The sequence below is a fragment of the Massilia aurea genome (genome assembly GCF_014200505.1).
Taxonomy (GTDB): domain Bacteria; phylum Pseudomonadota; class Gammaproteobacteria; order Burkholderiales; family Burkholderiaceae_D; genus Telluria; species Telluria aurea_B.
Genome location: NZ_JACHBX010000002.1, coordinates 56232 through 113902, shown reverse-complemented (window position 1 = coordinate 113902; position 57671 = coordinate 56232). Strand labels below are relative to the sequence as shown.

Here is a 57671-nt window from a genome sequence, read left to right as displayed (position 1 = left end):
GACGAACTGCGAGCTGTCGTAATAGCCGACGCCGCCGCCCTGGAGCGACATGGCCGCTTTTTGCAGATTGCGCAGGTCGGTGCCCGGCAGGCGGATGTCGATGGCCTTGCCTTCCATGTGCAGGCTACGCTTGGCGACGCCACCGCTGCCATGGCCACGCAGGAACGCATTCGATTCCGGCGCGCGGTAGCCCGAAATGATGTGCAATTCTTTGCTGTTGCCAAGCTTGCCATTGAGCTGGCCGAGCAGCAGCAGCAGTTCGGGATCGATGTCCGCAATCTTGTTGGTGCGGTGGTCGCGCAGCACCTTGTTGATGTCGCCCAGCGCATCGGGGATGAATTCACCCTGCGCCCAGAACGTGCTCGTCAGCTTTTCACCCGTGTGCGTATTGTAGAAACGCAGACAGCAATCGCCGGTGGCAATCGATGAATTTTTGGCAAGGGTAGGAAGGCTGAGGGAGGATGCTGCGAGGAGGAGACCGCTTTTGAGGATGGTACGTCGTTGAATCATTGAAGGGAGTCCTTGCGCTGGTTCAGTGAGCAATCGATGATACGCCATTTGCCGCATTCGTGCAGACAATGTGCAGAAAATCGCGACATTTCAGCTACGATGTCAAGTATTTAACTGTTTTTGAGAGATTTGCTTATGCCGAGTACGGACGCAAAATTCATGCGTAAAAACCGGGTTTTGCACGCCACGCTCGTATTCGTACTGGTCCAGTCGGCGAGCGCTGCGCAGACCCAGGAAGTCACGCCGGTCGACAAGCCGCCACTGGCCAAAGGCTGGCAACTGGAAACCGTCGCCACCGGCGTGCCACAAGGCTGGGGCATGGCCTGGTTGCCTGATGGCCGCATGCTCGTCACGGGCAAGGGCGGCACGCTGCATATGCTCAATGGCAAGACGTTCCAGCAGGTGAAGATGGACCCGCTGCCGAACCTGTTCGTGGGCGGGCAGGGCGGCCTGCTCGATATCGCGGTCCACCCCGGTGACAAGACCAATCCCCGCATCTACATGACGATGGCCAGCGGCACCGACGCCAGCAACCGCACGGCGCTGGTGATGGGCACGTTCGATGGCAAGCGCGTCACCGGCATCAGGAAGGTGTTCTCCGTCAGGCAAGCCAAGAACGGCGGCGAGCACTTCGGCTCGCGCATTCTGTTCCTGCCCGATACCACGCTGCTGATGAGCATTGGCGATGGCGGCAACACGCCGCAGCGCGTGGGCAAGATGCTCGCGCGCGACCAGGCGCAGAACCTGGCCACGCACCAGGGCAAGATCCTGCACCTGACCGACGCCGGCAAGCCGGTCGGCATCGGCGCAGCCGAAGCGCAACCGATCCGCCTGACCGAAATCCATAGCCACGGCCACCGCAACGTGCAGGGCCTGGCGCTCGACCCGAAAACCGGCCACGTCTGGGCCAGCGAGCACGGTTCGCGCGGCGGCGACGAGATCAACCTGATCGAAGCGGGCAACAACTACGGCTGGCCGCTGCAGAGCTACGCGCTCGATTACACGACGCGCGAGCCGATCGGCAAGAAGGTCGTGCCGGGCACGGTGCAGCCGATCGTCGTCTGGACCCCGTCGCCCGCGCCGTCGGGCCTGGCCTTCTACACCGGCAAGGCGTTCCCGCAGTGGCAGGGCAGCCTGTTCAGCGGTAGTCTGGCCGGCAAGGACGTACGCCGCGTGGGGCTTGATGCCGCCGGCAAGGTCACGGCGCAAGAGCGGATTCCGGTCGGCCAGCGCGTGCGCGATGTGCGCCAGGGCCCCGATGGCCAGTTGTACGTGCTGACCGATGAAGCCAAGGGCACGCTGCTGCGCATCGTGCCGAAGTAAAATCATGCACCATATGTGGCGCACGATGCGCTGCGCATGGTTTGTCGTTCCGCGAGACATGCATATGCTGTTTTGTTTGTTGACTAACTGAAACGTGCCTAGAATGGTTCTTTCCCGACCCATTCAGGAGGCGCAGCATGGCAGTTCTCGTTCGTCGCACCACTTACCTCGCGGCAGCGCTTGCGCTGATGTTCGGCGTGTCCACAGTACAGGCTGCACCGAAAGCTGCGCCTGCCGCCCTCGCCAGCACGCCCGACATTCCGATCCCGGACATCAAGTACACCAAGTTCACGCTGAAGAACGGCTTGACCGTGCTGGTGCACGAAGACCGCAAAACGCCAGTGGTGGCCGTGAATACCTGGTACCACGTCGGCTCGAAAAACGAGCAGCGGGGCAAGACCGGCTTTGCCCACCTGTTCGAACACCTGATGTTCAGCGGCAGCGACAACTTCAAGAAGACCTATCTGAATGCGATGGAGCAGGTCGGCGCGACTGACCTGAACGGCACTACCAGCCAGGACCGCACGAATTACTTCCAGAACGTGCCGACCTCGATGCTCGACTATGCGCTGTTCGCCGAGAGCGACCGCATGGGTTATTTGCTGGGCACGGTCGACAAGACCAAACTCGATATCCAGCGCGGCGTCGTGCAGAACGAAAAGCGCCAGGGCGAGAACCAGCCCTACGGCATCGCCTACGAGCTGCTGGTCGAAAACACCTATCCGGTCGGCCACCCGTATTCCTGGACCGTGATCGGCAAGATGGCCGACCTCGATGCGGCCTCGATGACGGACGTGCAGGACTGGTTCAAGCAGAACTACGGCCCGAACAACACGGTGCTGGTGCTGTCGGGTGACATCTCGCCGGAAGAAGCGCGCAAGAAAGTCGAGCAATACTACGGCGCGATTCCCCCAGGCCCGCCATTGGCCAAGCACGATGCCTGGATCGCCAAGCGCACCGGCACGCACCGCACGCTGGCGCAGGACCGCGTGCCGCAAACGCGCATCTACCGTACCTGGAACGTACCGGGCGCGAACACGCCCGAAGAAGCGCTGCTCGACCTGGGCGCGCGCGTGCTGGGTGGCGGCAAGACGTCGCGCCTGTACAAGCGCCTCGTCTACAAGGATCAGCTGGCCACCAGCGCGACCGCGAGCGACGATGCGTCGGAAATCGGCGGCCAGTTCGACATGACGCTGACGGCCCGTCCCGGCGCCGACGTGAAAAAGATGGAGCAGGCTGCCGACGACGAATTGCGCGCGCTGATGAAGAGCGGCCCGACGGACGCCGAGCTGCGCTTGGCCAAGACCACCATCCTGGCGCAGTACACGCGCATGATCGAGCGCGTTGGTGGCTTCGGCGGCAAGAGCGACCTGCTGGCCTCGTGCCAGACCTTTACCGGCAATCCGGACTGCTACAAGGTCTATCTGCAGCGCATCAAGGACGCCACGCCCGCCACGGTGAAAAAGGCGATGAACGACTGGCTCAGCGACGGCGACTACGTGCTGCAGATCGATCCGTTCCCGACCGGCCTGGCCGCCACCGATACGGGGCTCGATCGCAGCAAGGAGCCGGTCGCCGGCAAGGCGATGTCCCTCAAATTGCCGCCGATGCAGCGCATCACGCTGTCCAACGGTCTGAAGGTGGTGCTGGCCGAGCGCCATGAGGCGCCGGTCGTCAATCTGCAGATGATGGTCGACAGCGGTTACGCCGCCGACAGCACCGCCTTGCCGGGCGTGGCCAGCCTCACGCTGCGCATGCTCGAAGAAGGCACGGCCACGCGCAAGTCGCTCGAGATCGGCGAAGAACTCGAACGCCTGGGCGCGACCTTTGGCGCCAGCATCAATCTCGATGGCGCCTTTGTCGGCATGAATGCGCTCAAGGCGACGCTGCCGCAGGCGCTCGGCCTGTACGCGGACCTGGTGCGCAATCCGGCGTTCCCCCAGAACGAATTCGCGCGCCTGCAGAAAGACCGTCTGGCCGCGATCGCACGCGAGAAAGTCGATCCGCAGGGCATCGCGCTGCGCGTCGTGCCGGCGCTGATGTATGGCGAAGGCCACGTGTATGCGCGCACCGCCAATGGTACCGAGGATGCCGTGGGCCGCATGACCCGGGGCGACCTTGCCAATTACCACGCGACGTGGTTCAAGCCGAACAACGCGACGCTGCTGGTCGTGGGCGACACGACGCTGGCCGAGATCACGCCGATGCTCGAGAAAACGTTCGGCGGCTGGAAGGGCGGCGAGGTGCCGAAGAAAGTGATTGCCACCGTGCCTGCACCGACCAAGCCGCTCGTGTACCTGATCGACCGGCCGGGCGCGCTGCAAAGCGTGATCGTCGGCGCGCAACTGGCATCGCCGCGCAACAGCCCCGAGTCGCTGCCGCTGGAAATCGTCAACGACGTGTTCGGTGGCACCTTCAGCTCGCGCATCAACATGAACCTGCGCGAAGACAAGCACTGGTCGTATGGCGTACGCAGCCTGGTGCAGCCGGCCGTCGGCCAGCGCACGTTCATGAGCATTTCGCCGGTGCAGACCGACAAGACCGGCGACGCGCTCAAGGAACTGGTGCGCGAATACAAGGGCGTGGCGGGTGAGCGCCAGATCACCGGCGCCGAGCTGAAATTCGCGCAGGACAACCGTACGCTGCGCCTGCCGGGCAGCTTCGAGACGGCCGGCCAGCTGGGCGGCGCCTACACGACCATCGTGCAATACGGCCTGCCGGACGACTACTACAACACCTACACCGAGAAGGCGCTGGCGCTCACGCCCGAGCAGGCCAACACCCTCGCCTCGCGCAGCTTCCTGACCGATCGCCTGGTGTGGGTCGTCGTGGGGGACATGAGCAAGGTCGAGAAGGACGTGCGCGCGCTGAACCTGGGCGAGGTGCGCCGCATTGATGCGGATGGCAAGCCGTTGTAGTCGTCTGGCGCCAGGACGTAGGGTGGACGGGTTCTCCGTCCACGCGTTCAACAATCGTTGGTGCGCCACGAAATCCGGTTGGTTTGAACGCGTGGACGGCATAGCCGTCCACCCTACGTTAGCGCCAGATAATCAGTGCTGGTGTCAGCTGTTGCGCCGGATATCGGCCGTGATTTCGTACGCGTGCAGGCGGGCGGCGTGGTCGTAGATCTGCGACGTGATCATCATCTCGTCCGGCTTGGCCTTGTCGATGAACGCGTGCAGCTGGGCGGCCACGGTGTCGCGCGAGCCGATCGCCGAGCAGGCCAGTACGCTGTCGAGCATCATGCGCTCGGGCGTGTCCAGCGCCTCCAGGTAGCCGCTGACAGGCGGCTTGAGTTTGCCTGGATTGCCCGTGCGCAGCGCGACAAACGCCTGCTGCATCGACGTGGCCAGCAGATGCGCTTCTTCGTCGGTATCGGCCGCGAACACATTGAAACCGAGCATGACGTACGGCTCGGCCAGCTGCGCCGAAGGACGGAAGTTACTGCGGTACATGTCGATCGCCTGCATCATCATCTGCGGCGCGAAGTGCGACGCGAATGCATACGGCAGGCCCAGGTGCGCCGCCAGTTGAGCGCCGAACAGGCTCGAACCGAGAATCCACAGCGGCACGTCCAGGCCTGCGCCCGGTACGGCCAGCACCTGCCGGCGGCTTGAGCCGGCGAAGTAATCCATCAGTTCCACGACGTCCTGCGGGAACTCGTCGGCGTCCGATGCCAGGTTGCGGCGCAGCGCGCGCGCCGTGGTATGGTCGGAGCCAGGCGCGCGGCCCAGGCCCAGGTCGATCCGGCCCGGATGGAGTGACGCAAGCGTGCCGAATTGTTCGGCGATCACGAGTGGTGAATGATTCGGCAGCATGATGCCGCCGGCGCCCACGCGGATCGTGGACGTGCCGGCCGCCACATGGGCGATCAGTACCGCCGTGGCGGCGCTCGCAATGCCTAGCATGCCGTGGTGTTCGGCCAGCCAGTAACGGTTGTAGCCCCAGCGTTCGCCATGCTGGGCGAGGTCGAGGGAGCTTTTGAAGGAAGTTGCCGCATCGCTGCCTTGAACGATCGGCGAGAGGTCGAGTATCGATAAAGGGATCATGGAACAATGATACGCCGATGCGAAAAAACGCGTGCAAGGGTGCCCAAAACTGCACTGGCCGCTTGTCAATACAAGATGTCGTCATGAGCGTGCAACAAGGCTTCAACGGGCATCATCTGGCGGCAATCGACGCTGCCATCGGCGCCGCCATCGCGGCCCGCTCGCTGCCCGGCGCCGTGTATCGGCTCGAACGCGGCGCCGCACATGCCGAGCGCGCGTATGGGCGACTCGACTTCGGGCCGGCTGCGGCGCCGGTCACCGTGGGCACCGTGTTTGACGTCGCCTCGCTGACCAAGGTGCTGGTGACGGCGCCGGCGATCCTGCTGCTGCACGAGGCCGGCCAGATCGACCTCGAAGCGCCGCTGCTGCGCTACCTTCCCGAGTGCGCGGGCGGCGGCAAGGATGCGATCACGGTGCGCCAGTTGCTGACCCACACGTCGGGTCTGCTGGCCGGGTTGCCGGCCATTCCCGCGTGGGAGGGCAGGGAGGCGGCGTTGCTGCTGGCCTCGCTCGAGCGTGTGACGCATGTGCCGGGCAGTGTCTTTCGTTACTCCGACATCAATTACATCCTGCTTGGCCTGATCATCGAACGCGTGGCTGGCATGCCGCTCGATGCGTTTGCCGAGCAGCGCATCTTTGCGCCACTGGGCATGCAGGACACCGGCTATCGGCCGCTGGCGCGCGGCGACGGGCGGACGATCGCGCCCACCCAGCGCGGTGCGGTGGATGCAAACGCGGTGCTGTCGAAAGCACAGCGTGGCCTGGCGCCCGGCGCTGTGCTGCAAGGCCACGTGCATGATCCGACCGTGCGCCGGATTGGCGGCGTGGCCGGCTCGGCCGGCGTGTTCTCGACCGCGCGGGATGTCGCGCGCTTTGCCCGCATGCTGCTTGCGGGCGGTGAACTCGATGGCGTGCGCGTGCTGCATCCCGACAGCGTGCGCCTGCTGTGCACCGCGCAGTCGCCACCAGGCATCGCCGCGCTGCGCGGCATGGGTATGGACATCGATTCACCATTTGCACGTCGGCCACGGGGCCGGCATTACCGGCTCGGCAGCTACGGACATACGGGCTTTACCGGCTGCATCCTGTGGATCGACCCACAGTCGCAAAGTTTTTATGTTTTCCTGTCCAACCGGGTGTATCCGGACGACCGCAACAGCATCCTGCCGCTCTATGCCGAGCTCGGAACGCTGTCGGCAGAAGCTGTATTATCAGCTCAACAATAAACGAAAAAATGCGTGCAATTGCGCGCAAAATAGATGACGTTGGGCGACGATTAATGTTTCCGCGCGGTACTGTGCGCGCCCATATCTGCTGTCGACCTACACTGAATGCCTGACTTGACGCACTGATGTGTCGAGTACGCACTACAAAACATATTCAGGAGAACACCATGAACAAGCTACTCAAAGGAATGATCGGCGCATCGCTGACAGTTGCCATGCTGGGCGCTACTGCAGTCCATGCACAAACGGGCGCCACGGCAGGCACGGCCGGCCGCACCGGCACCGCAACGGGCACCACCGGTACTGGCATGGCAGGCACGTCGGGCCAGGTCGGTAGCCAGACCGGCAGCAGCATGCAGGATGCGACGGGCCGCTCGTCGATGAGCGCCACCGGCACCAGCAGCATGACCCCGCAAAACGATCGCCGCAGCAGCACCAATCCGATGACCGGCACCACCGGCTCGGCAGGCGTCGTTGACAGCCGCGCGGGTACGGTCGGCACCACGGGCCGTACCGGGACCAGCGGCACCACGGGTGTGACCGGCAGCACCAGCGGCGCAATGGGTAACAGCGGCATGACCGGTGTGACCGGCAGTGCTACCGGTACCACTGGTACCACCGGCGTGACGGGCAGCACCAGCGGCGCGACTGGCACCACCGGCATGACCGGTACGATGGGCAATGGCACGACCGGCGTGACCGGCAGCACCAGCGGTGCAGCAGGCACCGGCACCACGGGTGCCACCGGCACCGGTACCGGCACCACTGGTACGGGCACCACCGGTACAGGCACCACCGGCACCACCGGCCGCGGTTATTGATAGCACCAGCAATGCGTCAGCAATAAGGGTGGCTTAGCCGCCACCAGCACAACACCGGCCTCGCGCCGGTGTTGTCGTTTTGTCTGTGGTATCCACGCCGCATCCGTTGTCAATATTATGGGGCTGGTGATTTTCCACGGAGGTTGTGGCGTACCATTCATAATTATTGCCATACGGAACTAATTATGATGCACCCCGACGCGCCGCAGGAGATGCTGGCCCCCAGCGCCATGAAGCTCTCCGAGCTGATTGGCGCGTTGAGCTATGCGCTCGACATCACTGAAGGCCAGCCGGCTGGCCACTGTGTGCGCTGCTGCTGGATCGGGATGCATATCGGCCGTGTCGCCGGCCTGAACGACGACCAGTTGTGGGAACTGTATTACACGCTGCTGCTGAAAGACCTCGGTTGCAGCAGCAATGCGGCCCGTATCTGCGAGCTGTACCTGACGGACGATCTCGACTTCAAGCGCAGCTTCAAGACGGTGGGTGACAGCCTGCCGCAGGTGCTCGGTTTCGTGCTCAAGCACACCGGCCTGAAAGCCGGCCTGGCCGAGCGGTTCCGCAGCGTGATGACCATCCTGCGTGACGGCCCCGAGATCGCGCAGGGCCTCATCGCCACCCGCTGCCAGCGCGGCGCCGACATCGCGCGCCTGCTGCGCTTTCCGGAAGGCGTGGCCGAAGGCATCTATTCGCTCGATGAACACGTGAATGGCAAGGGCAAGCCGGCCCAGCTTGCGGGCGACGCAATCCCCGTGTACGCGCGCATCGCGCTGCTGGCGCAAGTGATCGACGTGTTCCACACCGATGGCGGACGCGAGGCTGCGCTGCACGAAGCGACCGCGCGCGCCGGCAGCTGGTTCGATCCGCGGCTGGTCGCGGCGTTCGAGCAGGTCGCGCTGGAGGATGCCTTCTGGCGCAAGCTGGCCGCGCCCGACCTGGACCGCGCCGTGTTCGCACTGGAGCCGGCTGGCCACGAAGTCGCGCTCGACGAAGACTACCTCGACGATATCGCCACCGCCTTCGGCCAGGTGGTTGACGCCAAGAGCCCGTACACGAGCGGCCACAGCGCACGCGTGGCGCTGTACACCGACATGATCGGCGAGGCGCTCGGGCTGTCGGCGCAGCGGCGCCGCTGGCTCAAGCGTGGCGCGCTGCTGCACGATGTCGGCAAGCTGGGCGTGAGCAATAGCGTACTCGACAAGGCGGGCTCGCTCGACCGCGACGAATGGACCGCCGTGCGCCAGCACGCCGAGTACACCGAAACGATCCTGGGCCGCATCGCGGCGTTTGCCGAACTGGCGTCGATTGCCGGTGCCCACCACGAGCGGCTCGACGGCAATGGCTACCCACGCGGCCTGCATGCTGACGACATCCGGCTCGAAACACGCATCATCACCACCGCCGACATTTTCGACGCCATCACCGCCGAGCGCCCATACCGCGGCGCGATCCCGATCCCGCAGGCGCTCGAGATGATGGAAAAGACCGTGGGCACCGCGCTCGACCCGGCCTGCTTCGATGCGCTCAAGCGCGGGCTGGCGCTGGTACCGTTTCCGGCGCCTTGAAGCGAAGCGCTCCCTGCCACAGTCACATGTCAGCATGATGAATTCCTCTTCCGGATAGCAAGATTTGACAAACATGGCATCCCGGATGCCACCACAATGCGCTCACTGAGAGCCTGTCCGGATTGCTTGGGACTGGCTCCAACACCCGATGGCCAACCTGGTTTGGAGCGCACATGAATGAGTTGAAGGCACGGCAGTATCAGCGGACCGCGATCGCAGCGGCGGTGACAATCCTGGCGATGAGCGGGGCGGGCGCGCAGGAAGCGCCGGTGCTGGCGCCGCAGACCGTGGTGGTGACGGGCGTGCGCGCCGCGCTCGAACAGTCGCTGCGCCAGAAGCGCGACAGCGACGCCGTCGTCGAGGTGGTCACGGCCGAAGACATCGGCAAGATGCCCGATAAAAACGTGGCCGATGCCATCCAGCGCCTGCCCGGCGTGAACACGCAATCGTCCGCCGGCGGCGAAGGCGGCTTTGGCGAGAACGACCGCGTCAGCCTGCGCGGCACCAGCCCGAGCCTGCAGCAGACGCTGTTCAACGGCCACGCGATCAGCACCGGCGACTGGTTCGTGCTGAACCAAATCGGCGGCAATGTCGGCCGCTCCAGCAGCTTCTCGCTGCTGCCGTCCGAGCTGGTCGGTTCGATCGTCGTCCAGAAAAGCCCGACCGCCGACCTGGTCGAAGGCGGCGTCTCCGGCGCCATCAACGTCATCACGCGTCGCCCGCTCGACTTCCGTCAGCAGCTCACCGTCGAAGGCTCGGTCCAGGCCAACTACAATGATTTGTCCGGCGAGACCAAGCCGCATCTGTCGGGTCTCGTGAACTGGAAGAACGCCGCCAATACGGCCGGCATCCTGATCCAGGGGTTCTCCGAAAAATCATCCGTGCGGCGCGATGGCCAGGAAATCCTCGGCTACACCCCGATCAGCGCGACCAGCGCGGCGGCGCTCGCCAATCCTGCGCTGACCGGTGTGGTCGTGCCGACCTTCATCGGCGCCGCATTGTTCGAGCAGGAGAAGAAGCGCGAAGGTGGGGCTTTCGACATTGAGGTGCGCCCGAACCGCGACCTGACGCTGGACGTCAACGGCTTCTATTCGAAGCTCGAAGCGCCGCACCAGAACACCAACTGGCTGGCCGCGCCGGCCAACTCGATCAACAGCCTGAACCTGATTCCAATGAACCCGGTCGTGCGCAACAACACGATGGTGGGGGCCGGGTTCACGCGCAACGCGGGCGAGGTCGATAATATCTATCGCCCGGATGCGGGCGGCGAATCGTGGTACCTGGACTTCAACGGCAAGTGGCGCGTCAACGAGCGCTTCTCGCTCTCGGGCAAGCTCGGCAAGACGCACGGCGTGGGCTGGGACCGCGACGACGTCTACTATCAGAACAATGTCGATGGCGGCATGGTGTATGGCTTGAACGGCCTCTCGCCTGCATCGGTCAGCTACCCCGGCGGCAACACGGTCTCGCCTGGTTCGACCGCGTGGGCCGGCGGCGGCGAATCGCAGTCGGTGGACAAGGAACAGTACGCGCAGGTCGACGGCGAGCTGCGCCTGGACAATCCGACCTTCCAGGCCGTGCGCTTCGGCGCGCGCTGGACCGACCACCAGCGCAATGCCGAGCATCCGCTGGAAACCCGCCCCGGCCCGCTGGGCTTTTCCAATCCGGGCCCGGCCTGGAACGGCCAGCTGTACCCGAGCGACTTCGCCAATGACCTGGGCGGCAATCTCGCATCGAACTACTTCAAGTACGACGGCGCGGCGCTGGGCGCGTGGGGTGCGATCCCCGGCAACCGCCTGCTCGACTACGTGCTGCGCCATAACTGGATGAACGAATTCGAAGTGGCCGAGAAGACGGCGGCGCTGTACGGCATGGTCGACTTCGGTGGCGATGGCTGGAGCGGCAATGTCGGCCTGCGCGCCGTTGAGACGCGCCAAAACACGATTGTCAACCTGCCGGGCGGCCCGGCGCCGATCACCGGTTCGGCCTTCGGCGCCTACACGCCGACGACGTTCAAGCGCACCTACCGCGACTACCTGCCAAGCGCCAACCTGAAGTACAACGTGACGCCCGACCTGGTGCTGCGCACGGCGCTGGCCAAGACCATCGCGCGTCCCGACTACAGCGCGCTGGGCGGCTCGGTGTCACTCAACGACGACGCGCTGAGTGGCAACGGCGGCAACGTCAATCTGGAACCGGTGCGCTCGACCAACTTCGACATCGGCGCCGAGTGGTATTACGCGCCAAAGGCGCTGCTGTCGGCGGGCCTGTTCTACATGGACTTGCGCTCGATCGTGGCGCAGGGCACGTCGACCGGCACCTATTACAACAACAAGCGCAGCACGCTGACCGAGTACCAGATCACGTCGCCGTACAACACGAGCGGGCGCAATCGCGGGGTGGAGCTGAGCTGGCAGCAGCCGGTGGCGCGTGACTTCGGCTTCCTGGTCAACTACACGTTCGCCGATGGTGAGCTCGACGATGGCGGTGAACTCATCAACTCGTCGCGCAACACCTACAACGTGACCGGCTACTTCGAGAACGAACGCTTCTCGGCGCGCCTGGCCTACAACTGGCGCTCGAAGTACAAGGCAGGCGTGGACCGTGGCGCGAGCCAGCACGTGGACGACATGCCGTCGCTGGCCGGCTCCGTCAACGTCAAGCTGAGCGAACGCTTCACGCTCACGTTCGACGCGCTCAATCTCACCAACGAGACCATCAAGATGTACGCCGAAAACGAGGACCGGCCACGCGCCTTCTACTCGAACGGCCGTACCTTCTACCTCGGCCTGCGCGGCAAGCTGTAATCAGCCCAGGGGCGGCGATGGCCGCCCCGCCTTCACCTGGACACCCATGACGGACCGATCCGATGGCGGCCCGGCGATCCACATCGCCTGGGAGTGCCTGAGCAATTTCATACGCGACGACGCGTTTGCCGCGCGCCTGGTGCTGCGCAACGATGGCGATGCGCCCATCGCGCCTGGCTGGACGCTGTGCTTCAACACCTGCCGCAAGATCCTGGCCGAGACGGTCAGTGCCGGCTACGCCATCGCGCACGTCAATGGCGACCTGTTCGCACTGTCGATGCCGGGTGGCGACGCCTGGATGCCGGGGCAGACACACACGCTGGACTACGAAGCGCTGCACTGGGCGATCAGCATCACCGATGCGCCGCTGGGCTTTTATTTGCTGCCGGGGCAGGGCGGGGCGGCCGTTGACCTGGGCGACCCGGTCATCGCGCCGTTCGCGCGGCCAGAGCAGCGCCAGCGCAACCGGGGCGACGCGGTGCCCACCGCCGATGCGGCCTGGCGTTTTGCGCAGAATGCGGCGTTGTCGACCCTGCCCGAGGACGAGGTCGGGCGCATCACGCCGCGTCCACGGGCAGCACATTTCACTGGCGGCCAGTACCGGCTGGGACGCGACGCGGCGGTCGTGCATGGGGCAGGGCTGGACAACGAAGTGCGGTTTTTGCGCGCGCTGCTGGCCGACCTGCCGCCGGGTGAGGGCGTGGTGACGCTCGCCATCGGACCGGTGACTGAAGCCGGCGATGAAGCGTATTCGCTCGACATCGATGCGCAGCACGTGGCGCTCACGGGCGCCAGCGCGCACGGCGTCTTCAACGGCCTGCAAAGCCTGGCGCAGCTGGTCTCGCCCAATGGCGTGCTGCCGCTGGGCGCGGTGCAGGATGCGCCGCGCTACGCCTACCGCGGCATGATGCTCGACGTTGCCCGTCACTTTTCCAGCGTCGACACCGTGCTGCGCCTGCTCGACTGCATGGCCGCGTATAAACTCAACCGCTTCCATTTTCACCTGACCGACGACGAAGGCTGGCGCCTGGAGATTGATGCCTTGCCTGAGCTGACCACCATCGGCGCGCAGCGTGGCGTTGCTTATCCGGGCAGATCGTGTCTGCCACCGTCGTTCGGCTCCGGCGCCGCCGTCGATGCATCCAGCGGCAGCGGCTTCTATACAGCCGACGAGTTCGTCACGATCCTGCGCCATGCGAAAGCGCGCCACATCGACGTCATCCCCGAATTCAATCTGCCCGGACACGCGCGCGCGGCGGTCGAAGCGATGCGCGTGCGGCATGCGCGCCTGGTGGCGGCAGGTGACCTTGCCGGCGCCGACGAGTATTTGCTCAGCGATCCGGCCGACACGTCGGCCTATGAATCGGTGCAGCTGTGGCATGACAACGTGATGTGCATTGCGCTGCCGTCGGTCGATCGCTTCATCGATACCGTCGTCACTGCCGTGGCAGCGCTGTACCGGGAAGCAGAGGTGCCGCTGACCGTGCTGCACACCGGCGGCGACGAAGTCCCTGGCGGCGCCTGGGTCGGTTCGCCCGTCTGTCAGGCCAGCATGCGCGCGCATGGCTGGACGGATGTGCGCGAGTTGCGCGACGACTTCCAGGGGCGTTGCCGCGCGATCCTGGCGCGTCACGGCATCGCCTTTGCGGGCTGGGAAGAAACGGCGCTGACACCGCGTGCCGATGGCGTGCTGGCGCCTGACCGGCGCCAGGCCGGGCGCGACTTCCATGTCTATGTCTGGAACAACGGCGGCTTGCCGCACGAACGCGATTGCGCGACCGAACTGGCCGCGGCCGGTTTCGACGTCGTGCTGGCCAATGCCACGAGTTTGTATTTCGATTTCGCCCACGCCAAGCATCCGCTGGAGCCGGGCTACTACTGGGCTGGTTTCGTCGGCACGCGCGATGCGTTCGATCTGGCGCCGAGCGCCGGCATCACGGGCCTGCAAGGCCAGCTCTGGGGCGAGAACGTGTGCTCACGCGCGCGGCTCGAGTATCTCGCGATGCCACGTCTGCTCGGCCTGGCCGAACGCGCGTGGTCGCCGCAGGACACGAATCCCGACTGGAATGAATTCGCCAACCGTCTTGGTCGGCGCGAATTGCCGCGGCTCGATCGCCACGGCTGGCACTACCGCCTGCCGCCGCCGGGCGCCCGCGTGGAGAACGGCATGCTGCAGGCGAATACCGCCTTTCCCGGACTGGGCCTGCATTACACTGTCGATGGCGCCGACCCTGATACCACCAGCCCGCGCTACGTCGACCCGGTGTCTGTGCACGGCGTGGCCATCGTGAAACTGGCCAGCATCGACACGCACGGTCGCGTGAGCCGCATCGTCACCCTACATCTGGAATCGCCATGAACGAGACGCTGGTCGCTGCCCCGGTCCACCATGTGCCACGGCGCCACCCGCTGTCGTGGGTGCCCACGCTGTACCTGGCGCAGGGCTTGCCGTTCTATGCGGTGGCGCTGGTCGCCGGACAGATGCTCAAGAGCATGGGCGTACCGAACGACCAGATCGCCCGCTGGACGGGCCTGCTTGGCCTGGCCTGGGCCTTCAAGGCGCTGTGGAGTCCGTTCCTGGAACTGGCCCCGAGCCGGCGCATGGCCGTTGTCACCTGCCAGATTTTTGGAGGCGCGTGCCTGGCCCTGGTCGCGCTGGCCCTGCAACTGCCGATGTGGTTTGCCCTGTGCCTGGCGCTGCTGGCGATCGTGTCGCTGGCCTCGAGCACGCACGACATCGTCGCCGACGGCATCTATATCAGCAGCCTGACGGCGCGCGAGCAGGCGGCGTATGCGGGCTGGCAGGGCGCTTTCTTCAACGCCGCCAAATTCCTCTCGCTCGGCGGTCTCTTGATCCTGGCGGGCGAACTCGAAGAGCGCTTCGGCATCGCTTCTGCCTGGACCGTCGTGTTCCTGCTGCTTGGCTGCCTGATGGTGACGCTGGGCCTGTACCACTGGCACGCGCTGCCGGCCACGCCCAAGCTCGCGGGGCGGATCCGTCATGCGCGCGACGTCAAGGCCACGCTGGTCGACGTGTTCAAGACGTTCTTTGCCAAGCGCGGGATCTGGCTGGCGATCCTGTTCATCATCCTGTTTCGCGCCGGGGAGGGGCAGATCCAGTCGATCGGCCCGCTGTTCCTGCGCGACGCGCGCGAGGCCGGCGGCCTGGGGTTAACCACCGCGCAGGTGGGCTGGGTATATGGCACGGTCGGCACCGCGGCCTTTTTGATCGGCAGCATTGCGGGTGGCTACTTCACGGCGTGGCTGGGCCTCAAGCGCGCATTGCCACTGCTGATCCTGGCGATGAACCTGCCCAATGCGGTGTTCTGGTACTTGAGCGACGCGCAGCCCGTCTCGATGCCGCTGATCGTCAGTGCGCTGGGGCTCGAGATGTTCGGCTATGGCTTCGGCTTCGTTGGCGTGATCCTGTTCATCATGCAGGTGGTCGCCAGCGGCCCGTATCAGGCGGCGCACTACGCGCTGGGGACCGGCTTCATGCAACTGGGTTTTGTGCTGTTTCGCACGATCAGCGGCGACATCCAGCAGGCGCTCGGTTATCGGGATTTCTTTCTGTGGGTGCTGGTAGCGGCGCTGCCGGTGCTGGTGCTGAGCCGCTTCATGCGCATCGAGGCGCCTGATAACGCGGTGGAGAACAACTAGCGCCGCTTGACCGGCAGGGCCAGCCAGCCCTGCCAGCCGCCAGCTTCGGTGCGCGCGACCTTCTGGACATGGGGCCGCGTCGCATCGAGCCGCCACACGCTCTGGTGTTCGAGCCAGTCTTCGTACATCGCCCGAAAGCGCGGCCACTCGCCGTGAAATTCAAGGATCGCCACCATCCCGGCCGGCAGCACGCGCAGCCCCAGGCCCGGGTCGGCCAGCACGCCGGCGTCGAAGCCGAAGTCGTAGCAGTATTCGCGCTCGCCCGTAAACCCCGGATCTTCGTCAAACACGCCGTACCACGGCGCCCCGCGTGGCATGCCGGCGCTTTCCTGTGTGCAGATGAAGGCATTGCAGGCCAGCGACAGCGCCGCGCCGGACTGGCCAAAGAAGCGCTGGTAGCGCAGCTGCACGGCCGGTAACTGGCGCAGCGTGACGCGCGCGGCAACGCTGCCAGGCGCGGGCGCGCAATAAGGGGCGTTCAGCGCGGTGAGTTCGCCCGGCTCGGCGACAAAGAAACTGACATCGCTTTCTCGCCCGACCTGGGCATCCATATAGATGCGCCAGCCGCCGTCGCGCCAGGATTTGGCCGGCATGCCGAACTGCTGGCGGAAGGCCTTGGCGAACGCTGCATTGGACGGAAAGCCGCAATCCTGCGCGATGCGCCCGACCGGCACGTCTGGTTCGTGGCGCAGGAGGTGCGCGGCGCGGCGCAGGCGCCGCTTGCGCTGGTACTCCACCGCCGAAAAGCCGGTCAGTTCACGGAAGATGCGGTCGAAGTGGTAGCTCGAATAGCTGGCCGATGCGGCCAGGCTGCCCAGGGCCAGCGGGTCGCCGACCGAATCGAGCATCAGGTCCATGACTTCATACAGGCGCGACAGACGCGACACCGATACCCGGGGCGCCACGCAGGCGGCAGCAGGTGACATGCGGTGCGTAAGGACGGCTTGGGCGGCGTGGGTCGGTGGCATATCGCGGATCGTCATGACAGCGTTGATGAATTATGCGACCAAACCCGCTGCCGTGGCGAACTATGTGTAGCCTGGAAAATACAGTCCGCGCCCGTTGCGTCTCATCACTCCCAGGGCTGGTAAGCGATGCCCTGGCCGATCAGGTCCGCCACTGCCGCGACGTTTTCACCGCTTTCGCTGAACGAGGCCAATACGCCTGCCACGTTGTCGCGGCCCGAGTCGAGTACGTCGAGCCAGAAGGCGAAGCCACCGTCGTCCGGCGCACGGTCCAGCACATTGCGGTAGAGCAGGGTGACCACGGCGGCATTGCTCGGCGCCGCGCCGTACATGTCACGGAACTCCCGCGAGTCGGCAAACCCGCCGGCGACGGCGTCGAGCGATGCGCCGCGATCAAGCGCTGCGATCCAGTAACCCAGACCAAGCTCGTCGGGCGCGCGGTCAAACGCGGCGCGGTAGATGCGGTAGGCCTGGCCGGCTGCGCCGTCCAGGTCCAGGGCCAGCGTGCGGTTGGTAAATTGCAGACGTTCGACGGACTCGAGCTGGTCGCGGTTGTCGTTCATGCCTGCTACCCGTTCATGGATGGTCCAGGTGCCGGTCGCGGCCGAGCCGGCAATCGTGTAGTTGTCGCGTCCGGCCGTATAACGGACGGTGTCGATCCCGGCGCCGCCATGCAGCAGGTCGTCGCCGGCCCCACCAATGAGCACGTCGTTGCCGTCGTCACCATACAACCGGTTGTTGCCCTGGTTGCCGTCCAGGACGTCGTTACCGCCGCCGCCGCGCAATGCATCGTTGCCTTCACCGCCGTGCAAGAAATCGTTGCCGTCGCCACCCTCGAGCACGTCGTTGCCGGCACCGCCGTCGATGGTGTCATTGCCAGTCATACCGCGCAGGAGATCGTCGAGCCGGCCACCGGAGAGGCGATCGTCGAGCAGGCTGCCAACGACCGTCTGGCCGCGCGACGAGCCGTCCGGATGGCTGCCCTCATGGAAGTTGTCGGACGTGAACGCACTGACCGTCGTGTTCTCGAGCACGACCTGGGTGGCAAACGTCTTCGGACCGGCCGCGCCGTCTGCATCGATCTGGAGCAGCACGTGGCTGCCATACTGAACCATGCGCGCGGCGCCGCCCATGCCGAAGGGATTGTCGGCGCGGTAGTAAAAGAAGGAAAAAACGTCCAACATATCGCCGCCGGCGCCGGTCTGGAAATCACGGATCGTGATTACTGCGGCCGGATCGTTGAATTCGTTGAACCTGTAATGGTCGCTGCCGCCGCCGCCCGTGACGTCGATCCGGCGCGACGTGTCCAGGTACTGGAACCTCATCGTATCGTCGCCCTCGCCGCCATCGATCTGCAGGCTGGGCGCGTCGGCCGGTTCGCTGCCGTGGCTCAGCGTGATCTCATCGTTGCCGGCGCCGCCGATGATCTTTCTGACCGCGCTGCCTTCGACGTCGATCCTGTCGTCGCCGGCGCCGCCATCGAGCAGCGATCCGGCGCCGCTCACCCAGAGTCCATCGTCACGCAGCCGGTCGTCGCCTTCGCCGCCGCGCAGGATGTTCGCGCCCTGCGCGTCCCTGAGGTCGTCGTTGCCATCGCCACCCTCGAGGGTATCGTCCCCGTCGCCGCCGGACAGCTGGTCCTTGCCTGCGCCGCCCTGCAGCAGGTCATTGCCAACGTTGCCGTCCAGCGTGTCGTCGCCCGCGCCACCGCGCAGGGTATCGTTGCCGGCGCGCCCGTCGAGCTGGTCGTCGCCATCGCCGCCATCGATCGTATCGTCCTGTGTGTCGCCCACCAGCACATCATTTCCAGCAGTGCCGGTCTGCACGCTGCCCTGGGTGCTGCCATTGGGGTGGTAGCCGTTGACGAACTGCGTGCTGCCGAGCGATGCCAGCGAGACGTTGGCCAGGACGGCCGCCAGCTCGGGCGCATGAGTGCTGCCCGCGATACCGTCAAGATCGATGTACAACGCCACGTCCGCGCCTTGCTGGCGTGCGTTCAGATAACCGGCAGCGCCGAAGGGATTGTCCGTCAGGCCATACGGAAGACCACGGCTCAGGTCGATGCGGTCGTCGCTGCCGAAGTCGGTGATGATCAGGTTCGTACCGGTTGCCAGGATCTCGAACAGGTCGGCGCCGGCCCCGCCGCTGGCACGGATCGCCACGGCGTTGCGTGTCTCGTCGAACACCAGGGTGTCGTTGCCATCTCCGCCATCGACGGTGATGATGCGGCCCGGCGCACCGTTGCCGCGCAGGTTCAGATAGTCGCCGCCGGCGCCTGCCAGCATGGTGTCGGCGCCGCTGCCACCGAACAGATAATCATTGCCGATGCCCCCCTCGAGCAGGTTGGTGCCTTCCGAGTAGCTCTCGAGCCGGTCTTTGCCTGCGCCGCCGCGCAGGACATTGTCACCGGCACCGTCGTGCAGCGTGTCATCGCCGTCGCCACCGTCGAGCAGGTCGTTGCCGGCGCCGCCGAACAGAGCGTCGTTGCCGCCCAATCCCAGCAGCTTGTCGTCGAGCCCCGTGCCATTGAGCGTGTCGTTGCCCGCAGTACCGGTCAGGAGCATGCCGGCGGTGCCGCCGCGCGGATCGAAGCCATTAACGAAATTGGCTGCGCCGACCTGCCCGGGCGTGACGCCCCGCAGGGTGACCAAAGTGAGATAGAGCGCAGGATCGCCCGTGCTCTGTTTTTGCAGCAGGGTGTCGGCGCCGGATGCGACCAGTCGCAGGATGCCTGTGTCGAAGGGATTGCCGACCGGTTCGAAGTTGAACATCCGGAGGATGTCGATCTGGTCGCCGCCTGCGCCCGTCGTGAAGTCGGTGATCACGATCTCTTGCGCGAAATTAAGCGGACCGAAGTGGTTCAGGACGAAGCGATCGCTGCCGGCACCACCGGCCAGACTGCCGGTGCCTGCGATGAAGCTCGAGACATCGATCGCGATGGTGTCATTGCCGGCACCGCCATCGGCAACGGTTGCCACGCCGTTCGTAAACCAGCTGATCTGGATATAGTCGTTGCCGGCGCCGCCAGCGTAGGTGCTGCCGCTGGAACCGGTCAAGGTATCGTTACCGTTGCCGCCGAAGAAGTGGTTGGCGCCGAGGCTGTCTTCGATCCGGTCATCCCCGTCGCCGCCTTCGATGCGGTCGTTTCCGCCGCCGCCTCGCAGGTCGTCATTGCCACCGTAACCGTAGATCGTGTCGTTCCCCTCGCCGCCATCGATGTTGTCGCGCTGTTCGCTGCCATGGATGGTGTCATTCTGTTCGGTACCGGTCAGATTGACGGGGACGGGGCCGGGGCCGGCGCTTTGGAGCAGGGCATTGATCATGCAAAAAATCCAGTGAATATCGTAATGGCCGTGACTATTGCGGAACTACACATCCCTGTCCAGATAATTGACGGCATGATGCGTTTTGCATACAGATCGCGCACGCCATGCAGTTGCTGCGCCGCAGCAAATTTACAAATCACTTACAATTGCGTGGTCATTTAACTATCACAACGCCCCGCGCGTTCTGTCTCTGGAGAAATTATGCAGACAGCATTATCGGCGGGCTTCATCCTCGCCATCGTTCTGTGGGGCGTCATTTCGCCCGACACCATGGGCCCGATCTTCGAGACCGCGCTTGCCACCGTCACCCGCAACTTCGGCTGGTTCTACCTCTGGGTCGTCCTTGGCATGGTGGTCTTTGTTGCCTTCCTGGCCTTCAGCCGTTACGGCAACCTGAAACTCGGCGGCGATGACGACGAGCCGGAATTCGCGCTGGGCAGCTGGTTCTCGATGCTGTTTGCCGCCGGTATGGGCATCGGCCTCGTGTTCTTTGGTGTGGCCGAACCAATCTCGCACTACATCGAAGCGCCACCCGGTACCGTGTCGAACACGCCGGAAGCGGCGGGCGCTGCCATGCGCTACACCTTCTTCCATTGGGGTATCCACCCGTGGGCCGTGTACAGCGCCGTGGCGCTGGCGATTGCCTTCTTCCAGTACCGGCGCGGCGGTGTCGCCCTGGTCAGCACCGTAACGGACGCGCTGCCGTGGCCGATCGTCAAGCACATGGGCGGGTTCTTCAACGGACTGGCCGTGGTCGCGACCGCCTTTGGCGTGGCAGCGTCGCTTGGCGTGGGCGCGCTGCAGATCAACAATGGCCTGAACACCGTGTTCGGCGTACAAGTGAGCGAGGCGTCGCAGATTGGCATCATCGTGCTGGCTACTGTCATGTTCCTTGGGTCGGCCGTCAGCGGCGTCACGCGCGGCGTGAAAATCCTTTCGAACACCAACATGATCATGGCTGCGCTGCTGGCGCTGGCCGTCTTCATCCTTGGCCCGACCGTGGCGATCATCGACACGCTGACCAGCACGCTGGGCAACTACGTCACCGAATTCGTCCGCATGAGCCTGCGCGCGACGCCGTTCCGCGACAGCACCTGGGTTGGCAGCTGGACCATCTTCTACTGGGCCTGGTGGATTTCGTGGTCGCCGTTCGTGGGCCTGTTCATCGCCCGCGTCTCGCGTGGCCGCACGATCCGTGAATTCATCCTGGGCACGATGCTGGCGCCGACGCTGGCGGCGTTCATCTGGTTCTCGATCTTTGGCGGCACCGCGCTGCACATGCAGATCTGGCAGCAGATCCCGATTGCCGACGCCGTGCGCGCCGACACGGCCACTGCGCTGTTCGCGATGTTCGACGCGATGCCGTTCGGCATGCTGATGTCGGGCGTGGCCACGATCCTGGTGCTGGTGTTCTTTGTGACCTCGGGCGATTCGGCCGTTCTGGTGCTGGGCATGATGAGCAGCGGCGGCAATCCAAATCCGTCGACCCGCAGCAAGCTGCTGTGGGGCGGCCTGATCGCCGGTATTGCGATCAGCCTGCTGCTGGCAGGGGGACTAAAGGCGCTGCAGACAGCGACCATCGTGTTTGCCGTGCCGTTTTCGCTGGTGATCATCCTGATGCTGATCTCGCTCTGGCGCGGGGTGCGCGAAGACTGGACTGCGCACGAGAAGCAGGAACGCGAACTGCGTCGCCGCGTGCGCCAGATCGTCGAAAAGTAAGCGTCCATCTCGTACGACACGAACGGCCAGCCGCAGTTGCGGGCTGGCCGTTTTTTTAGGCGCTGATGTTCTGATTCGCCGTCAAATTTCCTCTCGTTATCGACTCGGCGCGCTAATGGGCCATGCCACGTAGGCGCATGCGCCGCTGCCGCCCGGTCTGTGACCTGGCGAACAGAGCATCAATCGTGCGCCTCCCAAAGTAGGTGTTTTATTCACCGAACGCCTCACGAAGGGAACCCAATGAAAGCACTTGTCTACAACGGACCATGCGATGTCCAGATCAAGAACGTGCCGGACGCCACGATCGAGAAGCCGACCGATGTGCTGGTGCGTATCACCACCACGAACATCTGCGGTTCCGACCTGCACATGTACGAGGGCCGCACCAGCATGGAAACGGGCCGCATCCTCGGTCACGAGAACATGGGTGAAGTCATCGCCGTCGGCAAGGCCGTCGACCGCGTCAAGGTCGGCGACATGGTCTGCCTGCCATTCAATATCGGTTGCGGCTTTTGCGAAAGCTGCGAGCGCGGCCTGACCGGTTTTTGCCTGACCTGCAACCCGGGCAGCGCGGGCGCGGCCTACGGCTTTGCCGGCATGGGTCCGTACAGCGGTGGCCAGGCTGAACTGCTGCGCGTGCCATACGGCGACTTCAATTGCCTGGTGCTGCCAAAGGATGCGCAGGAAAAGGAAAACGATTACGTGATGCTGTCGGATATTTTCCCGACCGGCTATCACGCGACCGAACTAGCGCAGATGAAGCCGGGCGACTCGGTGGCCATCTATGGCGCCGGTCCGGTGGGCCTGATGGCGGCAATGTCGGCCTTCCTGAAGGGTGCGAGCCGCGTGTTCGTCGTCGACCCAAACAAGGACCGCCTGGCGCTGGCCGAGAAGATGGGCGCGATCGGCATCAATGACATCGAAGGCGATGGCGCTGCGCAGATCAAGGAACTGACGGACGGCCAGGGCGCCGACTGCGGTTGCGAATGCGTGGGCTACCAGTGCTGCGACAAGCACGGCAAGGAAGTGCCGAACCTGACCATGAACAATCTGGTCGAAGCGGTCAAGCCAACCGGCGGCATCGGTGTGGTGGGCGTGTTCCTGCCGGAAGATCCGGGTGCGAAGGACGAGCTGGCCAAGGAAGGCAAGCTGGCGTTCGACTACGGCAAATTGTGGTTCAAGGGCCAGCGCATCGGCAACGGCCAGGCCAATGTCAAGGCCTACAACCGCAGCCTCGCCAAGCTGATCCACGCCGGCCGCGCCAAGCCGTCGCAGATCATCTCGCACGAGCTGTCGCTGGACGAAGCGCCGCACGCGTACAAGAAGTTCGACGAGCGCGCTGATGGCTGGACCAAGGTGATCCTCAAGCCGGGCCAGTAAGTTGCAACGTGAACCGGGGCAACCCGGTTCACGTCATTGCTGAAAGGAGCAGGGCCATGACGACAACGTTCAAGGCCGGCGACAAGGTGGAGTGGGAGTCATCCCAGGGCACGGTCACCGGCAAGGTCAAGAAGAAATTGACGGCGCCAACCGACATCAAGAGTCACCATGTCGCAGCGTCCAAAGAGCATCCGGAATACCTGGTGGTCAGCGACAAGACCGGGGCCGAGGCGGCGCACAAGGCGTCTGCGCTGAAGAAAGCGTAAAGCCAGCGCCTCTTCATGGTTCAGCGCTGCGCCGGTGCTGCCTGCTGTTTCGTTTCAGTCTGGACGAGGCAGCTGCGCGTGCACTGCTGGTACGTCTTGTCACAGGCGCCAGCGCGGTCGAGCCGGCGATGCGTGTCGCCTGCAGCCTGCAGGGCGCGGGCACCTTGCCCGGGCACTGTGCCCTCGGCCGTTCGCGCCAGCGGATTACGGGCAGCGGTCTCCGGCGGTGGCACGAAGCGTTCCTTACCACCCGAGCTGGCCTCGACGCGGCATTCGCGCTGCGTCGATTCGCACATCGATGTACAAAAATTCGTCTCAGCAGCCAGCGCTGAGCCAGTTGTCAGCATGCCGAGGCACGTTATCAGCGAGGCTGCCGGCGTAGCAAGGCGAGTCAATGCAAGTCGGAATGTCATGGCTTGAAGTCGAATGTGGAAAATTGCCAGTCTACGGCATCGACATCATTCAAAACTCACGGATTCTCATCCGCGGCGCCAATGTCTTAAGATTCGGTTCATCTTGCCGCGCAAGCATGGCAAGGTAAGTCATTCCATCTATTGATTCCATACCCATGCGCATTCTGCTCGTCGAAGACGACCTCTCCCTTGGCGACACCATCCAGGCCTGGTTACGGCTTGATGGCCACGCCGTCGACTGGGTCCAGCGCGGCGACTCGGCGCAGACGGCCCTGATGACCCATCGCTACGACTGCGTGCTGCTCGACCGTGGCTTGCCGGGTTTGTCCGGCGACGCCTTGCTGGGCCAGTTGCGCGCCGCCGGCAATGGCGTGGCCGTCATCCTGATCACAGCCTTCAACGCCCTGGCCGATCGTGTCGAAGGCCTGGACCTGGGCGCCGACGACTACCTGGTCAAGCCGTTCGAACTCGAGGAAATGTCGGCTCGCATCCGCGCAGCCGTGCGCCGCGGCGCGAACCAGGTGAGCAATGACCTCGTGCACGGTGAGATCGCGCTGAACCTGGACACCAAGGCGGCCAGCCTGCGCGGCGTGCCCGTCGCGCTGACGGCGCGCGAGTACAACGTGCTGTACGCGCTGCTGCTGCGCAAGAACAGCATCGTCACCCGGGCCCAGATCGAAGAGACGCTGTATGGCTGGGGTGACGAAGTCGAGAGCAATGCGATCGAGGTCTATGTGCACAACCTGCGCAAGAAATTCGGCAGCGACAGCATCGTCACAGTGCGCGGGCTGGGCTACCGGATGAAGACTGATGGTGAATGATTCGCCGGTGCAGCCGTGGTCATTGCGTCGGCGCCTCTTGATCGCCATCGTGGCCGCCAGCACCGTGCTGTGGCTGGCCAGCCTGGGCATTGTCACCGTCATCGCCTGGCAGGAGACCAACGACGTGTTCGACGATGCGCTCGAAGAATCGGGCCACATGATCATGGCTGCCACCACCGACTGGAACGAGCGCGGCCTGTTGCTGTGGCCCGGGCTCGAGAGCCGGCCTGGTCGCAAGGTCGACATGCAGTACCAGATCGTGGCAGGCGGACGCGTCGTCCAGCGTACCGGCGGCGCGCCCGCGCAGCCGTTCGTAACGGACTTTGACGACCAGGACGGCTTTGCTGATGTGCGCAACAACGGCGATCCGTGGCGCGTGTTCGTCGTGCGCGACGCGGCGCGCAGCGTCGAGGTCCAGGTCGGCCAGCAGCAGAGCAAGCGCTTCGACATCCTGGAAGAGCTGGCTGAATCGCTGTGGCTGCCCGTGCTGGGCTTCCTGCTGTTGCTGGCGCTCGTGTGCTGGGTGCTGACCGGGCGCGTATTGAAACCCTTGCGCCAGACGGCGGCCACCATCGCGGCCAAGACACCGCACGACCTGACGCAGGTGCCCACCGCCGGTCAGGCGCGCGAAGTGCTGCCGATCGTGCAGGCGCTCAACGGCGTGCTGGGTCGCCTGGATGCGGCGCTGCAGGCCGAGCGCCGCTTTACTGCGGACGCTGCGCACGAGCTGCGCACGCCGCTGGCAGGCCTGCACATGCATGTGCAGCTGCTGCAACGCCAGCATCCCGAACTGGCCACGCCGTTCCAGAAGCTGCGCCACGATATCGCGCGCACGACCGGGCTGGTCGACAGCCTCTTGACGCTGGCGCGTCTGGACCCGCTGGCGCGCGAGCAACTGGTGCGCCAGCGGGTGCCTCTGCCGGCGCTGTTTGAGCGCCTCGTGGGCTCGCATGCGCAGGAAGCGGCGGCGCGTGGCATCACCATCGCCGTGCACTGCGAGCTCGAACATGTGGAGGCCGACCCGCAGATGCTCGACATCGTGCTGCGCAACCTGCTCGACAATGCGCTGCGCTATTGCCCGGATGGCAGCCGCATCGCCATCGATGCGCGCCGGCATGGCGGATTCGACCGCATTGCCGTACGCGACAATGGCCCGGGCGTGGATGCAGCCAGCCGCGCGCGCCTGAGCGAGCGCTTCTTTCGCGTGCTGGGGCAGGGCCAGCCGGGCAGCGGACTCGGGCTCTCGATCGTCAGGCGCATCGCCGATCTGCACGGCATCGCGCTGACTTTCGGCGCCGGCCTGGACGGGCGCGGCCTGGGTGTCACGCTCGACTTCGACGCGTCCTTAAGATCGGTTTAATGTCCCGCCGGTGTAATGCGTCTGTGCCTGCCAACGCTGTGCAGGCAACGACCCACCAACTACCGAGGACTGACCATGAAACGTATTTCGCACATCGCCTGCATCGCCCTGTTGATCACCGGTTCGGCCGCTGCTGTTGCCCAGACCGCTGCAACCCAGACCACAACGCCGGCTGCAACCGCCACCGTAGCGCCAACTGCCGCCCCGGCCACCAAGGCCGCGCCATCGGGCTATGCCGGTCCATCGGGCGCGCCGTTGATGACCGCCAAGGATTTGCTGGCCAATGGCAAGGATGACCAGTACGTGCGCCTCAAGGGCAAGCTCACCAGCCACAAGGGCGACGAGAACTACGAGTTCACCGACGCCAGCGGCAAGATCATGGTCGAGATCGACGCTGATCGATTTCCGGCCGGCGTGACGGTCGATCACAACACGCTGGTGGAACTCACCGGCGAGTTCGACAAGGAAATGTTCGGCGACTCTACCGTGGACGTCGAGCAGATCAAGGTCGTCGCGCAGTAAGAATTGACGTGTTCGGGCGATAATGGTGGCTTCGCCGCCATGATTGTCCGATTCGCCCATGCATTACGATTACGCCGACCTGACGCACAACTTCGACTCCGGCGCCCTGAAGCGTGGCCACGATTACGCCGATGACGGCCATGTCCTGGTCGCGCAGTGGCAGGCCGACCGGCTGATTGGCGAAGTCGCCGGCAGCGGCGGGGCGGTCTACCATCAGACCATCCGCGTGTTCACGCGCCGCGAGCAGATCAACTTCGACGGTCGCTGCACCTGTCCGGTGGGCTACAACTGCAAGCACGTGGTGGCGGTCCTGATCAAGGATATCGAGTGCCGCGAGCGCGAAGCCCGGCAAGCCCCCGGCGCGGCCAACGCCGTCGCGCAGCACTGGCTCATGCAGCTCTCGCAGCTGAGCCAGATCACGCAGCCGGCGCTGGCGGGCACGGGCGCGGTGACCATCCTGGCCTGGGTCCTGGTGCCGGATCTGCACGGCCACTCCCGGCTGCACCTGCGCAAGGGCCGCCAGGGCAAGCGCGGCGGCATTGGCGCCAGCTCGGGTGACGTCAACCACCACGGCCTGCTGCGCGATCCACCCGCCTGGATCGCGACCGGCGACGTTGAGCTGCTGCGCCAGTTTGCCGGCCTGGCCGCTGCGTCGGGTGGCCTGGGCGTCGCGCGGCCGCAAGGCGCGCTGGGCGCACGCCTGCTGGCCCAGCTGGTCGCGCAAGAACGTCTACTGCGCGCCCACACGCCAGAGGATCTGGCGCGCGGCCGGGTCGCGCCGCTGCTGGCCGGCCCGAAGCGCGCGGCCGTGATCGACTGGCATCCACTCGATGGCGATCCCGATGCGCTTCAGCTGAGCTGGCAATTTGCCGGTGGCGGCGCGCGCGAGCAGCAGATTCCCGACGAGGTACTGCCAACCGAACCGGCCTGCTACATCGACGGTGACCTGATCGGGGAGCTGACGCTGCCGGCCTTGCTGGCGCCCTTGCCGCTGGAGATGCTGCTCGGCGCGGTGGAGCAGGCGCCGCTGCTATGGCCGGAGCACCGCGCCAGCGTGGCGACGCGCATGGCCGAGCTTGGCCTGGATGGCGTGTTCCCGTTGCCACAGGTGCTGGAAACCAATGAGCGCAGCGACGTGGCGCCCGTGCCCCTGCTCGTGCTCGACAGCATGCTGGCCAGGCAGCGCGGCGACTACCGCTGGTACGACCATGCCACCTTGATGTTCGACTACGACGGCTGGATCGCGGAGCCCGACGACGGGCCGGTGCTGCGCCGCGTCGAAAACACCAGGGTCCAGCTCATCGTGCGCGATGCCGCGCTCGAGGCGGCAGCGCGGGCGTTGCTGACCGGGCTCGGGTTTGCCGAACCGCCACCCGACTCGCCACTGCTGGATCTGCCCGGCGCCTTACAGCTTGCCGACGAGGCGGCCTGGGTCGGCTTCGTGCGCGATGCGCTGCCGCGCCTGGAGGCGGACGGCTGGCAGGTCGAGATCGAAGGCGATTATCGCTACCACCTGGCCGAAGTCGATGATTGGTACGCCGAACTCGATGAAGAAGGCGAGGGCGGGCAGGCCTGGTTCGCGCTCGAGCTGGGCATCGTCGTGAACGGCCAGCGGCACGCGCTGCTGCCCTTGCTGCTCAAGATGATCCGCGCCGCGCCGCAGGAGTTCGACCCGGTGGTCCTGGCCACACGCGCCGACGAGGGCGACCTGGTGATCGAACTCGACGACGAAACACGCGTGGCCGTGACCTGGGGCCGCATCAGGCCGATCCTGGTCACGCTGGGCGAGCTGTATTTCAACGAGCGCATGGGCAGCCGGGTACGCCTGCCGGTGATGGATGCGGCGCGCCTGGCCGAACTCGAGCGCGCAGCACACCTGCGCTGGATGGGCGGCGAGCGCTTGCGCGCACTGGGCCGCAAGCTCAACGATTTCGACGGCATCCGGCCAGTTGAACTGCCCGTTGGCCTGCAGGCCGACCTGCGGCCCTACCAGCGCAGCGGCCTGGCCTGGCTGCAGTTCCTGCGCGAGTACGAATTCGGTGGCATCCTGGCCGACGACATGGGCCTGGGCAAGACGATCCAGGCGCTGGCCCACATCCTGGTCGAGAAAGAAGCGGGGCGGCTCGACCGTCCGGCGCTGGTCGTGGCGCCCACGAGCCTGATGCCCAACTGGCAGGCCGAGGCGGCCCGCTTCACACCTGGCCTGCGCGTACTGCTATTGCATGGCAAGGAGCGCACGGCGCTGTTCGATGGCATCGGCGACGCCGACGTGGTCCTGACCACCTACGCGCTGCTCGGGCGCGACGAAGTGGCGCTGCGCGGCCACCGCTATCACCTGTTGATCCTCGATGAAGCGCAGTACATCAAGAACAGCCGCAGCAAGGCGGCGCAGACGGCGCGCCTGCTCGACGCGCGCCATCGCCTGTGCCTGACCGGCACGCCGGTGCAGAACCACCTGGGCGAACTGTGGTCGCAGTTCCATTTCCTGATGCCGGGCCTGCTGGGCGACGAGCGGGGCTTCAATACCGTGTTTCGCAAACCGATCGAGCAGGGCGGCGACATGGGCCGCAAGGACCTGCTGGTGCGGCGCCTGAAACCGTTCATGCTGCGCCGGACCAAGGACAAGGTGGCGACCGAGCTGCCGCCCAAGACCGAGATCATCCTGCCGGTCGAGCTCGGTGGCGTGCAGCGCGACCTGTACGAAACGGTGCGCGTGGCGATGGACCGCAAGGTGCGCGACGAGATCGACCGCAAGGGCCTGGCGCGCAGCCATATCGTCATTCTCGAGGCGCTGCTCAAGCTGCGCCAGGTGTGCTGCGATCCGCGCCTGCTCAAGACAGGCGCGGCGGGTGGCTCGGCCAAGCTCGAGGCGCTGATGGAATTGCTCGATACCCTCATCAGCGAAGGGCGCAAGGTGCTGGTGTTTTCACAGTTCACGAGCATGCTGGCGCTGATCGCGGATGAACTCAACGCGCGCAGTATCGCCTACGTCGAACTCACCGGCAGCACGGTCGACCGCGCCGCACCGGTTGCTGCGTTCCAGGCGGGGCAGGTGGGTGTGTTCCTGATCAGCCTGAAGGCGGGCGGTGTGGGCCTCAATCTCACGGCGGCCGATACGGTCATCCACTACGATCCGTGGTGGAATCCGGCCAGCGAAAACCAGGCCACCGACCGCGCCTGGCGCATTGGCCAGACGCAGCCGGTCTTCGTCTACAAGCTGATCGCGCGCGGCACGCTGGAAGAAAAAATCCAGGACATGCAGCGCCGCAAGGGCGATCTGGCCAATGCCCTGCTCGCGGGCGATACCGAACTGGCACCCGCCATCGGGGCCGAGGACCTGCGCGAGATATTCTCGCCGGTCGAGCACGCACGGCCATAACGCAACAGGCCCGCCGAAGTGGCGGGCCTGTCAGGGTAGGTGCAACCTTGCGGTCTTTAAACCTTAGGCTTTTTCGAGATGCGCTGCGAGTTGGCCGCGCAGTTCGTGACCGCTCGAGTGGGTGTAATCCTTGTTGAGCTCATGCGTGATCAGCGCCTTGACCTGCGGATCGATTGCGGTACGCAGCAGGCCCAGGAACTCGGGCGATGCGGACACGATCAGGTGCTGATACTGGCCTTTCTGCTGCCCTTGCAACAGGTATGCGGCGACGTCCTTGGCAAACTTTTGCGCTTCGTGCTCGGCCGGCGTGACAGCTGGCTGGTAGTCGCTGCCCGGCGCACCGGCCTGTGCCGCGTGCTCGAAGCCGCCGCCCTGACCGCCGCCGATATTGTGGCCGCTATTGCCGGCCGAGCGCGGGCTCAGGCGGTCGGTCACGATGTCGCTGACGCGCCCTTGCGCAGCAGGATTGACCATGTCTTCCACTTCTTGCAGCGACTTGGCAGACTTGGCATCGGCGAAAATACGTGCACGACCGGCATTGGCCGCGATAATCCAGGTTGTAGGCATAGAGTCCCCTGTTTGAATGGTGAGTGAGCGCATCTGGCGCTGCGGAGCCTGGGCCCCGGCTGGCGCGATGCGCGTGGAGGCCATCGCCGGCAGTAATGGACACGAACGACGCACAGCATCGACCCGCATTCCCTGCCTGGCGACAAGTGATGATTTAGTATAGCCCCGTCAAAAAATCCACGTCGCACCGCGTTCCTGCCGTGCGCGCCTGACGAGGTGGCGAGATACCAAATGGATCAATTTGCCGGTGGACGTGCAGTAGCGTACTGAACGGGAACGCTGCGGGGTGCAAGATGGACCCATCGACACTGCAAACACGGAAGGAACACTATCATGGGTAAATTTTTCATTGGCTGGCTCCTGGGTATCCCGGTCGTTGTACTGGTCATCCTGTACCTGATCTTCTAATCGACGATCGCGGTAGCAGCAAAAAAAACGCCACCTTGCGAGGTGGCGTTTTTGCATCCGTACATCACGGCGCTTTCGCGCCGTGATCTTCGACAGTCAATTACCAGCCGATATCCTTCAGCAGTGGCAGCGTCAGATCCTGCGGTGGCGACACCGACAGGGTCAGGTCCGAATTGATGCTTGGCTCCATCAACAGGTTTGGCGATGCTGTCACGTCCCAGTGCGAGACCGACGAACCCGGCGCCAGCGTGGCTGGGGTGTACAGCAGCGGACGACCGAGGGCATCGGCGCCGGCCTTGCGGGTGTTGTCAACGGCAAACGTTGCAGTGACCGCACCGGCTTGTGCACGCGAGCCGTATGGCTTGGCGGCGGCCACGGCCGCTTTCAGCAATTCGCCTTCCGCTTGCGTGATACCCACCGATGGGATGGTGACGGTAGCGTCGGTGCCGCCTGGAACGAGCGCGCCGGGCGCATTGTTGGCCAGCACGACGCCGATCGCACCGGCGTTCTGTGCATTCTTCACCTTGACGGCGAAAGCGCAGGCGCCGCGATTGATGATCGGTACCTTGCCGCGCACCGCTGCAGTATTGGCCGCATCAAATGGCGAGCATCCAGGACCGATTTCACCAGCCTGAGGCGCGAGCGTGGTCAGCACGCCAAGCTTGCCGGAGGTTGGCGCAGCGGGGCCGAAGGATGACGCATTGAATTCCATCGTCGGGATGGTGCTGCCCGGGCCGGCCGATTTCAGCAGTGGCGTGCCGCGCAGGATGCTGGCGCCGGCAACCGAGTTGGCGCCGGTCCAGGCCAGGCCCAGCGGGTTGATCGCCGAGACGCGACGCTCGGCCGACGTCATGTTCAGCCATCTCTTCCTGGCGGTGTTGTCATACATGAACTCTTCCCAGACGCTTGGCAGGCCGCCCTCGGACACATACGCCGAGCCCTCCGCATTGATACGGAAGCCAGTCGAGGTCTGCACGCTGACGACCGAGAAGCCCAGGCCGTGGCCCAGTTCGTGCAGCAGGGTTGCTGCAAAGTTCACCTGGCCGCCGGCATTGCCGTCCAGGCCCAGGTAGAAGCTGCTGCCGGCGAGGCAGTTCGGCTGGCCGAGGTTGACGTTGAACTGGGTCTTGATATCGACGTTGCTGTAGCCACTACCATCGTCAGGGATTCCTGCAGTCAGGTTGACGCCGGCGATCTTGTTGGCCAATGCTGCTGGATACCAGGTGTTTTTCTTGCTGCCTGGGAAGTTATTCCAGATATTCCAGGCGCCGGCGCTGCCCAGCGTGGCCGAGGTGGCGGTGCAGTTCAGCGCTTCCCAGCCGGCTGATACGGTGATCGTCACGTTGCTCTGGAGATTGCGCTCCCAGATATCGGCAACGTGGCGGTACACGTTCATGCGTTGCTGGCCCAGCGTGGTGCCCGTATTGCCGCCAACCGGTGCCACCGGGGTCGGATCGTTGAAACCGAAGCCGGCTGGGTCGCGGCTCTGGATGGTGATGGTTGCAGCTTGCGCGGCGATGCAGGTCAGGATGCTGGCGGTGGCCAGCACGGTGCGTACGGCGGTGAGCGAGAAAGATGGGGTGCGCATGATTACTCCGTGACAGGCGTAATGGTGTGAACGTGGCCGGTCGAATCGGCATTCTGGGTGTCGCCGTGCGTGATGCTGATGCTGCCGTCTGCATTACGAACTGCCACCGACGTCGTCATGAATTCGTCGGTCAGGCGGGCACCGCGTGCGCCGCTGCTGTGGAATTTTTGCAGGGTCGGTTTCGGTGCGATGCGCGCCATTGCCCTGACGGACTGCGCTTTCAGCGTAGCCGCTTCGGCAGGAGTAGGGGCGCGCAGCGTGCCGGTTTCGGCGTCGCGCACGACGGTCAGCGAATCATTCGAGACAGCGGGTGCTTCCTGGGCCATGGCAGACTGGCTGGCGAAACCCATCAGGGCAAAGGCAATACCGGCGGCGCGCAATGCGCGCAGGCCGGTTTGTTGTTTCTGGAACATGACAATCTCCTGGGAAAACTTATTCGATGCAAAATGTGCGAAGCGCAGCGTGCTTCGGCGGACAGCGTGGCGTGGAGCGCTCAGACGCGTTTGCGGCGACGTGCGGCAACGAGGCCCATGGCGCCAGCGGCCAGGATCAGGATGCTCGACGGTTCAGGCACATCGACGACTACGGAATCGAGGCCAACATAATTCGACTCGGCTGTCTCGCCGGTATATTGGAAGCCAAACCGGGCCGAGCCCTCGCGTGGGCCGATCCAGGCCGTGTATTGGGTCCAGCCATTCTTGCCAACGGTGAAGCTTGGGACCAGGTTAAATCCGACACCGTCGGTGTCGACAAAACCAAACGCAAACTTGTCGCTATAGCCTTCTTCGTCGACTGCCCGCAGCCAGAACGAGACGGTGACGCCAAGCAGGGTCGAGAATTCAGGGGTGTACAGCCAGTTGTTGAGTGTGCCACCGTCGACACCGCTGCTGAAACTGGTGGCGGCGAACGATTCCGGCGCGCCGCTCTGGGCATCGAATTTGGTTTGATCGCCCTGGAACCAGTTGAGCGTACCAAGTGGGGCACTCTTGTTGTCAATGATCCAGCCCTTGTTCTGGAGCGTGCTGACGTCGTCAAAACCTTCATCAACTACGACCGTGGCGGATGCCGAAGCCATCATTCCGGAAATCAGCAATGCGAGTAATGCGTTCTTCATTCTGTTGCGCTCCAAGTTTGTTCGATGAACGGGGGGCTGCATTCGTGTCACAGCCCCTGTATCGGCTGTCGTAACGATTATTCGACGACTATGGAAGCCAATGCATATTACGTGCCAGCAAAACAAGACGTTGATTTCTATGAAGATTATTTTTGCTAATGACTCTTTGGTAAATAATTGTAAGATTTTTCGACAAATTTCATACGCTTGTCATACAAATAACGACAGTTTATTTTTTATTCAGGGCATTGACGCAATTTTGTTGCAATAAGGTAGGTCCTATTAATAATTTGCCAGTGGTGAGTGTGGCCGGGCAATTTTCGATGAATTTGCTGATTACAAGACGATCCCACCCGGTTCGACACCGTTGCATGCCATAGCGACAAGATAATTTTTAGATAGCTATAATCAATCGGTCGGCGTCTTCGTCCCATTGAAAGAGCTTCATGCGCTTCAGATCCATTCAATTGTCCCTGCGGTTCATCGTTCCCCTTGCCCTCGTGCTGGCGCTATTCGGGTACTTTGCCATTCCGTGGATGGAAAATCTCACCCAGCGCTGGTTTGTGCGTGACCTCGACACGCGCTCGCGTCTGGTGTCGAGCACGCTGCAACAGCCTTTGCTGACCTATCTCGAAGATGGTTCGGGCGAGCGCATCAATGATGCGTTCGAGCGCGCAATCCAGGACGAGCGCCTGTACGCGCTGGCCCTGTGCTCGACCGACGGCATGCTGTTGTACAAGACCTCGACCTATCCGGCCACGCTCGGTTGCCGCGAGGGGCAGGTCAGCAACGAGGAGGATGGCTCGACGTCCAATCCTGTCGTCCGTCTGGCAGAGGGTCCGGTCCACGTCTCCACGCGTGAACTGATGCAGGACGGCGTCTCTGCCGGCCGCCTGGTGCTGGTACAGGACATGAGCTTCATCGAGCGCCGCAGTGCCGACACCAAGAAATACATCCTTGGCCTGTTCGTGCTGATGGCTGGCGCGATTTCCATGATCACCGTGATCATCGCCCACCTGAGCTGGCATGGCTGGGTGGCCGGCATGCGTGAAATGCTGCGCGGCGAACTGCTGCCGCGCTCGCCACGCCGCGGTGCGGCGCAGCCGGCGCCGGTCGAAGGTGACATGGCGCCGCTGGCCAGCGAGTTCCGCGCCATGCTCAATGACTACCAGCGTGAGCTGGCCGCCAGCCCGGTCGAGTCAACGACCTGGAGTCCCGAGACGCTCAAGCTGCTGCTGAACCAGGACCTGGCCGGTGACCAGATCCTCGTGGTCTCGAACCGCGAGCCCTATATCCACGTGGCCACGCCCAATGGCGTGAAAGTGCAACGGCCGGCCAGTGGCCTGGTCACGGCGGTGGAAGCCGTGATGCGCGCCTGCTCCGGCACCTGGATCGCGCATGGCGCCGGTTCGGCCGACCGCGAAACGGTCGACGCCAACGACCACGTGCCGGTCCCGCCCGACAATCCGAGCTATACGCTGCGCCGCGTCTGGCTGTCGAAAGAAGAAGAGCAGGGCTATTACTATGGCTTTGCTAACGAAGGCCTGTGGCCGCTGTGCCATATCGCCCACGTGCGCCCTGTATTCCGTTCGACGGACTGGGCCGAATACGTGCGCGTGAACCAGCGATTTGCCGATGCCGTGATCGCCGAAGCGCGCTCCGACAACCCGGTCGTGCTGGTGCAGGATTATCACTTCGCGCTGCTGCCGCGCATGGTGCGTGCGGTGCTGCCAAAGGCAACCATCATCACGTTCTGGCACATCCCGTGGCCGAATCCGGAGTCGTTTGGCATCTGCCCATGGCGCGAAGAAATCCTCGACGGCATGCTGGGCAGCACGATCCTGGGCTTCCATACGCCGTTCCACCGCAAGAATTTCCTCGACACGGTCGACCGCTACCTGGAAACCCGCATCGAAGACGAAGCATCGACCGTCAGCTACGGCAACCAGCTCACGCAAGTAAAACCGTATCCGATTTCCATCGCCTGGCCCGACGAGATCCCGGGCGAACCGGACATCGCCGCCTGCCGCGCCGAGATCCGCCAGTCGCTGTCGCTGCCGGCCGACCAGTTGCTGGGCATCGGCGTCGACCGTCTCGATTACACCAAGGGCATCGTCGAACGCTTCGAAGCGGTCGAACGCATGTTCGAGCTGTACCCGGAAATGATCGGCAAGTTCACGTTCGTGCAGATCGCCGCGCCCACCCGCTCGTCGCTCGACGAATATCAGAACCTGGAAACGCGCGTGCGCGGCTTGGCCCAGCGGATCAATGACCGCTACGCCAGCGGCACCTACCTGCCGATCGTGCTGAAAACCGAGCACCACGAACAGCGCCAGTTGCGCACGTACTTCCGCGCGTCGGACGTTTGCAGCGTGACCAGTCTGCACGATGGCATGAACCTGGTGGCCAAGGAATTCATCGCCGCCCGCGACGATGAAGGTGGCGCGCTGATCCTGAGCCAGTTCACCGGCGCGGCGCGCGAGCTGCATGAAGCGCTGATCGTCAATCCGTACCACATCGAAGAGGGCGCCGAAGCGCTGTACCAGGCGCTGCGCATGCCGCGCGACGAGCAGCGCGAACGGATGCGCAGCATGCGCCGCCGGGTGCGCGACTTCAACGTGTATCGCTGGGCTGGTCGCATGCTGCAGGATGCAGCGCGCCTGCGCCAGCGCGAGCGCGTCAAGTCGCGCATCGTCTCGCTCAGCCAGGACCGCGTGCGTAGGGGTGAAGCATGATCGCTGCCAATGACAACCTGCAGGCCGCACTCGACTTGCTGGCCGCGCCCGATTGCGCGCTGTTTCTCGATTTCGACGGCACGCTGGTGGACATCGCGCCACTGCCCGACCAGGTGATCGTCACCGACATGCTGCGCAGCGCGCTGCCGCTGCTGCAGGCGCGCCTGAACGGGCGGCTGGCCCTCGTGTCCGGCCGGCCCATCAACGAGCTCGACAAACTGCTGGCGCCGCTGACATTCCCTGCAGCCGGTGTGCATGGGATGGAGCGGCGCGGTGTCGATGGTGTCGTGCGTCGCCTCACGCCGCCCGACTTTGCCCTGGTGCGCCAGGCTGCACAGGGGCTGGCGGCGCGCCATCCCGACCTGTGGGTCGAAGAAAAGCACGGCGCGCTGGCGCTGCACTTCCGCCAGGCGCCCGAATTGCAGGCGCTGTGCACCGACGCGATGCGCGTGGCGGTGGATGCCAGCCCGGGCCTGTTGCTCATGGAAGGCAAGATGATCGTCGAGGTCAAGTCGAACGCCGTCAGCAAGGGCACGGCGATCCGCGACTTCCTGGCTGACGCGCCGTTCGCCGGTTACCGGCCCCTGTTCATTGGTGACGACACGACCGACGAAGCAGGTTTTGCACAAGTACAAAGTATTGGCGGGATCGGCCTGAAGGTCGGCCCGGGCCCCACCGTGGCCCAGTGCCGCATCGCGTCGGCGGAACAATTGCGCATCGTACTGTCGCAAGCGGCCGCCGCGCCAACCATTGGAAAGGACATACCCCATGAATGATGATTCCCACGAGTCGACAATGAGTACCGCACTACCGAACGCCCTCGAAGCACGGGGCACGATTGACCCCACCGGTTCGCTCGATTGCGGCGTGATCGGCAATTGCGCCTTCAGCGCCCTGGTCGACCGCATGGGCCGGATGGTCTGGTGCTGCCTGCCGCGCTTTGACGGCGACCCGGTCTTCAATGCCTTGCTCGATCCGAGCGAAAAGGGCAGCCTGTGGAGCGTCGAGCTGGAAGACTTCGCCCGCAGCGAGCAGGTGTATGAACCGAACACGGCCGTGCTGCGCACGCGCCTGTTCGACAGCGGCGGCAACGGCATCGAGATCACCGACTTCGCGCCGCGCTTTTTGAGCCGCGACCGCATGTTCCGCCCCCTGATGCTGGTGCGCCGCGTGCGTCCGTTGGGCAGCGGCGTGCGCGTGCGCGTGATCATGCGGCCCCGCTTCGAATACGGCGCCAAGGCGCCCGAGATCACGCAGGGCAGCCACCACATCCGCTACGTCGGTCCCGACCAGACGCTTCGCCTGAACACCGACGCGTCGCTTAATTATGTGATGTCCGAGTCGTTCTTCCTGCTCGACCGGCCGCTGAACTTCATGCTCGGACCGGACGAAACGCTGGCCGATGGCATCAAGGACACCGCGCACCGCTTCGAGCTCGAGACGATTTCGTACTGGCGCACCTGGTCGCGCCGCCTGGCGCTGCCGCTCGAGTGGCAGGATGTCGTCATCCGCGCCGCGATCACGCTGAAGCTCTCGCTGTACGAAGACACCGGCGCGATCATCGCCGCGATGACGACCAGCATCCCGGAAGCACCGGGAAGCGAGCGCAACTGGGATTACCGCTACTGCTGGCTGCGCGACGCGTTCTTCGTGATTCGCGCGCTGAACAGCTTGTCGGAAGTCGGCACGATGGAAGACTATCTGCGCTGGCTGAGCAATGTCGTGGCCCGCGCCAAGGGCGGGCATATCCAGCCGCTGTACGGCATCGGGCTGGAAGAAGAGCTGCCCGAATCGATCATCGAGCACCTGCCCGGCTACCGCAACAATGGGCCGGTGCGCGTGGGCAACCAGGCGCAGGAACACTTCCAGCACGACGTGTACGGCAATATCGTGCTCGGCGCGGCGCAGGCCTTCTTCGATCACCGCCTGTTCCGCCGTGCCGGGCATGCCGAGTTCGTGCAACTCGAAGCGGTGGGTGAACAGGCATTCCGCCTGTACGACGAGCCGGACGCAGGCATGTGGGAGCTGCGCACGCGCGCCCGTGTGCACACCTCGTCGGTGCTGATGAACTGGGCAGCGTGCGACCGCCTGGCCAAGATCGCCGAAGAACTGGACTTGCCCGAGCGCGCCACGTTCTGGGGCGAGCGCGCGGAAATCATCCGCAATCGCCTGTTGACCGAAGCGTGGAGCGAAGAGCGCCAGGCGTTTGCCGAAAGTCTGGGTGGACGCGACCTCGACGCCAGCGTGCTGTTGATGGCCGAGATCAACTTCATCGATCCGATGGATCCGCGCTTCGTCGCCACGGTCGACGCGCTGGAAAAGTCGCTGTGCGACGGGCCGTACATGCGCCGCTATGAAGCGCCGGACGACTTTGGCAAGCCGGAAACAGCCTTCAATATCTGCACGTTCTGGCGCATCGATGCGCTGGCGCGAATCGGCCGTGAGGACGAAGCACGCGTCGTGTTCGAGGCGATGCTGGCAGCGCGCAATCACCTGGGCCTGCTGTCGGAAGACACGCATCCGGACACCGGCGAAATGTGGGGCAATTTCCCGCAGACGTATTCGATGGTGGGCCTGATCAATTGCGCGATGCGCCTGTCCAAGCCGTGGAACAGCGTCGTCTAACTGCATGATCGTCATGGCCGGGTCATAATCGGCCTTCACACTTCGTCGCATCACCTTGCGATGGAGTGTGCATGAAGCAGAAATCTTCGCCTGACCGGATGGCAGCGTTGGCGCAGGCCGGGAAGCGCCCCTCGTGAAAGAGGGCGAACTCCAGCGCAGCATGGCCGGCAAGACCATCGTCCTGCTCAGCGTCCCCGCTGGCGCCGGTCACACCCGGATCGCCGAGGCCATCCGCGCCTGCGCCGCAGCCGAACACCCGGATGCCACCGTCATCCACCTGGATGCGATGGCGTTTGCCACGCCACTGCTGCGCAAGGTCTACACGGATTTCTATCTGCGCCTGATCACCCGCGCGCCGGGCTTGTGGCGCTATATCTACCGCTGGACCGATGCGGCCAGCCCGAATAGCCTGGTCAGCCGGCTGCGGCGCCGCATCGAACGGCGTGCGTGCCGCGCCCTGACCAATGAGATCGCGGCGCTGCAACCCGACGCGATCATCTGCACCCATTTCCAGCCGGCCGAAGTACTGTCGCAGCAGATCGCCGCCGGAAAACTCTCGTGCCCGCTCTGGGTACAAGTGACCGATTTCGACCTGCACCGCATGTGGCTGCAGCCGCACGTCACCGGCTATTTTGCCGCCAACGACGAGGTGGCGTTCCGCATGCACGACCAGGGCGTGGCCGCGCATGCCATCTACGTCGCCGGCATTCCCACGATGCCGGCGTTTTCGATCACCCACGACCGCGCCGACTGCGCTAGAACACTGGGCCTGAACCCGGCGCTGCCGACCTTCCTGCTGATGGGCGGGGGCGCCGGCCTGGGTGGCTTGCACCGCGTGGCGCAGCAGTTGCTGGCGATTCCCGGCAATTTTCAGCTGATCGCGCTGGCCGGCAAGAACGCCGCCGAACTGGCCGCACTGCAGCGCCTGGCCGTGCGCTTTCCGGGCCGGCTGGCGCCACAGGGCTACACGGACCGCGTCGAGCGCCTGATGGCGTGCGCCGACCTGGTGATCACCAAGCCGGGCGGCGCGACCACGGCCGAGTGCCTGGCGATGGGCGTGCCGATGATCGTCAATGCACCGATCCCGGGCCAGGAAGAGCACAACGCCAATTATCTGCTCGAGCATGGCGCCGCGCTCAAGGCGGTCGACCTGGCCACGCTCGACTACCGCATCCGCTACCTGATGGCGCACCCGGAAAAACTGGCCCGGATGGCTGCCTGTGCACGCGCCCTTGGCCGCCCGCAGGCTGCCCGCCACGTCGTCGAAACCGTTCTGGTGCAAGCCGCCCGTCAACGGGATGCCGCCCATGTTTGAATTAGCCGATGGCGCCAGGCTCGTGGCGACGGTGTGCGCCGTGCTGGTGCTGGCGTATCTGTTCGCGCGTGTGGAAGTGGAAATCGAAGGGGAGGCCGGCTGGGCGGCGAACCTGCCGACCTGGCGCATCGAGGAGCATCTGCTGCTCGACATCTTCTGGGGCGGGCGCGCGCTGACGGGCTACCACCTGTGGATGTTCTCGTTCATCGGACTGGTGTTTCACTTCCCGCTGTTCTTCATGGGCCAGTGGTCGTGGCAGCTCGAGGCGACGGTGATGGCCTCGATCATGCTGTTCTGGATCGTCGAGGATTATCTGTGGTTCGTCATCAATCCGGCCTTCGGCTGGCGCCGCTTCAAGCAGGTGCATGTGGCGTGGCACAAGCGCTGGGCGCTCGGCGCGCCGATCGATTACTGGCTGTTCGGCGCTGCCAGCGCGGTGCTGTTCTGGTACGGCGCCTGAGTCAGGTCCAGCGCATGGCGCACGCGATCGCATAACTCGCCCGACGTGCGCGAAATCAGCTCCGGGGGAATCGCGAACTTGTTGGTCAGGCGATCGTAGTCTTCAAACCCGTACGAGACCATGAACGGGTGCATGCCGGTATGGGCGGCGGCCGTGAAATCCTTGTGCTCGTCGCCGCAGATATAACCGCGCGCCGGATTGACGCCGAAGCGCTCGCGCACGGCGCGAAACGACGCCGTCTTCTTGTCCTTGAGTGGAATATGTTCCAGAAAATCCAGTGCGCCGATATCGATATCGTGGCGCAGGAACAGCTGGCGCAGCGTTTCCAGGGGCTCGATCGTGATATTGCGCGTGACGATGCCCACCGTGATGCCGGGCGCGGCGATCAGCTCGCGGATCAGGTCGGGGATGCCGTCATACAGCCGGGCTTCTTGTCGGTAGATGTCGGTCAGCGTGTCGACCAGTTTGGCGCGGCTGTTCTTGCGCAGGTTTTTCTTGATAATCGCCGGAAATTGTTTCAGGCCGCCCACGTACTTGAGCAGGTGGTGTCGTTTCTGGAATGCCGTTTCGGCGCCGAGCACGCAGCCGTGCTGGTTGAAGGCCATGGCGATCGCGGAAAATGCATCGATGGTGGTGCCATCCGCGTCGAGAATGAGAAGCCGTTTATCGCTGTTGTACATGTGCAGCGCCCCCGATGCCGTTGACCGGACCGGCATGTCAACCTGCCGGTGCCCACTGTGCACCATCATCGGATGCTGGCATGACAGGGGTATGACAACGCGCGTGCTGAGGTGCTTACGTGGCTGCGAGGTAACGGTCCAGTTCTGCATGGTCCAGCAGGCTGTCGCCCAGACGTGTCGTGGCGATCAGGCCGCGTGCCTGGACCAGGTCGTACCGCAGGCAGGCGCGCAGCGTGTCGAATGAGCGGTCGTTGAAATCGGGCCGTGCTTCGTCGATGGCAATCTCGGTGCTGCTGAAAACGACGGGAACGGGCGGCGTGTCGACCGATTTCTCGAACACGGCGTCGACGAAACGGCGGCGCGCATCGGCATCGTCAAGCCGGCTGACGCAGATGACGGACAGGTCGGACGGCAGGTAGCGTTCCAGCAGCGTGCGCAGCGGGGTGTAGTAAAAGCTGTTGGAGAGGATGGAAAAAAATGGAAACTGTTTGCGCGACAGGTAGAACGCGAGTTCGTACTCGATGCGCTGCATGAAGGTATGCGTACGAAGATGTTCCAGCTCATGCCGCGCATAGCCTTCCACGATCAGGTGCAAACGCCTTGGAAAATAGGCCTGGCAGATACGGATCACGGTCTTTGAAAACGTGCTGGCCTCACGCGGCGCGCGGCCTGTCCCGCTGTGTTCGGATTGGTACGATGAAAAATAGTCCCGCGCCTGGTCCCCGCCCAGCGAATCGAGCTTGAACATCTTGTAGAAGCTCCACATCCGCTCAAACCCATTGCGCAGGCACAGGACCAGCCGCGTATCGTGCTGCGGCAGGCGCTGCACGGTGGCCGGATCGAAGGCATAACCGGCGCTGGCGTCAAGCAGCGGCAGACTGGCTTTGCGCGAGCGCGCCGCGTGCGGCTCGTCGTTCGCATACAGATACGGTTCTTTTTCGCCGGGCACGCGGTCTTCGGCCAGGCCGTTGACGACCATCCATTCCGACAGCGCCGTGGTGCCGCATTTTGCGACACCGACAATGAATACATGCTTGATCGTCATCGTTCATCTCCTGGAAAACGGTTGCGTCACCAGACGATAGTCTCACACACGCACTGCTGGACGGCGTGTGGCGAACATCGACTCGGTACACTGGCATACTCCAGACCTTATCGAGGCAAGCATGCGTTCCATGGATTTCAGTTCGTGGCAAGGTGCGATGACGACCATCATCGGACTTGCCGTCATCACCTTGCTGGGTGTGGGCATTCGCCTCATCATCATGCAGACGATCCAGCAGCGGCGCGAGCGCATGAACCGCCAGATCAACGAGCGGCTCAAGACGCTGATCGCGGCCTACCGCACGCTGGGCGGCTCGTTCACCGGCCAGCTGACGGTCGACCCGACCCATTTGCGCGACCTGCATGAGCGCGCCCGGGTCGGGGAGGGTGCACCGGCAACGGCCGAGGAAACCTTCAGCTCCGAACGGTCACGCCGCATGCGCGACGCGGTCGAGGCGGCGCTGGCGGACATCCTGCTGCTGGGGACCGAAGAGCATTGCCGGCTGGCGGGGCAGGCCGCGGCCGACATGGCAGCCGGCCGGCCGATCCACACGGCGGACCTGGTGATCAGCCTGCGCGGTTTCATCCGCAGCGCGCTGGACCTGGGGCCGATGCCGGCCGATGTGCTGATTCCGCTGCAGGGGCCCACGCGCACGCAGGGCGGCGCGGCGCGTGGCAAGGGCGAGGCGGGCGGTAACCGGGGCGGTGGCAATGGCGGCGGCAATGCCGATGGTGGCGGCGGTGGTGGCATGGCCATGGGCCTGGGGTCGGGCCTGGGCCGCAGGGATGCCGATCAGGCCGGCTGATGCGCCCCTGACACGGCAAGCGCTGCGGCCGCCTTGGCGGCATACATCGCCTTGTCCGCATGCGCGATGAGTTCTTCACGATTGCCGCCATGCTCGGGATAATGCGCGACACCGACGCTGACGGAAATCTGCAGCCGGTGCCCGTCGCCCAGATCGACCGGCGCCGCCAGCGCCAGGTGGATCTTGTCCAGGACCAGCCCGGCATCGGCCGCCAGCACGATGTCTTCCAGCAAGACGACGAATTCATCGCCGCCCAGGCGCGCCAGCGTATCGCTGTTGCGCAGGCAGCCAGAGACTCGGCGCGCGACCTCCTGCAGCAAGCGGTCGCCACAGGCGTGACCAAAGCTGTCGTTGACCTGCTTGAAGCGGTTCAGATCGATGAACAGCAGCGACAGGCGCTCTTGCTGGCGGCGGGCATGCGCGAGCGCAGTGTCGAGGCGGTCGTGGAACAGGCGCCGGTTGGGCAGGCGGGTCAGCTCGTCATGCAGGGCCATGAACCGTAGTTGCGCATGGAGTTGCTTGCGGCCGATGGCGGCGGCGAGCTGATCGGCGACGAACACCAGCAAATCGCGGTCCTGCGTCCGGTACGGCGCGTCATCCGGGCCGTTGCGCAGCGCGATGACACCGACGACGCCGTCGGTCGTGGTCATCGGCACGGCCAGTGCGCCGCCGGTGAGGGTCGCTGCCGCCGCCCGCAGTGGCGCCGGCAGACCATCCTGGGCATCGGGCGCAAGCAGCAGTGGCGCAGCACACTGGGCCACTGTCTCGCACAGCAGCGGCATCAGCGCTGTGTCGCACGGGGCGCCGTCGTCCACGAGGTAGGCGAACTCGATGTCCTGGCCGGCCGTGTCGCACAGGGCGACCGCAAAGCAGCAGGCCGGCAGGAACTCGTGGACGATGGCGTGGCTGCGCTCGAACAGGTCTGCCAGGTCATCGCTTGCGTGGGCCGCTTCTGAAATTGCGTACAGTACCGACTGCATTGCCTGCGCCTGCTTCAGCGCGGTCACATCGCGCGCAACGGCCACGCGCAGCTGGTCGGCCTCGGACCAGCGCGCCGACCACATGATATGGACGATGCTGCCGTCCTTGCGTACGTAACGGTTTTCAAAGTCGGTGTGGATATGGCCATTCATGATGTCCTGCGCCGCAGCGAGCGTGCGCTCGCGGTCGGCGGGGGCAACCAGATCGATCACGCGCATGCCGATCATCTCCTGCTGTGTGTAGCCGAAGATGTTGACACCGGCCGCACTGACGTACACGAACCGCCCGCCGGCGTCGACCATGCAGACGGCGTCGAGCAGCAGGTCCGTGAAGTTGGCAATCGGGGCGCGGACGGTGTATTCCATGAACATATTCTAAATGACATTTGATCTGAAATCAGGTCCAGCAGTCCGGGCGCGTCGTCATGCCCACTGGGTGCGCTTTTGGGAAACAGGGAAGGACATCCGTAGGAGTATTCCGGTTTCAGCAAACTTGCTCGTCTGATAGCAATTCGGGCAGCTGACTAGCGCAAAATAAAGTCCGCTCAGGATGTTTATCCACTTCAAAACTACACCATCGACAAGGTCGTCAGGCGCAGCCAGCCTGCGCATCATCGGGGCAGCGCCGTTCTGCTGCGCAGGTCAAGAAGGAGTCAGGCATGTCCAAAACAAGCAAGGCCACGAACAATCTGCATCACGTGCAGAACCAGTGGGGCGGGACGTCGACGCAGTGGCATGAAGGCGGCATGTGGATCATCGGCGCACGGCCCGGCCAGCACGTCGTGGCGCTCGACCTCACGTCGAGCGACAACGGCAAGACGCTCACCGGAAACATGAAATATGCAGGTGAAGGCGCCATCGGCTTTCGCGCCACTCTGACCCAGAGCAATACGTACATCGTCGAAAATCAGTGGGGCGGTTCGGCGGCGCCATGGCATCCGGGCGGGACGTGGGTCATCGGCTGCCGCCCTGGCCAGAGCGTGGTCGCCATCCATGTCGAATCGGGCGACAACGGCGCCACACTGAAGGGGACGATGACCTACAGCGGCGAAGGGCCGATCGGTTTCCAGAGCCAGGCAAGCGATGGCGCCGTGTACGCCATCGAAAACCAGTGGGGCGGCGGGTTCGCGCCATGGCACCAGGGCGGCATCTCCGTGCTGGGTTGCCGCGACCAGGCCGTGCTCGCGGTCGACTTGACGTCGAACGATGGTGGCAAGACCCTGACCGGCACCATGACGTATGCGGGCGAAGGCCCCATCCGCGTGCGCGCCACTTCGGTTGCCGGCAACAACTACCAGGTCGAAAACCAGTGGGGCGACACGTCGTCGGCATGGCATCCGGGCGGCGTCTGGCTGATCGGCTGCCGCGCCGGTCAGCACAGCGTGGCGCTCAATGTCACGTCCGGCAACCAGGGTAACAACCTGCATGGCGGCATGACCTACAGCGGCGAAGGCGTGATCGGCTATCGCGGTACGGAATTGCCGATGTAATTGCTACGGCACCGGCCATGCGCCCGCAGGTGGCATGGCCGGTGCGTCGTTCACATCACGCCGTGCCGGGCAGCGGCAGCGGCGTCACCGTCACCTGCACGTCGAGCTCCTGCTTGCCGCCACCCAGCACAATCCCACGCATCGGCGTCACGTCGCTGAAGTCGCGCCCCCAGCCCAGCGTGATGTGTTCATGCTGCACGAGACAGCGGTTGGTCGGGTCGAAATCGACCCAGCCCAGCGCCGGGCAGAACACCGACACCCATGCGTGCGACGCATCGGCCCCGATCAGGCGCGGCTTGCCTTCCGGCGGGTGCGTCAGGATGTAGCCGCTGACATAGCGCGCCGGCAGGCCGATGCTGCGCAGGCAGCCGATCATCAGCTGCGCGAAATCCTGGCACACGCCGCGCCGGCCGCGCAGCACCTGGTCGAGCGGCGTCGAGATGTCGGTGGCCTTGCTGTCGAATTCGAAGTCGTCGAAGATCCGGTGCGTCAGGTCGAGCGCCGCGTCGAGCTGCGGGCGGCCCGGGACGTAGCTCTCGCGCGCATAGGCTTCCAGTTCCGGGAACAGGGCGACATGGGGCGACGCGTACAGGTAGCGGCAGGCTTCCAGCGTGGCCGCACTTTTTTCCTTGCCCATCATGTCGCGCACGGATTCCCACGACAGCGTGCCGGCAATCTGCGCCAGCGTGTAGCGCGCGCGCAGCGAGACCGTCGATTCAGCATGCACCAGCAGGCTGTCATGCGGCACCGTCAGCGCCACGTGGCGCGTGATGTTGCCGAAGTAATCCACGCCCTCATTGCTGTCGTTGATCACCGGGTCGAGCCAGATCAGGTGCGATTCAGTTTGCTGGCACGCGAACGAGCGCGGCGTCAGGTGCAGGTATTGCTGCGACAGCGTCACCATGCTGTTGTACTTGTAGCGCGTCTCGTGCACCACGCGATAGCGCGCGACCACATCGGCGCTCGCGGCGCCCGGCAGCAAATCGGTCATGAGGTACGGTTCCTTTGCCGGCCGTTGGCGGTGTAGCTGAAAAACTGGACGCCGATCTGCTCGGACAAGGCCGCACTGGCCTGCCCGATGCGGCTGAGCAGGTCGCTGAGCAGTGCATTGCCATGCTTCAGGTCGACGCCCGGATCGAGCGCGGTCAGTTCGGCCTTCAGTGGCGTCAGCAGGTCCAGGCCCCCGGCGCCCTGGGCCTGCGTGACCTTGCCCAGCGTGCCGATGATGCCGTTCAACTGGAACACGATCGAGCGCGGATTGGTTTCGTCCAGCAGCAGCAGGTCGAGCACCGGCAGCCACTCGGGCTGGGCGCGGTAGCGGGCGCGGTACGTGATGATGCTGTCAGACAGTTCGAGCACCCAGTCGAGATTCCCGTTTTCGTCCATCGCCAGTGCGCGTTGCAGCACGACCGCCTGGAACTGCAGGCGCTCGAGGCGCCGGCCGATCGACATGAAGCGCCAGCCGAGGTCGCGCACCATGCCGTCCAGGGCAAAGCCGGCCAGCGTCATCAGCGCCGCGGCGGCATCGTCGAGAATTGTCATGACCCCCGACTGCGACGGCCGCTCACCGGGCGGGGCGACCGGCTGCACCATGCGGTTCAGGGCGCGCCAGTTGTCGACCGAGAAGCGCTCATGCAGCTGGCCGGCGATCCGGTGCAATTGCTGCTGCTGGCGCGCCAGGCCCGGAACGGCCGGCGACACCACCGCCAGCAGCAGCGCCGATTCGATCTCGGCATCGGTGAAGATCGGGGCCGGCAGGGCGCTGGCGGTGCCGGGCAACTTGGCCGAGCCCACCACGGCCGGCGTACCCGGCGCGGCCGGCTTGCGCTGTGGATCCAGCAAACCGAACCAGATGCACAACGCCTCGACGGTCGGCCACTCGGCGCCGCGCTGGTCGAAGCGCACATTGAACAGGATATTCAGTGCGACCCGCAGCAGGCGGCAGATATTGTCGCTGCGCTCGGCATGGCGCCCGAACCACAGCAGGTTTTCGGCCACGCGGCTCGACAGGTTGCTGTCTTCGCGTACCAGGTCTTCGCCCGTGATGCTGCTCTTTTGCAGGCGATGCGTTTCGACGCGGGCGCGCGCCTGGACCCAGGTGTCCTTGCTGGCGCCGCCCATCTGCATCGTCAGCACGCGTGCATCGGGCCCGGTGGCCACGCGGGTAAGGCCGCCCGGCATCACCACATAGCCATTCGGCGTGGCGCACGCGAACACGCGCAGGCCCACCGCGCGCGCCTGCAGGCCGGGCGCGCGGCCATCTTTCCACACCGGCGCCTGCGACAGGCGCACCAGTTCCTGGGCGATGTAATGGTTGGGATTGGCGCGCAGATTGGTAATGAACGCCGCGCGCGCCTCGCCGTCGAGATCCTGGCCAAACACGGCCGGCTGGCCCGGCATTGCGCCGCTCGGCTTGATCACCAGGCGATCGAGCCTGGCGACCACGGTTTCGAGCGCGGCCGGCTCGCCGCACCACCAGGTCGCCACCGAGGGCATCTTGAGCGGCTCGCCCAGCAGGCGCTTGGACAGCGCCGGCAGGAAGCCGAGCAGCGCGCCCGACTCGAGCAGGCTCGAACCGAGGCTGTTGGCCACCACCACATTGCCGCGCATGGCGGCCTGGGTCAGGCCAGCCACGCCGAGCAGCGAATTTTGCAGCTCGAGCGGATCGCACGATTCGTCGTCGACCCGGCGCATGATCACGTGCACCCGGTGCAGCCCGGCCAGGGTCTTGATGAAGACGACGCCGTCGCGCACCGTCAGGTCGCCCCCTTCGACCAGCGTCAGGCCCAGATAGCGCGCCAGATAGGCCTGCTCGTAATAGCTTTCGCTGCGCGGACCCGGCGTGAGCAGCACGATCAGCGGCATTTCGCCCTCGCGCAGCGGCGCCGGCTTGTCGCCATGGGCCGCGCACAGCCGGCCCCAGTGCACCAGGCTGTCGTGCATGGTGCGGAAGAACGGCGACACCGGCTGCACTTTCAGTTCGCGCAGCAGGTCGGGGAAGGTGGGGGCGATGATCGACCGGTTTTCGAGTGCGTAGCCGGCGCCCGACGGCGCCTGCGTGCGGTCGGCCATCACCCACCAGCGACCATCGGGCGCGCGCGCCAGGTCGACCGCATAGAAATGCAGCGCGACGTCGTCATGGTGGCGCATACCGTGGCACGGGCGGAGAAAGCCCGCGTGACCATGGATCAGCGCCGACGGCAGCAAGCCTTCGCGCAGCATCGCCTGCTCGCCATACACGTCACCCAGGATCTTGTTGAGCAGCGTGGCGCGCTGGATCACGGCCGCTTCGATGCCGCTCCATTCCTCGTGCGGCAGGATCAGGGGCAGCACGTTCAGATCCCACTGGCGCGGCCGGGTGCCGGCGTCGGCCAGCACGTTGTAGCTGACGCCGTTTTCGCGCACCTGGCGCTGCACCATCTCCAGACGCTGGCGCATCATGTCCGGTGCTTCGTGCTCCAGGTTGGCAAGCATCGCACGCCAGTGCGCGCGCGGCGCCTTGTCGGCGCCCAGCATTTCATCGAAACCATCCGGCGCGGCCAGATAGTGGGCAAGCAGTTGATTGGGCATTGGCGTGCAGCTTTACGGTTGAAACGAATGCCAGCGTTACATCGGCTGCCAGCGCAAATCGAGGGTCATCGGGAAGCTCGGATTGAGGTCTTCCTTGTACACCGTGAACGGGCCCGGCGTATGACCGTGTGGCCAGAAACGGGCAAAGCGGCGTGCCTCGGCAGCATTGGCATTGACCGGCGAGCCGGTTTCGCTGCGTCCGCCAGGGTGCACGACGTGGTAGGTGCAGCCGCCGATCGAGCGCCCGCTCCAGGTGTCGACCAGATCGAACACGAGCGGCGCCTGCACCCGGATGCTCGGATGCAGCGCCGACCACGGGCTCCAGGCGCGGAAGCGTACGCCGGCCACGTATTCGCCCGGCACGCCGGTCGGATGCAGCGGCAGCATGCGGCCATTGCAGGCCACCACGTGGCGCCCGTCGGTCAGGCCGCGCACCAGCAGCTGCATGCGCTCGACCGACGAATCGACGTAGCGCGCGGTACCGCCGGCGCTGACTTCTTCGCCTAGCACGTTCCACGGCTCGATCGCCTGGCGCAGTTCCATCTCGACGCCTTCGTAGACGACGGTGCCAAAGCGCGGGAAGCGGAATTCGATGAACGGCTCGAACCAGTGATCCTCGAACGCATAGCCGGCCGCGCGCAGGTCTTTCGCCACGTCGCGGATATCCTGCGCGACGAAGTGCGGCAGCATCCAGCGGTCGTGCAGCGCCGTGCCCCAGTGTACGAGCTTGGCCTGCAGCGGCTGGCGCCAGAAGCGTGCGACCAGCGCGCGCAGCAGCAGCATTTGCAAGAGGCTCATGCGCTCGTGCGGCGGCATTTCAAACGCGCGGAATTCCACCAGACCCAGGCGGCCGGTCGGGCCGTCCGGCGAGTACAGCTTGTCGATCGAGAACTCCGAGCGGTGCGTGTTGCCGGTCAGGTCGACCAGCATATTGCGCAGCAGGCGGTCGACCATCCACGGCTTGTCGCCGGGATGCATGGTCGGCAGCACCTTGTCCATTTGCTGGAACGCGATCGCCAGTTCGTACAGGTTGTCGTCGCGCGCTTCGTCCACGCGCGGCGCCTGGCTGGTCGGGCCGATGAAGGTGCCCGAGAACAGGTACGACAACGCTGGGTGGATCTGCCAGTACGTGATCAGGCTTTTCAGCAGGTCCGGCCGGCGCAGCATCGGGCTGTCTTCGACCGTGGCGCCGCCCAGCGTCGCGTGGTTGCCACCGCCCGTGCCGGTGTGGCGGCCGTCGAGCATGAATTTTTCGGTGCCCAGGCGCGTCAGGCGCGCTTCCTGGTACAGCGTCGTCATATTGTGGACCAGCTCATGCCAGCTTGCCGCCGGATGGATGTTGACCTCGATGACGCCTGGATCGGGCGTGACGCTGAGCAGCTTGATGCGCGGGTCGCGCGGTGGCGCATAACCCTCGATGCGCAGCTTCATCTTGAGCTTGGCGGCCGTGTTCTCGACTGCCGTGACGAGCGCCAGATAATCCTCGATGCGCTTTTGCGGCGGCATGAAGATGTACAGGCGGCCCGCGCGCACTTCGAGGCACAGCGCGGTGTGGATGACTTCGCGCGCCTCAGGGTCAGCCGGTGCAGCCGTTGCCTTGTTTGTCGATTTGCCGGGCGCCACGCTCAGGACCGGGCGCCGGTCTTTCTTGCCAACCGGGAGCGGGCCGCGCGGCGCGAACGGGTCGACATCGAAATCGGGATCGCGCTCTTCGGGCAGCACCCACGGCAGCGTGGCCAGCGGCAGGCGCAGGCCGATCGGCGAATCGCCCTCGATCAGGTACAGGTTTTCGCGCTTGAGCGGCCACGGCGACGTGCGCCAGCTGGTGCCCAGCATGACGGAGGGATCGTGTTCTCGGGCTTTCAGCGGCAGCACGTAGCCGGCCACCTGGCCCAGGCCCCGTTCGAGCAGGCGCGCCAGGCGGCGGCGTTCTTCCGGTGCTTTCAGGTCGGCGTCCAGCGGATCGAGATTGCGCGGCAGCGCCTGCTCGCGCTGCGCCTGCAGCAGCACGTCTTCGTAGGCCGGGATCGCGCTGCCGGCCGGCAGGCCGAGCGATTTGACCAGCTCCGCGGCAAAGCGGCCGGCATCTTCGCTGCCGTAGCCATCATCGATGTGCTCGTCCGAGAACAGCGACGGATCGAACCACATCGGCTGGCCGTCGACGCGCCAGAAGATGTTCAGCGCCCAGCGTGGCAGCGGCTCGCCCGGATACCACTTGCCCTGGCCGTAATGGATCATGCCGCCCGGTGCAAAGTGGTTCTTCAGGCGGTGCATCAGGTTGCCCGCCAGCTCGCGCTTCTTGTCGCCATGCGCCAGCGTGTTCCATTCGGCGCCGTCCATGTCGTCGATCGACACAAAAGTCGGCTCGCCACCCTGCGTCAGGCGCACGTCCTGGTTCACCAGATCAGAATCGACCTGCTGGCCCAGGCGGTTGATCTTGTCCCAGTCGTGTTCCGTGTACGGCTTGGTCACGCGCGGATCTTCGTGGATGCGCGTGATCGTCATTTCGTGGACGAACGTGACCTCGGCCTTGTCGGTAAAGCCGGTCACCGGCGCGGCCGACGACGGCATCGCCGTGCAGGCCAGCGGAATATGGCCTTCGCTGGCCAGCATGCCCGAGGTCGGGTCCAGACCGATCCAGCCGGCGCCCGGCACATACACCTCGGTCCAGGCGTGCAGATCGGTGAAGTCGACGGTAGTGCCGCTTGGGCCATCGAGCGCTTCCTGGTCGGCGGTGAGCTGGATCAGGTAGCCGGACACGAAACGCGCCGCCAAGCCCATCTCGCGCAGGATCTGCACCAGCAGCCAGCCGGTATCGCGGCACGAGCCGGAACGCTTTTGCAGCGTGTCTTCGGGCTCCTGCACGCCCGGCTCCATCCGCAGCAGGTACGCGATATCGCGCTGCAGGCGCTGGTTGATAGCCACCAAAAAGTCGTTCGTGCCCATCGGCTGGGCCAGCAGTTCGCGCCGCGCACTGGCGACCCACTCGGTCAGCAGCGGGCCAGGCTCTTGCGATTTGGTGTACGGGCTCAGTTCGGACTGCAGCAGGTCCGGGTAGGCGAACGGGAAGGTCTCGGCGTATTTTTCGACGAAGAAGTCGAACGGGTTAATCACCGTCATGTCCGCAACGAGGTCGACCGTGAACTCGAGCACGTCGGTTTGTTCAGGGAACACGAAACGGCCGATGTAATTGCCGTACGGGTCTTGCTGCCAATTGATGAAATGCTCTTTCGGCAGAACCGTCAATGAGTACGACAGGATCGGTGTACGCGCATGTGGCGCCGGACGCAGGCGCACTTCATGCGGTGACAGATTGACCAGGCGGTCGTAACGGTAGCTGGTCTTGTGATGAAGCGCAACGCGGATAGCCATGCGGTAGTGCCTTTCGATTGGGGCGCGATCGATGCCGGCGCTCTGAATTTGGTCGTATTAGTTTGCGCGTAACTGAGTAGGGGACTGAGTAAGCGCAAGATAGGAGCATTTAAGCATGATTCATACCTGCGTTCGTTTGACATGTGAGTCGTACGGGGTGGCTGGCACGTTTCTTGTTAGTATTCTGGCACAGGAGGCAATGATGTCGAACTTTTACGATGAAATGTATTCCACTGCAGCAACCGTACGACCTCATTACCAGGCGTTCGCGGATTGGCTCGCCCAGCAACCCCCGAATCTGATCGATCAGAAGCGGGCAGAAGCCGAGCTGAACTTCCAACGCGTGGGGATCACGTTCGCTGTGTACGGCGACAACGCCGGCAAGGAACGCTTGATCCCATTCGACATCATTCCGCGCGTGATCAACGCCGCCGAGTGGGCCAAGTTGCAGGCCGGCCTGGTGCAGCGCGTGACCGCGCTGAACCGTTTCCTGCACGATGTGTACCACGATCAGAATATTCTGAAGGCGGGCGTCATTCCTGCCGAACAGATCCTGAACAATGCGCAGTACCGGCCGGCCATGCAAGGCGTCAAGGTGCCCCTGGATATCTACGCCCACATTGCTGGCGTCGACATCGTGCGCGCGGGCGAGGGCGAGTTTTACGTGCTCGAAGACAATCTGCGCGTCCCGTCGGGCGTGTCGTACATGCTGGAAAACCGCAAGATGATGATGCGGCTGTTCCCGGCGCTGTTCGCCCGCAACCGCGTGGCGCCGGTCGACCATTATCCCGACCTGTTGCTCGACAATCTGCGCACCGTGGCGCCGCATGGCGGTGATGATCCGACCGTGGTCGTGCTCACGCCCGGCATGCACAATTCGGCCTACTTCGAGCACGCGTTCCTGGCCCAGCAAATGGGCGTGGCGCTGGTGCAGGGGCAAGACCTGTATGTCAGCAACGACACCGTCTACATGCGCACGACGCGCGGCCCGAAGCAGGTCGACGTCATCTATCGCCGCATCGACGACGATTACCTCGATCCGCGCGCATTCCGTCCCGAGTCGACGCTGGGCGTTCCGGGCCTGCTCGACGCCGTGCGCGCCGGTCGCGTCGGCCTGGCCAATGCCATCGGCACCGGCGTCGCCGACGACAAGTCGATCTACCCGTTCGTGCCGGACATGATCGAGTTCTATCTCGGCGAAAAGCCGATCCTGAACAACGTGCCGACCTACCAGTGCAGAAAGAAAGAGCACCTGGATTACACGCTGGCGAACCTGCCGCAACTGGTGGTCAAGGAAGTGCACGGCGCCGGCGGTTACGGGATGCTGGTCGGGCCGGCCTCAACGACGGCCGAGATCGAAGATTTCCGCCGCCGCCTGCTGGCCAATCCGGACGGCTATATCGCCCAGCCGACGCTGGCGTTGTCGGCCTGCCCGACCTATGTGGAATCGGGCATCGCGCCGCGCCACATCGATCTGCGCCCGTTCGTGTTGTCGGGCAAGAGCGTGTCGATGGTGCCGGGCGGGCTGACCCGCGTGGCGTTGCAAGAAGGCTCCCTGGTGGTCAATTCGTCGCAGGGCGGCGGCACCAAGGACACCTGGATACTGGAGAACTAGCATGTTGAGCCGCACCGCAGATCATTTGTTCTGGATGGCCCGCTACACCGAGCGGGCCGAAAACACGGCGCGCATGCTCGACGTGCGCGTCCAGTATTCGCTGATGCCGCAATCGGTCCAGGCCGAGCAGCAGGGCTGGCGCACGATGCTGAGCGTGTCTGAACTCGAAGCACAATTCGACGCCAAGTACGACGCGCTGACGCAAAAGAACGTCATCGACTTCATGGTGCGCGACCCGGATAACCCATCGTCGATCGCCAGCTGCCTGCGCGCCGCGCGCGAAAATGCCCGCGCCGTGCGCGGTACCTTGACCACCGAAGTCTGGGAAACCGAGAACACCACCTGGCTCGTGCTGCAAAAGCACCTGAGCGAGCGCATGTTCGAACGCGATCCCGGCCAGTTCCTGGAATGGGTCAAGTACCGCTCGCACCTGTCGCGCGGCGTCACGCTGGGCACGATGTTCCAGGATGAAGCGTTCAACTTCATCCGCCTGGGCACCTTTCTGGAACGGGCCGACAACACGGCGCGGATTCTCGACGTGAAGTTCCGGTTCCTGGCGTCCGACACGATCCAGGAAGGCGCGCAGGGCGAATACTATTACCTGGCCGCGCTGCTGCGTTCAGTGTCCGCGTTCGAGACGTATCGCAAGGTGTACCGCCACGCGATCACGCCGACCCGCGTGGCCGAACTGTTGATTTTGCAAGGCAAGATGCCGCGCTCGCTGGTGGCCTGCATGGCCGCCGTCGTGGCCGTGTTGCAGGACGTGCGCAACGAGCTGTCGCACGACACTGAGCGGCTGGCGGAAAAACTGCATGCGTCGCTCAAGTCGGCCGAGATCAACGAGATCCTCGACGAAGGGCTGCATGAGTTCCTGACCAAGTTCCTGGCCTGTATTGGCGAGTTGGGCAACGGCATTGGACGTGACTTCCTGCTGCCGGTGGCGCCGGAGTTGCCGGAGGTTGTGCCGGTGCCTGTCCCTGTGCAGGCGCCGACCCAGTCGCAGACGCAGTCGCAAACGTCATCGCAGACCTCATCGCAGACGCAGACCCAGTCGCAAACACAGTCGCAGACGCGTTGATCAACTCGCGCACCAAACAGTGGCGCGGCGCACCGTCATGGCCAGCCTGCGCCATGGCGGTGCGCTCACTTTAACGAAGGAAGGCGGGCCTGCGATGTGGCTGCGAACCGGTTGCAAGCTCAGTTTCAGCGTCGAATTCCCCACGCCATTCATCCTGATGCTGCGTTCCCGCAGCGGTGCGCAGCAATGGGTGGCGCGCGAATCCTATACGCTTACCCCGAGCGTGCAGGTGCTCGAATATACGGATTTCTACAGCAATCTGTGTCAGCGCCTGACAGCGCCGCCCGGCGAATTTTCGATCCAGACGTCGGCCGACGTGCTGACCGACCAGGTCATCAGCGTTGCACCCGGTGCGCCGTTCGATGAGGTGCCGACCTTGCCGGCGGACGTGCTGCTGTATCTGCTGCCAAGCCGTTACTGCGAATCCGACCGGTTTGCCGAGATGGCCAGCGCCATTGTGGCGGGCGTTGCGCCAGGCTACGACCAGGTCGCCTGTATCACCGACTGGATCCGGCGCGAGGTGCGCTTCAATCCCGCAGCGAATCACACGCAGATGGCGGCAACCGAGGTCAATGAATATCGCGAAGGCGTGTGTCGCGATCTGGCGCATCTGGGCATTGCGCTGTGCCGCGCGCTGAGCATTCCCGCGCGCATCGTCGCCGGTTATCTGCACGGGCTGGTGCCGATGGACTTGCATGCGTGGTTCGAGGCGTATGTGGGCGGTCGCTGGTACACGTTCGATGCGAGCCAGGATGGACCGCGCGGAGGCCGCGTGACGATAGGGTATGGGCGCGATGCGGCTGATGTAGCGATCTTCACACAATTCGGGCCGGCGCTGGCGCTGCATGAGATGCAGGTGACGGTGGAGTTGCTGGAGGGGGCGCCGGGTTGACGTCTGCTGCCGTCTTGTCATCCTGATACCGTAGGGTGGATGGGTTCCCCATCCACGCGTTCAACGACCCTTGCCGTGCCACAAAATCACGTGGATTTGAACGCGTGGACGGCGTAGCCGTCCACCCTACATCTGGTCAGACAGCGGTTGGTGCCGGTGTTACTGGTGCTGCCGGTGCTGCCGGCGCTGCTGGCGCCGCTGCCGGTGCCTGCGCAGCCAGCGACGGCTTGCCCATCTGATCACGCACGACCTTGTGCACGAATTCCAGCTTTTCCAGCACAGGCGTACTGAGCTTGAACGGGTACGAATCGGGCATGCCGATGCTGCGGTTCAGGCTATTGAGCACGTAGGTCAGCGCGAACCAGTCGCTCAGCGTTTCTTCGAACGCACCGGATTTTGTCGGCAGCGTGATCTTGTCCAGCTCCGGCTCATCGGCCTTGGCCGGCTTGAGCGACAGGCCGCACGAGTGGGCCGTTTCCAGCGTATCGATCATGTGCAGGTAGTGGGCCCAGGTTTCAGCCCAGTCTTCCCACGGGTGCGATGCAGCGTAGCTGCTGACGAAGCGCTCTTCCCAGTCGGCGACCGGACCGTTCTCGTAGTGTCGCTTGAGTGCGTCGCCATAATCCTGGCGCTCGTCGCCGAACAGCGCGCGGTAGCTGTCGATCCACGGCGTATCGGCAACCAGGCGGTCGAAATAATAGTGGCCGCTCTCGTGACGGAAGTGCCCCAGCAGCGTGCGATAACGTTCGTGCATCTGTTCGCGCGTGCGCTCGCGCTCGGCCGGATCGGCTTCGGCAATGTTCAGCGTGATCAGGCCATTGTCGTGGCCAGTCATCACGCACTGGTCGGTCACGCCATCTTCGAGGAACTGGAATGCCAGACCGGTATCCGGCTGGATTTCTTTCGAGGCCGGGGTCAGGTTCAGCTGCGCCAGCGAGAACAGCAGGCGGCGCTTGGCGGTTTCGAGACGCGACCACAGGACGCGGTTCTTTTCCGACGTCAGCGCCGGGATCACCACCGTCAACTGGCATGATTCGCACAACTCATGCGGATCGTCGGCCGGCAGCATCCAGTTGCACACATTGTGCTGCACATAATTGCTGCACTGCTTGTAGAGCTTGCCTTCATCCTTGCGGTTCAGGCTACGCCACAGGCCGTCTTCAGCCTGTTCGAAGCTGTTGATGGAGCGCTGGGAAGGCTGGTAGCCCAGGGTGCTTTCG

Annotated in this window: 41 protein-coding genes (2 of these 41 cut by a window edge); 25 read left to right on the top strand and 16 right to left on the bottom strand. The window is 64.5% G+C overall.

What is annotated here, in order from left to right; all coding sequences use genetic code 11:
* A protein-coding gene (locus tag HD842_RS09860; protein WP_183553928.1) for a DUF882 domain-containing protein crosses the window boundary here: on the bottom strand, window positions 1–510 show its 5' portion. Its footprint begins 33 nt before the window's first position; the window shows 510 of its 543 coding nt (coding positions 1–510); its start codon is at window positions 508–510; the stop codon falls past the left edge of the window.
* A gap of 159 nt (window positions 511–669) precedes the next feature.
* On the opposite strand from HD842_RS09860, the gene HD842_RS09855 reads away from it, so the two are divergent.
* Both HD842_RS09855 and HD842_RS09850 read left to right on the top strand, forming a co-directional pair.
* On the top strand, window positions 670–1833 hold the full coding sequence (locus HD842_RS09855; RefSeq protein WP_229424702.1) for a PQQ-dependent sugar dehydrogenase: 1164 nt from the start codon (window positions 670–672) through the stop codon (window positions 1831–1833).
* Between the two features lie 137 nt (window positions 1834–1970).
* The gene (locus tag HD842_RS09850; protein ID WP_183553924.1) at window positions 1971–4751 is read left to right on the top strand and encodes a M16 family metallopeptidase; all 2781 of its coding nucleotides are present in this window, start codon (window positions 1971–1973) and stop codon (window positions 4749–4751) included.
* Between the two features lie 144 nt (window positions 4752–4895).
* Here the strand turns inward: HD842_RS09850 and HD842_RS09845 are convergent, their stop codons facing one another.
* Window positions 4896–5882, bottom strand: coding sequence for an LLM class flavin-dependent oxidoreductase (locus HD842_RS09845; protein WP_183553923.1), 987 nt, complete (start codon window positions 5880–5882; stop codon window positions 4896–4898).
* An 83-nt stretch (window positions 5883–5965) separates the two neighbouring features.
* Between HD842_RS09845 and HD842_RS09840 the strand changes: the two genes are divergently transcribed.
* The 6 genes from HD842_RS09840 (at window position 5966) to HD842_RS09815 (ending at window position 15961) form a co-directional block, all read left to right on the top strand.
* A complete protein-coding gene (locus tag HD842_RS09840; protein WP_183553921.1) occupies window positions 5966–7108 on the top strand; it encodes a serine hydrolase domain-containing protein in 1143 nt (380 codons plus the stop codon).
* Window positions 7109–7275: 167 nt separating this feature from the next.
* Window positions 7276–7929, top strand: a complete 654-nt coding sequence (locus tag HD842_RS09835; protein WP_183553919.1) for a hypothetical protein — start codon at window positions 7276–7278, stop codon at window positions 7927–7929.
* Window positions 7930–8114: 185 nt separating this feature from the next.
* The gene (locus tag HD842_RS09830) at window positions 8115–9494 is read left to right on the top strand and encodes an HD-GYP domain-containing protein (RefSeq protein ID WP_308638323.1); all 1380 of its coding nucleotides are present in this window, start codon (window positions 8115–8117) and stop codon (window positions 9492–9494) included.
* 173 nt (window positions 9495–9667) lie between these two features.
* Complete coding sequence (locus HD842_RS09825) at window positions 9668–12301, top strand: TonB-dependent receptor (RefSeq protein ID WP_183553917.1); 2634 nt, start codon at window positions 9668–9670, stop codon at window positions 12299–12301.
* Window positions 12302–12347: 46 nt separating this feature from the next.
* On the top strand, window positions 12348–14660 hold the full coding sequence (locus tag HD842_RS09820; RefSeq protein ID WP_183553915.1) for a family 20 glycosylhydrolase: 2313 nt from the start codon (window positions 12348–12350) through the stop codon (window positions 14658–14660).
* Window positions 14657–15961 carry an MFS transporter gene (locus tag HD842_RS09815; protein ID WP_183553913.1) on the top strand — a complete coding sequence of 435 codons (1305 nt, stop codon included), beginning with the start codon at window positions 14657–14659 and terminating at the stop codon, window positions 15959–15961. Before HD842_RS09820 ends, HD842_RS09815 begins: the two co-directional genes overlap by 4 nt.
* Here the strand turns inward: HD842_RS09815 and HD842_RS09810 are convergent.
* A complete protein-coding gene (locus HD842_RS09810) occupies window positions 15958–16944 on the bottom strand; it encodes a helix-turn-helix domain-containing protein (protein WP_229424701.1) in 987 nt (328 codons plus the stop codon). The genes HD842_RS09815 and HD842_RS09810 overlap by 4 nt on opposite strands.
* Before the next feature lie 89 nt (window positions 16945–17033).
* Complete coding sequence (locus HD842_RS24060) at window positions 17034–20249, bottom strand: DUF4214 domain-containing protein (RefSeq protein ID WP_229424700.1); 3216 nt, start codon at window positions 20247–20249, stop codon at window positions 17034–17036.
* A gap of 204 nt (window positions 20250–20453) precedes the next feature.
* Between HD842_RS24060 and HD842_RS09780 the strand changes: the two genes are divergently transcribed.
* The 3 genes from HD842_RS09780 to HD842_RS09770 all read left to right on the top strand — a co-directional run bounded on the left by HD842_RS09780 (window position 20454) and on the right by HD842_RS09770 (window position 23617).
* Window positions 20454–21971 carry a BCCT family transporter gene (locus HD842_RS09780; RefSeq protein ID WP_183553911.1) on the top strand — a complete coding sequence of 506 codons (1518 nt, stop codon included), beginning with the start codon at window positions 20454–20456 and terminating at the stop codon, window positions 21969–21971.
* A 240-nt stretch (window positions 21972–22211) separates the two neighbouring features.
* Window positions 22212–23351 carry a glutathione-independent formaldehyde dehydrogenase gene (locus HD842_RS09775; protein WP_183553909.1) on the top strand — a complete coding sequence of 380 codons (1140 nt, stop codon included), beginning with the start codon at window positions 22212–22214 and terminating at the stop codon, window positions 23349–23351.
* Between the two features lie 56 nt (window positions 23352–23407).
* Window positions 23408–23617: a DUF2945 domain-containing protein gene (locus HD842_RS09770; RefSeq protein WP_183553907.1), complete on the top strand. Its 210-nt coding sequence runs from the start codon at window positions 23408–23410 to the stop codon at window positions 23615–23617.
* 20 nt (window positions 23618–23637) lie between these two features.
* On the opposite strand, the gene HD842_RS09765 is transcribed toward HD842_RS09770, so the two are convergent.
* The gene (locus HD842_RS09765) at window positions 23638–23964 is read right to left on the bottom strand and encodes a hypothetical protein (protein ID WP_183553905.1); all 327 of its coding nucleotides are present in this window, start codon (window positions 23962–23964) and stop codon (window positions 23638–23640) included.
* Window positions 23965–24185: 221 nt separating this feature from the next.
* Here HD842_RS09765 and HD842_RS09760 point away from each other — a divergent pair, with 221 nt between their 5' ends.
* The 4 genes from HD842_RS09760 to HD842_RS09745 all read left to right on the top strand — a co-directional run bounded on the left by HD842_RS09760 (window position 24186) and on the right by HD842_RS09745 (window position 30112).
* A complete protein-coding gene (locus HD842_RS09760) occupies window positions 24186–24851 on the top strand; it encodes a response regulator transcription factor (RefSeq protein WP_183553903.1) in 666 nt (221 codons plus the stop codon).
* Window positions 24844–26211 carry an ATP-binding protein gene (locus HD842_RS09755; protein ID WP_370660818.1) on the top strand — a complete coding sequence of 456 codons (1368 nt, stop codon included), beginning with the start codon at window positions 24844–24846 and terminating at the stop codon, window positions 26209–26211. The genes HD842_RS09760 and HD842_RS09755 overlap by 8 nt, the downstream gene beginning before the upstream one ends.
* A 75-nt stretch (window positions 26212–26286) precedes the next feature.
* Window positions 26287–26733, top strand: coding sequence for a YgiW/YdeI family stress tolerance OB fold protein (locus HD842_RS09750; protein ID WP_183553899.1), 447 nt, complete (start codon window positions 26287–26289; stop codon window positions 26731–26733).
* Between the two features lie 58 nt (window positions 26734–26791).
* Window positions 26792–30112, top strand: coding sequence for a DEAD/DEAH box helicase (locus HD842_RS09745; RefSeq protein WP_183553897.1), 3321 nt, complete (start codon window positions 26792–26794; stop codon window positions 30110–30112).
* Between the two features lie 63 nt (window positions 30113–30175).
* On the opposite strand, the gene HD842_RS09740 is transcribed toward HD842_RS09745, so the two are convergent.
* The 4 genes from HD842_RS09740 to HD842_RS09725 all read right to left on the bottom strand — a co-directional run bounded on the left by HD842_RS09740 (window position 30176) and on the right by HD842_RS09725 (window position 33789).
* Window positions 30176–30679, bottom strand: a complete 504-nt coding sequence (locus HD842_RS09740; RefSeq protein ID WP_183553895.1) for a host attachment protein — start codon at window positions 30677–30679, stop codon at window positions 30176–30178.
* A 508-nt stretch (window positions 30680–31187) separates the two neighbouring features.
* The gene (locus tag HD842_RS09735) at window positions 31188–32675 is read right to left on the bottom strand and encodes a PA domain-containing protein (protein WP_183553893.1); all 1488 of its coding nucleotides are present in this window, start codon (window positions 32673–32675) and stop codon (window positions 31188–31190) included.
* Window positions 32676–32677: 2 nt separating this feature from the next.
* On the bottom strand, window positions 32678–33088 hold the full coding sequence (locus tag HD842_RS09730; protein WP_183553891.1) for a post-PEP-CTERM-1 domain-containing protein: 411 nt from the start codon (window positions 33086–33088) through the stop codon (window positions 32678–32680).
* Between the two features lie 80 nt (window positions 33089–33168).
* Window positions 33169–33789, bottom strand: coding sequence for a choice-of-anchor J family PEP-CTERM protein (locus HD842_RS09725; protein WP_183553889.1), 621 nt, complete (start codon window positions 33787–33789; stop codon window positions 33169–33171).
* A 446-nt stretch (window positions 33790–34235) separates the two neighbouring features.
* On the opposite strand from HD842_RS09725, the gene HD842_RS09720 reads away from it, so the two are divergent.
* The 5 genes from HD842_RS09720 to HD842_RS09700 all read left to right on the top strand — a co-directional run bounded on the left by HD842_RS09720 (window position 34236) and on the right by HD842_RS09700 (window position 40924).
* Complete coding sequence (locus tag HD842_RS09720; protein WP_183553887.1) at window positions 34236–36524, top strand: alpha,alpha-trehalose-phosphate synthase (UDP-forming); 2289 nt, start codon at window positions 34236–34238, stop codon at window positions 36522–36524.
* Window positions 36521–37300 carry a trehalose-phosphatase gene (gene otsB / locus HD842_RS09715; protein ID WP_183553885.1) on the top strand — a complete coding sequence of 260 codons (780 nt, stop codon included), beginning with the start codon at window positions 36521–36523 and terminating at the stop codon, window positions 37298–37300. The genes HD842_RS09720 and otsB overlap by 4 nt, the downstream gene beginning before the upstream one ends.
* A gap of 19 nt (window positions 37301–37319) precedes the next feature.
* The gene (locus tag HD842_RS09710; protein ID WP_229424699.1) at window positions 37320–39149 is read left to right on the top strand and encodes a glycoside hydrolase family 15 protein; all 1830 of its coding nucleotides are present in this window, start codon (window positions 37320–37322) and stop codon (window positions 39147–39149) included.
* Between the two features lie 160 nt (window positions 39150–39309).
* Window positions 39310–40464: an MGDG synthase family glycosyltransferase gene (locus tag HD842_RS09705; protein WP_183555259.1), complete on the top strand. Its 1155-nt coding sequence runs from the start codon at window positions 39310–39312 to the stop codon at window positions 40462–40464.
* Window positions 40457–40924 carry a hypothetical protein gene (locus HD842_RS09700; protein ID WP_183553881.1) on the top strand — a complete coding sequence of 156 codons (468 nt, stop codon included), beginning with the start codon at window positions 40457–40459 and terminating at the stop codon, window positions 40922–40924. Before HD842_RS09705 ends, HD842_RS09700 begins: the two co-directional genes overlap by 8 nt.
* Here HD842_RS09700 and HD842_RS09695 read toward each other — a convergent pair.
* Together HD842_RS09695 and HD842_RS09690 are read right to left on the bottom strand one after the other, a co-directional pair.
* A complete protein-coding gene (locus HD842_RS09695; protein WP_183553879.1) occupies window positions 40873–41604 on the bottom strand; it encodes an HAD family hydrolase in 732 nt (243 codons plus the stop codon). The genes HD842_RS09700 and HD842_RS09695 overlap by 52 nt on opposite strands.
* A 115-nt stretch (window positions 41605–41719) precedes the next feature.
* Window positions 41720–42649 (bottom strand): hypothetical protein, encoded by a 930-nt coding sequence (locus tag HD842_RS09690; RefSeq protein ID WP_183553877.1) that lies wholly within the window; start codon window positions 42647–42649, stop codon window positions 41720–41722.
* Between the two features lie 121 nt (window positions 42650–42770).
* On the opposite strand from HD842_RS09690, the gene HD842_RS09685 reads away from it, so the two are divergent.
* Entirely contained in the window at window positions 42771–43454 is a 684-nt protein-coding gene (locus HD842_RS09685) for a hypothetical protein (RefSeq protein ID WP_183553875.1), read from the top strand.
* Here HD842_RS09685 and HD842_RS09680 read toward each other — a convergent pair.
* Entirely contained in the window at window positions 43442–44800 is a 1359-nt protein-coding gene (locus HD842_RS09680; RefSeq protein ID WP_183553873.1) for a diguanylate cyclase domain-containing protein, read from the bottom strand. The genes HD842_RS09685 and HD842_RS09680 overlap by 13 nt on opposite strands.
* A 293-nt stretch (window positions 44801–45093) precedes the next feature.
* On the opposite strand from HD842_RS09680, the gene HD842_RS09675 reads away from it, so the two are divergent.
* On the top strand, window positions 45094–45924 hold the full coding sequence (locus HD842_RS09675; protein WP_183553871.1) for a lectin OAA family protein: 831 nt from the start codon (window positions 45094–45096) through the stop codon (window positions 45922–45924).
* 55 nt (window positions 45925–45979) lie between these two features.
* On the opposite strand, the gene HD842_RS09670 is transcribed toward HD842_RS09675, so the two are convergent.
* From HD842_RS09670 to HD842_RS09660, 3 genes are read right to left on the bottom strand one after another with little or no spacing between them, the layout of a single operon-like run.
* Window positions 45980–46915, bottom strand: coding sequence for a transglutaminase family protein (locus HD842_RS09670; RefSeq protein WP_183553869.1), 936 nt, complete (start codon window positions 46913–46915; stop codon window positions 45980–45982).
* Window positions 46912–49494: a circularly permuted type 2 ATP-grasp protein gene (locus HD842_RS09665; RefSeq protein ID WP_183553868.1), complete on the bottom strand. Its 2583-nt coding sequence runs from the start codon at window positions 49492–49494 to the stop codon at window positions 46912–46914. Before HD842_RS09665 ends, HD842_RS09670 begins: the two co-directional genes overlap by 4 nt.
* 36 nt (window positions 49495–49530) lie before the next feature.
* Entirely contained in the window at window positions 49531–52866 is a 3336-nt protein-coding gene (locus tag HD842_RS09660; protein ID WP_183553866.1) for a transglutaminase family protein, read from the bottom strand.
* A gap of 202 nt (window positions 52867–53068) precedes the next feature.
* On the opposite strand from HD842_RS09660, the gene HD842_RS09655 reads away from it, so the two are divergent.
* Genes HD842_RS09655 through HD842_RS09645 form a run of 3 tightly spaced genes read left to right on the top strand, consistent with a single transcriptional unit; the run spans window position 53069 to window position 56451 of the window.
* Window positions 53069–54481 carry a circularly permuted type 2 ATP-grasp protein gene (locus HD842_RS09655; protein ID WP_183553864.1) on the top strand — a complete coding sequence of 471 codons (1413 nt, stop codon included), beginning with the start codon at window positions 53069–53071 and terminating at the stop codon, window positions 54479–54481.
* Window position 54482: 1 nt separating this feature from the next.
* Window positions 54483–55559, top strand: coding sequence for an alpha-E domain-containing protein (locus tag HD842_RS09650; protein ID WP_183553862.1), 1077 nt, complete (start codon window positions 54483–54485; stop codon window positions 55557–55559).
* A gap of 19 nt (window positions 55560–55578) precedes the next feature.
* A complete protein-coding gene (locus HD842_RS09645) occupies window positions 55579–56451 on the top strand; it encodes a transglutaminase-like domain-containing protein (RefSeq protein WP_370660817.1) in 873 nt (290 codons plus the stop codon).
* Window positions 56452–56587: 136 nt separating this feature from the next.
* Here HD842_RS09645 and HD842_RS09640 read toward each other — a convergent pair whose 3' ends face one another.
* Window positions 56588–57671: the 3' portion of a zinc-binding metallopeptidase family protein gene (locus HD842_RS09640; protein WP_183553860.1), read on the bottom strand. 68 nt of this gene lie beyond the right edge of the window; the window shows 1084 of its 1152 coding nt (coding positions 69–1152); the start codon falls outside the window, past its right edge; its stop codon occupies window positions 56588–56590.

What these genes read in the sequence shown, in the direction of transcription:
- HD842_RS09840 (WP_183553921.1), top strand. Translation starts at nt 5,966, where the DNA reads ATGAGCGTGCAACAAGGCTTCAACGGGCATCATCTGGCGGCAATCGAC.
- HD842_RS09810 (WP_229424701.1), bottom strand. Translation starts at nt 16,944, where the DNA reads ATGACGATCCGCGATATGCCACCGACCCACGCCGCCCAAGCCGTCCTT.
- HD842_RS09765 (WP_183553905.1), bottom strand. Translation starts at nt 23,964, where the DNA reads ATGCTGACAACTGGCTCAGCGCTGGCTGCTGAGACGAATTTTTGTACA.
- HD842_RS24060 (WP_229424700.1), bottom strand. Translation starts at nt 20,249, where the DNA reads ATGATCAATGCCCTGCTCCAAAGCGCCGGCCCCGGCCCCGTCCCCGTC.
- HD842_RS09825 (WP_183553917.1), top strand. Translation starts at nt 9,668, where the DNA reads ATGAATGAGTTGAAGGCACGGCAGTATCAGCGGACCGCGATCGCAGCG.
- HD842_RS09690 (WP_183553877.1), bottom strand. Translation starts at nt 42,649, where the DNA reads ATGACGATCAAGCATGTATTCATTGTCGGTGTCGCAAAATGCGGCACC.
- HD842_RS09760 (WP_183553903.1), top strand. Translation starts at nt 24,186, where the DNA reads ATGCGCATTCTGCTCGTCGAAGACGACCTCTCCCTTGGCGACACCATC.
- otsB (WP_183553885.1), top strand. Translation starts at nt 36,521, where the DNA reads ATGATCGCTGCCAATGACAACCTGCAGGCCGCACTCGACTTGCTGGCC.
- HD842_RS09770 (WP_183553907.1), top strand. Translation starts at nt 23,408, where the DNA reads ATGACGACAACGTTCAAGGCCGGCGACAAGGTGGAGTGGGAGTCATCC.
- HD842_RS09675 (WP_183553871.1), top strand. Translation starts at nt 45,094, where the DNA reads ATGTCCAAAACAAGCAAGGCCACGAACAATCTGCATCACGTGCAGAAC.
- HD842_RS09695 (WP_183553879.1), bottom strand. Translation starts at nt 41,604, where the DNA reads ATGTACAACAGCGATAAACGGCTTCTCATTCTCGACGCGGATGGCACC.
- HD842_RS09745 (WP_183553897.1), top strand. Translation starts at nt 26,792, where the DNA reads ATGCATTACGATTACGCCGACCTGACGCACAACTTCGACTCCGGCGCC.
- HD842_RS09725 (WP_183553889.1), bottom strand. Translation starts at nt 33,789, where the DNA reads ATGAAGAACGCATTACTCGCATTGCTGATTTCCGGAATGATGGCTTCG.
- HD842_RS09820 (WP_183553915.1), top strand. Translation starts at nt 12,348, where the DNA reads ATGACGGACCGATCCGATGGCGGCCCGGCGATCCACATCGCCTGGGAG.
- HD842_RS09855 (WP_229424702.1), top strand. Translation starts at nt 670, where the DNA reads ATGCGTAAAAACCGGGTTTTGCACGCCACGCTCGTATTCGTACTGGTC.
- HD842_RS09750 (WP_183553899.1), top strand. Translation starts at nt 26,287, where the DNA reads ATGAAACGTATTTCGCACATCGCCTGCATCGCCCTGTTGATCACCGGT.
- HD842_RS09720 (WP_183553887.1), top strand. Translation starts at nt 34,236, where the DNA reads ATGCGCTTCAGATCCATTCAATTGTCCCTGCGGTTCATCGTTCCCCTT.
- HD842_RS09845 (WP_183553923.1), bottom strand. Translation starts at nt 5,882, where the DNA reads ATGATCCCTTTATCGATACTCGACCTCTCGCCGATCGTTCAAGGCAGC.
- HD842_RS09775 (WP_183553909.1), top strand. Translation starts at nt 22,212, where the DNA reads ATGAAAGCACTTGTCTACAACGGACCATGCGATGTCCAGATCAAGAAC.
- HD842_RS09730 (WP_183553891.1), bottom strand. Translation starts at nt 33,088, where the DNA reads ATGTTCCAGAAACAACAAACCGGCCTGCGCGCATTGCGCGCCGCCGGT.
- HD842_RS09660 (WP_183553866.1), bottom strand. Translation starts at nt 52,866, where the DNA reads ATGGCTATCCGCGTTGCGCTTCATCACAAGACCAGCTACCGTTACGAC.
- HD842_RS09850 (WP_183553924.1), top strand. Translation starts at nt 1,971, where the DNA reads ATGGCAGTTCTCGTTCGTCGCACCACTTACCTCGCGGCAGCGCTTGCG.
- HD842_RS09815 (WP_183553913.1), top strand. Translation starts at nt 14,657, where the DNA reads ATGAACGAGACGCTGGTCGCTGCCCCGGTCCACCATGTGCCACGGCGC.
- HD842_RS09650 (WP_183553862.1), top strand. Translation starts at nt 54,483, where the DNA reads ATGTTGAGCCGCACCGCAGATCATTTGTTCTGGATGGCCCGCTACACC.
- HD842_RS09710 (WP_229424699.1), top strand. Translation starts at nt 37,320, where the DNA reads ATGAGTACCGCACTACCGAACGCCCTCGAAGCACGGGGCACGATTGAC.
- HD842_RS09685 (WP_183553875.1), top strand. Translation starts at nt 42,771, where the DNA reads ATGCGTTCCATGGATTTCAGTTCGTGGCAAGGTGCGATGACGACCATC.
- HD842_RS09830 (WP_308638323.1), top strand. Translation starts at nt 8,115, where the DNA reads ATGATGCACCCCGACGCGCCGCAGGAGATGCTGGCCCCCAGCGCCATG.
- HD842_RS09705 (WP_183555259.1), top strand. Translation starts at nt 39,310, where the DNA reads ATGGCCGGCAAGACCATCGTCCTGCTCAGCGTCCCCGCTGGCGCCGGT.
- HD842_RS09680 (WP_183553873.1), bottom strand. Translation starts at nt 44,800, where the DNA reads ATGGAATACACCGTCCGCGCCCCGATTGCCAACTTCACGGACCTGCTG.
- HD842_RS09665 (WP_183553868.1), bottom strand. Translation starts at nt 49,494, where the DNA reads ATGCCCAATCAACTGCTTGCCCACTATCTGGCCGCGCCGGATGGTTTC.
- HD842_RS09670 (WP_183553869.1), bottom strand. Translation starts at nt 46,915, where the DNA reads ATGACCGATTTGCTGCCGGGCGCCGCGAGCGCCGATGTGGTCGCGCGC.
- HD842_RS09780 (WP_183553911.1), top strand. Translation starts at nt 20,454, where the DNA reads ATGCAGACAGCATTATCGGCGGGCTTCATCCTCGCCATCGTTCTGTGG.
- HD842_RS09740 (WP_183553895.1), bottom strand. Translation starts at nt 30,679, where the DNA reads ATGCCTACAACCTGGATTATCGCGGCCAATGCCGGTCGTGCACGTATT.
- HD842_RS09835 (WP_183553919.1), top strand. Translation starts at nt 7,276, where the DNA reads ATGAACAAGCTACTCAAAGGAATGATCGGCGCATCGCTGACAGTTGCC.
- HD842_RS09700 (WP_183553881.1), top strand. Translation starts at nt 40,457, where the DNA reads ATGTTTGAATTAGCCGATGGCGCCAGGCTCGTGGCGACGGTGTGCGCC.
- HD842_RS09735 (WP_183553893.1), bottom strand. Translation starts at nt 32,675, where the DNA reads ATGCGCACCCCATCTTTCTCGCTCACCGCCGTACGCACCGTGCTGGCC.
- HD842_RS09655 (WP_183553864.1), top strand. Translation starts at nt 53,069, where the DNA reads ATGTCGAACTTTTACGATGAAATGTATTCCACTGCAGCAACCGTACGA.